Source organism: Bradyrhizobium lablabi, assembly GCF_018129385.1.
GTDB classification, from domain to species: domain Bacteria; phylum Pseudomonadota; class Alphaproteobacteria; order Rhizobiales; family Xanthobacteraceae; genus Bradyrhizobium; species Bradyrhizobium lablabi_C.
Window position 1 is genome coordinate 1 of the sequence record NZ_JAFCLN010000012.1, and the last position, 52,995, is coordinate 52,995.

General features: G+C 63.7%; 69 protein-coding genes (1 of these 69 only partly in view). 10 read left to right on the forward strand and 59 right to left on the reverse strand.

Annotation, left to right across the window (positions count from 1 at the left end; all coding sequences use genetic code 11):
- Positions 1–417: 417 nt before the first annotated feature.
- Positions 418–732: a hypothetical protein gene (locus JQ628_RS21325; protein WP_212225111.1), complete on the reverse strand. Its 315-nt coding sequence runs from the start codon at positions 730–732 to the stop codon at positions 418–420.
- 96 nt (positions 733–828) lie between these two features.
- Here JQ628_RS21325 and JQ628_RS21330 point away from each other — a divergent pair, with 96 nt between their 5' ends.
- Positions 829–2,070 (forward strand): glycerophosphodiester phosphodiesterase family protein, encoded by a 1,242-nt coding sequence (locus JQ628_RS21330; protein ID WP_212225113.1) that lies wholly within the window; start codon positions 829–831, stop codon positions 2,068–2,070.
- 167 nt (positions 2,071–2,237) lie between these two features.
- Here the strand turns inward: JQ628_RS21330 and JQ628_RS21335 are convergent, their stop codons facing one another.
- The 4 genes from JQ628_RS21335 to JQ628_RS21350 all read right to left on the reverse strand — a co-directional run bounded on the left by JQ628_RS21335 (position 2,238) and on the right by JQ628_RS21350 (position 5,621).
- Entirely contained in the window at positions 2,238–3,236 is a 999-nt protein-coding gene (locus JQ628_RS21335; RefSeq protein WP_212225115.1) for a Bug family tripartite tricarboxylate transporter substrate binding protein, read from the reverse strand.
- Between the two features lie 148 nt (positions 3,237–3,384).
- Positions 3,385–4,596 carry a cell division protein FtsZ gene (ftsZ, locus tag JQ628_RS21340; RefSeq protein ID WP_212225116.1) on the reverse strand — a complete coding sequence of 404 codons (1,212 nt, stop codon included), beginning with the start codon at positions 4,594–4,596 and terminating at the stop codon, positions 3,385–3,387.
- A gap of 27 nt (positions 4,597–4,623) precedes the next feature.
- A complete protein-coding gene (locus tag JQ628_RS21345) occupies positions 4,624–5,115 on the reverse strand; it encodes a hypothetical protein (RefSeq protein ID WP_212225117.1) in 492 nt (163 codons plus the stop codon).
- A 140-nt stretch (positions 5,116–5,255) separates the two neighbouring features.
- A complete protein-coding gene (locus tag JQ628_RS21350; protein ID WP_212225118.1) occupies positions 5,256–5,621 on the reverse strand; it encodes a hypothetical protein in 366 nt (121 codons plus the stop codon).
- Between JQ628_RS21350 and JQ628_RS21355 the strand changes: the two genes are divergently transcribed.
- On the forward strand, positions 5,621–6,010 hold the full coding sequence (locus JQ628_RS21355; protein ID WP_212225119.1) for a VOC family protein: 390 nt from the start codon (positions 5,621–5,623) through the stop codon (positions 6,008–6,010). The two genes, JQ628_RS21350 and JQ628_RS21355, sit on opposite strands and share 1 nt — an antisense overlap.
- A 63-nt stretch (positions 6,011–6,073) precedes the next feature.
- On the opposite strand, the gene JQ628_RS21360 is transcribed toward JQ628_RS21355, so the two are convergent.
- Positions 6,074–6,871, reverse strand: coding sequence for a hypothetical protein (locus tag JQ628_RS21360; RefSeq protein WP_212225120.1), 798 nt, complete (start codon positions 6,869–6,871; stop codon positions 6,074–6,076).
- A gap of 271 nt (positions 6,872–7,142) precedes the next feature.
- On the opposite strand from JQ628_RS21360, the gene JQ628_RS21365 reads away from it, so the two are divergent.
- Both JQ628_RS21365 and acdA read left to right on the forward strand, forming a co-directional pair.
- A complete protein-coding gene (locus JQ628_RS21365) occupies positions 7,143–7,724 on the forward strand; it encodes a hypothetical protein (RefSeq protein ID WP_212225121.1) in 582 nt (193 codons plus the stop codon).
- Positions 7,725–7,849: 125 nt separating this feature from the next.
- A complete protein-coding gene (gene acdA / locus JQ628_RS21370; RefSeq protein WP_212225123.1) occupies positions 7,850–9,058 on the forward strand; it encodes a 3-sulfinopropanoyl-CoA desulfinase in 1,209 nt (402 codons plus the stop codon).
- A gap of 97 nt (positions 9,059–9,155) precedes the next feature.
- Here the strand turns inward: acdA and JQ628_RS21375 are convergent, their stop codons facing one another.
- Positions 9,156–10,688, reverse strand: coding sequence for an acyl-CoA carboxylase subunit beta (locus tag JQ628_RS21375; RefSeq protein ID WP_212225125.1), 1,533 nt, complete (start codon positions 10,686–10,688; stop codon positions 9,156–9,158).
- A gap of 151 nt (positions 10,689–10,839) precedes the next feature.
- Between JQ628_RS21375 and JQ628_RS21380 the strand changes: the two genes are divergently transcribed.
- Positions 10,840–11,253: a DUF4260 domain-containing protein gene (locus tag JQ628_RS21380; RefSeq protein ID WP_212225127.1), complete on the forward strand. Its 414-nt coding sequence runs from the start codon at positions 10,840–10,842 to the stop codon at positions 11,251–11,253.
- Positions 11,254–11,426: 173 nt separating this feature from the next.
- Here the strand turns inward: JQ628_RS21380 and blaOXA are convergent, their stop codons facing one another.
- From blaOXA to JQ628_RS21410, 6 genes are all read right to left on the reverse strand, one after another.
- Complete coding sequence (gene blaOXA, locus JQ628_RS21385; protein WP_212225129.1) at positions 11,427–12,245, reverse strand: class D beta-lactamase; 819 nt, start codon at positions 12,243–12,245, stop codon at positions 11,427–11,429.
- 178 nt (positions 12,246–12,423) lie between these two features.
- A complete protein-coding gene (locus JQ628_RS21390) occupies positions 12,424–12,690 on the reverse strand; it encodes an EscU/YscU/HrcU family type III secretion system export apparatus switch protein (protein WP_212225130.1) in 267 nt (88 codons plus the stop codon).
- The gene (locus JQ628_RS21395) at positions 12,687–14,243 is read right to left on the reverse strand and encodes a flagellar hook-length control protein FliK (RefSeq protein WP_212225131.1); all 1,557 of its coding nucleotides are present in this window, start codon (positions 14,241–14,243) and stop codon (positions 12,687–12,689) included. The genes JQ628_RS21390 and JQ628_RS21395 overlap by 4 nt, the downstream gene beginning before the upstream one ends.
- Positions 14,244–14,312: 69 nt before the next feature.
- Positions 14,313–15,089: an ATP12 family chaperone protein gene (locus JQ628_RS21400; protein WP_212225132.1), complete on the reverse strand. Its 777-nt coding sequence runs from the start codon at positions 15,087–15,089 to the stop codon at positions 14,313–14,315.
- A gap of 181 nt (positions 15,090–15,270) precedes the next feature.
- The gene (locus JQ628_RS21405; RefSeq protein ID WP_212225133.1) at positions 15,271–15,777 is read right to left on the reverse strand and encodes a flavin reductase family protein; all 507 of its coding nucleotides are present in this window, start codon (positions 15,775–15,777) and stop codon (positions 15,271–15,273) included.
- A gap of 17 nt (positions 15,778–15,794) precedes the next feature.
- Positions 15,795–17,012, reverse strand: coding sequence for an acyl-CoA dehydrogenase family protein (locus JQ628_RS21410; protein ID WP_212225134.1), 1,218 nt, complete (start codon positions 17,010–17,012; stop codon positions 15,795–15,797).
- A 120-nt stretch (positions 17,013–17,132) separates the two neighbouring features.
- Between JQ628_RS21410 and JQ628_RS21415 the strand changes: the two genes are divergently transcribed.
- Positions 17,133–18,038: a LysR family transcriptional regulator gene (locus JQ628_RS21415; protein WP_212225135.1), complete on the forward strand. Its 906-nt coding sequence runs from the start codon at positions 17,133–17,135 to the stop codon at positions 18,036–18,038.
- A gap of 164 nt (positions 18,039–18,202) precedes the next feature.
- Here JQ628_RS21415 and JQ628_RS21420 read toward each other — a convergent pair whose 3' ends face one another.
- The 7 genes from JQ628_RS21420 to JQ628_RS21450 form a co-directional block, all read right to left on the reverse strand.
- Positions 18,203–19,174 (reverse strand): ABC transporter substrate-binding protein, encoded by a 972-nt coding sequence (locus tag JQ628_RS21420; RefSeq protein WP_212225137.1) that lies wholly within the window; start codon positions 19,172–19,174, stop codon positions 18,203–18,205.
- Between the two features lie 25 nt (positions 19,175–19,199).
- On the reverse strand, positions 19,200–20,018 hold the full coding sequence (locus JQ628_RS21425; RefSeq protein ID WP_212225139.1) for an ABC transporter ATP-binding protein: 819 nt from the start codon (positions 20,016–20,018) through the stop codon (positions 19,200–19,202).
- Complete coding sequence (locus JQ628_RS21430; RefSeq protein ID WP_212225141.1) at positions 20,015–20,761, reverse strand: ABC transporter permease; 747 nt, start codon at positions 20,759–20,761, stop codon at positions 20,015–20,017. The genes JQ628_RS21425 and JQ628_RS21430 overlap by 4 nt, the downstream gene beginning before the upstream one ends.
- Positions 20,748–22,130 (reverse strand): amidohydrolase family protein, encoded by a 1,383-nt coding sequence (locus JQ628_RS21435; protein WP_212225143.1) that lies wholly within the window; start codon positions 22,128–22,130, stop codon positions 20,748–20,750. Before JQ628_RS21435 ends, JQ628_RS21430 begins: the two co-directional genes overlap by 14 nt.
- Positions 22,131–22,166: 36 nt before the next feature.
- Entirely contained in the window at positions 22,167–22,370 is a 204-nt protein-coding gene (locus JQ628_RS21440; RefSeq protein WP_212225144.1) for a hypothetical protein, read from the reverse strand.
- 41 nt (positions 22,371–22,411) lie between these two features.
- Positions 22,412–22,753, reverse strand: a complete 342-nt coding sequence (locus JQ628_RS21445; protein WP_212225145.1) for a hypothetical protein — start codon at positions 22,751–22,753, stop codon at positions 22,412–22,414.
- Positions 22,754–22,921: 168 nt separating this feature from the next.
- On the reverse strand, positions 22,922–23,893 hold the full coding sequence (locus tag JQ628_RS21450) for a Bug family tripartite tricarboxylate transporter substrate binding protein (RefSeq protein ID WP_212225146.1): 972 nt from the start codon (positions 23,891–23,893) through the stop codon (positions 22,922–22,924).
- Between the two features lie 144 nt (positions 23,894–24,037).
- Here JQ628_RS21450 and JQ628_RS21455 point away from each other — a divergent pair, with 144 nt between their 5' ends.
- Entirely contained in the window at positions 24,038–25,213 is a 1,176-nt protein-coding gene (locus JQ628_RS21455) for an FAD-dependent monooxygenase (protein ID WP_212225147.1), read from the forward strand.
- Positions 25,214–25,374: 161 nt separating this feature from the next.
- On the opposite strand, the gene JQ628_RS21460 is transcribed toward JQ628_RS21455, so the two are convergent.
- The 5 genes from JQ628_RS21460 to JQ628_RS21480 form a co-directional block, all read right to left on the reverse strand.
- A complete protein-coding gene (locus JQ628_RS21460; RefSeq protein WP_212225148.1) occupies positions 25,375–25,764 on the reverse strand; it encodes a COG4315 family predicted lipoprotein in 390 nt (129 codons plus the stop codon).
- A gap of 215 nt (positions 25,765–25,979) precedes the next feature.
- On the reverse strand, positions 25,980–26,411 hold the full coding sequence (locus tag JQ628_RS21465; protein ID WP_212225149.1) for a CBS domain-containing protein: 432 nt from the start codon (positions 26,409–26,411) through the stop codon (positions 25,980–25,982).
- A 126-nt stretch (positions 26,412–26,537) separates the two neighbouring features.
- Positions 26,538–26,843, reverse strand: a complete 306-nt coding sequence (locus tag JQ628_RS21470) for a hypothetical protein (RefSeq protein ID WP_212225150.1) — start codon at positions 26,841–26,843, stop codon at positions 26,538–26,540.
- A gap of 74 nt (positions 26,844–26,917) precedes the next feature.
- Entirely contained in the window at positions 26,918–28,132 is a 1,215-nt protein-coding gene (locus JQ628_RS21475) for an amidohydrolase family protein (protein WP_212225151.1), read from the reverse strand.
- Between the two features lie 89 nt (positions 28,133–28,221).
- Positions 28,222–29,454 (reverse strand): RluA family pseudouridine synthase, encoded by a 1,233-nt coding sequence (locus JQ628_RS21480; RefSeq protein ID WP_212225152.1) that lies wholly within the window; start codon positions 29,452–29,454, stop codon positions 28,222–28,224.
- A 124-nt stretch (positions 29,455–29,578) separates the two neighbouring features.
- Here JQ628_RS21480 and JQ628_RS21485 point away from each other — a divergent pair, with 124 nt between their 5' ends.
- Both JQ628_RS21485 and JQ628_RS21490 read left to right on the forward strand, forming a co-directional pair.
- Positions 29,579–30,520, forward strand: coding sequence for an alpha/beta hydrolase (locus JQ628_RS21485; RefSeq protein ID WP_212225153.1), 942 nt, complete (start codon positions 29,579–29,581; stop codon positions 30,518–30,520).
- Between the two features lie 14 nt (positions 30,521–30,534).
- A complete protein-coding gene (locus JQ628_RS21490) occupies positions 30,535–30,732 on the forward strand; it encodes a hypothetical protein (protein ID WP_212225155.1) in 198 nt (65 codons plus the stop codon).
- 52 nt (positions 30,733–30,784) lie between these two features.
- Here the strand turns inward: JQ628_RS21490 and JQ628_RS21495 are convergent, their stop codons facing one another.
- From JQ628_RS21495 to JQ628_RS21520, 6 genes are all read right to left on the reverse strand, one after another.
- A complete protein-coding gene (locus JQ628_RS21495) occupies positions 30,785–31,075 on the reverse strand; it encodes a helix-turn-helix domain-containing protein (RefSeq protein WP_212225157.1) in 291 nt (96 codons plus the stop codon).
- On the reverse strand, positions 31,075–31,347 hold the full coding sequence (locus tag JQ628_RS21500) for a type II toxin-antitoxin system RelE/ParE family toxin (protein WP_212225367.1): 273 nt from the start codon (positions 31,345–31,347) through the stop codon (positions 31,075–31,077). Before JQ628_RS21500 ends, JQ628_RS21495 begins: the two co-directional genes overlap by 1 nt.
- Before the next feature lie 123 nt (positions 31,348–31,470).
- On the reverse strand, positions 31,471–32,172 hold the full coding sequence (locus tag JQ628_RS21505) for a tetratricopeptide repeat protein (RefSeq protein ID WP_212225159.1): 702 nt from the start codon (positions 32,170–32,172) through the stop codon (positions 31,471–31,473).
- Positions 32,169–33,509, reverse strand: a complete 1,341-nt coding sequence (locus JQ628_RS21510; protein WP_212225161.1) for a replication-associated recombination protein A — start codon at positions 33,507–33,509, stop codon at positions 32,169–32,171. Before JQ628_RS21510 ends, JQ628_RS21505 begins: the two co-directional genes overlap by 4 nt.
- A complete protein-coding gene (locus JQ628_RS21515; RefSeq protein WP_212225163.1) occupies positions 33,506–34,903 on the reverse strand; it encodes a DegQ family serine endoprotease in 1,398 nt (465 codons plus the stop codon). The genes JQ628_RS21510 and JQ628_RS21515 overlap by 4 nt, the downstream gene beginning before the upstream one ends.
- A gap of 70 nt (positions 34,904–34,973) precedes the next feature.
- Complete coding sequence (locus tag JQ628_RS21520; RefSeq protein WP_212225165.1) at positions 34,974–35,351, reverse strand: winged helix-turn-helix transcriptional regulator; 378 nt, start codon at positions 35,349–35,351, stop codon at positions 34,974–34,976.
- Positions 35,352–35,517: 166 nt separating this feature from the next.
- On the opposite strand from JQ628_RS21520, the gene JQ628_RS21525 reads away from it, so the two are divergent.
- A complete protein-coding gene (locus JQ628_RS21525) occupies positions 35,518–36,531 on the forward strand; it encodes a zinc-binding alcohol dehydrogenase family protein (protein ID WP_212225167.1) in 1,014 nt (337 codons plus the stop codon).
- A gap of 28 nt (positions 36,532–36,559) precedes the next feature.
- Here the strand turns inward: JQ628_RS21525 and hisC are convergent, their stop codons facing one another.
- The 28 genes from hisC to JQ628_RS21665 form a co-directional block, all read right to left on the reverse strand.
- Positions 36,560–37,636, reverse strand: coding sequence for a histidinol-phosphate transaminase (gene hisC / locus JQ628_RS21530; protein ID WP_212225169.1), 1,077 nt, complete (start codon positions 37,634–37,636; stop codon positions 36,560–36,562).
- Positions 37,633–37,959, reverse strand: coding sequence for a DUF1330 domain-containing protein (locus JQ628_RS21535; RefSeq protein WP_212225171.1), 327 nt, complete (start codon positions 37,957–37,959; stop codon positions 37,633–37,635). The genes hisC and JQ628_RS21535 overlap by 4 nt, the downstream gene beginning before the upstream one ends.
- Before the next feature lie 8 nt (positions 37,960–37,967).
- Positions 37,968–38,762 carry an SDR family NAD(P)-dependent oxidoreductase gene (locus tag JQ628_RS21540; protein WP_212225173.1) on the reverse strand — a complete coding sequence of 265 codons (795 nt, stop codon included), beginning with the start codon at positions 38,760–38,762 and terminating at the stop codon, positions 37,968–37,970.
- 176 nt (positions 38,763–38,938) lie between these two features.
- Positions 38,939–39,355 carry a 50S ribosomal protein L17 gene (gene rplQ / locus JQ628_RS21545; protein WP_212225175.1) on the reverse strand — a complete coding sequence of 139 codons (417 nt, stop codon included), beginning with the start codon at positions 39,353–39,355 and terminating at the stop codon, positions 38,939–38,941.
- A 117-nt stretch (positions 39,356–39,472) separates the two neighbouring features.
- On the reverse strand, positions 39,473–40,501 hold the full coding sequence (locus tag JQ628_RS21550) for a DNA-directed RNA polymerase subunit alpha (RefSeq protein ID WP_212225176.1): 1,029 nt from the start codon (positions 40,499–40,501) through the stop codon (positions 39,473–39,475).
- Between the two features lie 116 nt (positions 40,502–40,617).
- The gene (gene rpsK / locus JQ628_RS21555) at positions 40,618–41,007 is read right to left on the reverse strand and encodes a 30S ribosomal protein S11 (protein ID WP_212225178.1); all 390 of its coding nucleotides are present in this window, start codon (positions 41,005–41,007) and stop codon (positions 40,618–40,620) included.
- Between the two features lie 99 nt (positions 41,008–41,106).
- On the reverse strand, positions 41,107–41,475 hold the full coding sequence (gene rpsM, locus JQ628_RS21560; protein WP_212225180.1) for a 30S ribosomal protein S13: 369 nt from the start codon (positions 41,473–41,475) through the stop codon (positions 41,107–41,109).
- A gap of 183 nt (positions 41,476–41,658) precedes the next feature.
- Positions 41,659–42,453 carry an adenylate kinase gene (locus JQ628_RS21565; protein WP_212225182.1) on the reverse strand — a complete coding sequence of 265 codons (795 nt, stop codon included), beginning with the start codon at positions 42,451–42,453 and terminating at the stop codon, positions 41,659–41,661.
- The gene (locus JQ628_RS21570) at positions 42,450–43,649 is read right to left on the reverse strand and encodes a preprotein translocase subunit SecY (protein WP_212225184.1); all 1,200 of its coding nucleotides are present in this window, start codon (positions 43,647–43,649) and stop codon (positions 42,450–42,452) included. The genes JQ628_RS21565 and JQ628_RS21570 overlap by 4 nt, the downstream gene beginning before the upstream one ends.
- Positions 43,646–44,977 carry a preprotein translocase subunit SecY gene (gene secY, locus JQ628_RS21575; protein WP_212225186.1) on the reverse strand — a complete coding sequence of 444 codons (1,332 nt, stop codon included), beginning with the start codon at positions 44,975–44,977 and terminating at the stop codon, positions 43,646–43,648. The genes JQ628_RS21570 and secY overlap by 4 nt, the downstream gene beginning before the upstream one ends.
- Before the next feature lie 148 nt (positions 44,978–45,125).
- The gene (gene rplO, locus JQ628_RS21580) at positions 45,126–45,614 is read right to left on the reverse strand and encodes a 50S ribosomal protein L15 (RefSeq protein WP_212225188.1); all 489 of its coding nucleotides are present in this window, start codon (positions 45,612–45,614) and stop codon (positions 45,126–45,128) included.
- A 79-nt stretch (positions 45,615–45,693) separates the two neighbouring features.
- On the reverse strand, positions 45,694–45,888 hold the full coding sequence (gene rpmD / locus JQ628_RS21585; RefSeq protein WP_212225190.1) for a 50S ribosomal protein L30: 195 nt from the start codon (positions 45,886–45,888) through the stop codon (positions 45,694–45,696).
- A gap of 23 nt (positions 45,889–45,911) precedes the next feature.
- A complete protein-coding gene (rpsE, locus tag JQ628_RS21590) occupies positions 45,912–46,487 on the reverse strand; it encodes a 30S ribosomal protein S5 (RefSeq protein WP_212225192.1) in 576 nt (191 codons plus the stop codon).
- A 113-nt stretch (positions 46,488–46,600) separates the two neighbouring features.
- On the reverse strand, positions 46,601–46,960 hold the full coding sequence (gene rplR / locus JQ628_RS21595; protein ID WP_212225194.1) for a 50S ribosomal protein L18: 360 nt from the start codon (positions 46,958–46,960) through the stop codon (positions 46,601–46,603).
- Between the two features lie 11 nt (positions 46,961–46,971).
- Positions 46,972–47,505 carry a 50S ribosomal protein L6 gene (rplF, locus tag JQ628_RS21600; protein WP_212225196.1) on the reverse strand — a complete coding sequence of 178 codons (534 nt, stop codon included), beginning with the start codon at positions 47,503–47,505 and terminating at the stop codon, positions 46,972–46,974.
- Between the two features lie 13 nt (positions 47,506–47,518).
- Entirely contained in the window at positions 47,519–47,917 is a 399-nt protein-coding gene (gene rpsH / locus JQ628_RS21605; RefSeq protein WP_212225198.1) for a 30S ribosomal protein S8, read from the reverse strand.
- Positions 47,918–47,929: 12 nt separating this feature from the next.
- Positions 47,930–48,235 carry a 30S ribosomal protein S14 gene (gene rpsN, locus JQ628_RS21610; protein ID WP_212225201.1) on the reverse strand — a complete coding sequence of 102 codons (306 nt, stop codon included), beginning with the start codon at positions 48,233–48,235 and terminating at the stop codon, positions 47,930–47,932.
- Positions 48,236–48,277: 42 nt separating this feature from the next.
- Positions 48,278–48,835, reverse strand: a complete 558-nt coding sequence (gene rplE / locus JQ628_RS21615) for a 50S ribosomal protein L5 (protein WP_212225204.1) — start codon at positions 48,833–48,835, stop codon at positions 48,278–48,280.
- Entirely contained in the window at positions 48,828–49,142 is a 315-nt protein-coding gene (gene rplX, locus JQ628_RS21620) for a 50S ribosomal protein L24 (protein ID WP_212225206.1), read from the reverse strand. The genes rplE and rplX overlap by 8 nt, the downstream gene beginning before the upstream one ends.
- Positions 49,142–49,510: a 50S ribosomal protein L14 gene (gene rplN / locus JQ628_RS21625; RefSeq protein WP_006611848.1), complete on the reverse strand. Its 369-nt coding sequence runs from the start codon at positions 49,508–49,510 to the stop codon at positions 49,142–49,144. The genes rplX and rplN overlap by 1 nt, the downstream gene beginning before the upstream one ends.
- A gap of 79 nt (positions 49,511–49,589) precedes the next feature.
- Complete coding sequence (gene rpsQ, locus JQ628_RS21630) at positions 49,590–49,838, reverse strand: 30S ribosomal protein S17 (RefSeq protein WP_006611847.1); 249 nt, start codon at positions 49,836–49,838, stop codon at positions 49,590–49,592.
- An 11-nt stretch (positions 49,839–49,849) separates the two neighbouring features.
- Positions 49,850–50,056, reverse strand: a complete 207-nt coding sequence (gene rpmC / locus JQ628_RS21635; protein WP_212225208.1) for a 50S ribosomal protein L29 — start codon at positions 50,054–50,056, stop codon at positions 49,850–49,852.
- Between the two features lie 5 nt (positions 50,057–50,061).
- Positions 50,062–50,475 carry a 50S ribosomal protein L16 gene (gene rplP / locus JQ628_RS21640; RefSeq protein WP_212225209.1) on the reverse strand — a complete coding sequence of 138 codons (414 nt, stop codon included), beginning with the start codon at positions 50,473–50,475 and terminating at the stop codon, positions 50,062–50,064.
- A gap of 32 nt (positions 50,476–50,507) precedes the next feature.
- The gene (rpsC, locus tag JQ628_RS21645; RefSeq protein WP_212225210.1) at positions 50,508–51,206 is read right to left on the reverse strand and encodes a 30S ribosomal protein S3; all 699 of its coding nucleotides are present in this window, start codon (positions 51,204–51,206) and stop codon (positions 50,508–50,510) included.
- 18 nt (positions 51,207–51,224) lie between these two features.
- Positions 51,225–51,611 (reverse strand): 50S ribosomal protein L22, encoded by a 387-nt coding sequence (gene rplV / locus JQ628_RS21650; RefSeq protein WP_057834247.1) that lies wholly within the window; start codon positions 51,609–51,611, stop codon positions 51,225–51,227.
- Positions 51,612–51,621: 10 nt separating this feature from the next.
- Complete coding sequence (rpsS, locus tag JQ628_RS21655) at positions 51,622–51,900, reverse strand: 30S ribosomal protein S19 (protein ID WP_212225211.1); 279 nt, start codon at positions 51,898–51,900, stop codon at positions 51,622–51,624.
- A 12-nt stretch (positions 51,901–51,912) separates the two neighbouring features.
- The gene (gene rplB, locus JQ628_RS21660) at positions 51,913–52,746 is read right to left on the reverse strand and encodes a 50S ribosomal protein L2 (protein WP_212225212.1); all 834 of its coding nucleotides are present in this window, start codon (positions 52,744–52,746) and stop codon (positions 51,913–51,915) included.
- Between the two features lie 12 nt (positions 52,747–52,758).
- A protein-coding gene (locus JQ628_RS21665; RefSeq protein ID WP_212225213.1) for a 50S ribosomal protein L23 crosses the window boundary here: on the reverse strand, positions 52,759–52,995 show its 3' portion. Its footprint extends 63 nt past the window's final position; the window shows 237 of its 300 coding nt (coding positions 64–300); its start codon lies beyond the right edge, outside the window — the gene reads right to left on this strand; it ends in the stop codon at positions 52,759–52,761.

A 52,995-nucleotide genomic window follows, 5' to 3' on the forward strand; every position in this document is an offset into this window, starting at 1 on the left:
TACTGAACAAGCGCGTCCACCGCATCCCATCCCAACGTTTGGTGGCGATGGCCAACGCCCCTCCTCGGGGATGAGGTGGCGCCGTTATACTTCTGATTTGCCGAAATTGGCAAGAGGATTATTTTCGCGCGAGGGGCTTGACATTGATTCTGATAATCGGAAGTCGATTTGCCCCGTAGGCTGGTTTGGTGGCAGTTCGCCTCACGGTCATTGCGAGGAGCCAACGGGTCGCGCGAATGCGCACCCGATGACAGGCTCCGCGGACGAAGCAATCCAGCTTCTTCGTGCGGCAAAGCTGGATTGCTTCGCTTCGCTCGCGATGACGGATCAGGCTGCAATGCTCGACAATACCCGCTGCGGCGCATGGGTCCGTGCTTTCGCAGGGACGAGGGATATGGATGCGGCGTCAGAACGCAATCACGTCGCCATATACTCTTCCGCCAGCTCCAAAACCTCGCGCGTGCGGGTGACGTCAGGCCAGTCGCGGTTGAAGTCGGCGATCAGGCGCTTCATTTCGTTGCCGCTCGTGGCGCGGTCGAGGGCGGCCTTGTCGGGAAATTGATAGGTCGCCTGATGCAGCGCAGGATCGGTCAGGCTCCAGTGGCGCCATGCATGCTGCGCGCCGAAGGATTTGACGGCGTCAGGCATGTGCTCGCGGGAGTACCAGACATCGAAGGCGGCGCGTTTCGACGGATCTGACACCGTGGCGCGGACGACGAAATAGGCCGGCATTTGGTTTCCTCCAGATATGTTTGGCCTGAATTGTTGCATGTGCCCGTCACATTGTCATGGTGATATCGCCGCGCCCCTCCTTGAGGTTTTCGCATCATGCTGATCCGCCGCATCGCGCTTTCTGCTGCGCTCCTCCTGCTCGCCGCCGTTCCCGCCGCGGCGCAGACTGTCGCCCTGCCCGCCGAGGCACAGATCGGGCCGCGCCCGTTCTATCTCGTCGACAAGATGAAGGACGGCCCGCTCAAGGAAAAGCTCGCCCAATGCACCGGGCCGTTTCGCAAGAGCGATTTCTCCATCGGCCATCGCGGCGCGGCGATGCAGTTTCCCGAGCACAGCAAGGAAAGCTATCTCGCCGCCGCCCGCATGGGCGCCGGCATCATCGAATGCGACGTGACATTCACGAAGGACAGGCAGCTCGTTTGCCGGCATTCGCAATGCGACCTGCACACCACGACCAACATCCTCTCCGTGCCGGCGCTCGCGGCAAAATGCTCGCAGCCGTTTGCGCCGGCCGACCCGGCGAGCGGCAAGAAGGCTTCGGCCAAGTGCTGCACCAGCGACATCACGCTCGCCGAGTTCAGGACGCTGGTCGCCAAGATGGACGGCTTCAATCCGGATGCGAAGACGCCGGAGGAATATCAGAACGGCACGCCGCGCTGGCGCACCGATCTTTACTCCGCCTCCGGCACGCTGATGACCCATGACGAGAGCATCGCGCTGATCAAGAGCCTTGGCGCAAAATTCACGCCGGAGCTGAAGTCGCCGGAAGTGCCGATGCCGTTCGACGGCGACTACACGCAGGAGAAATATGCAAGCCAGATGATCGAGGCCTACAAGGCCGCCGGCATTCCCGCGAGCGACGTCTTCGCCCAGAGTTTTGACGTCGCCGACGTGCTGCACTGGATCAAGACCGAGCCCGCGTTCGGCGCGCAGGCGGTGTATCTCGACGGGCGTTACGAGACAAAGCAATTCGATTTCAGAAAGCCCGAGACCTGGAAGCCGTCGATGGCGGAGCTGAAGGCGTCGGGCGTCAAAATCCTCGCGCCGCCGATCTACATGATGCTGGCGCTGAACGACAAAGGCGAGATCGTGCCCTCTGACTATGCCAAGGCCGCGAAAGACGCCGGGCTCGACCTGATCGGCTGGTCGCTGGAGCGCGACGGACCGCTGCACAAGGGCGGCGGGTTCTACCATTCCTCGGTCAAGGCGGCGATCGATCGCGACGGTGACACGCTCACCGTGCTCGACGTGCTGGCCAGGCAGGTGGGCATTCGCGGCATGTTCTCGGACTGGCCGGCGACCACGACATTCTATGCGAACTGCATGGGGACGAAGTGACGCGAACCGTCATTCCGGGGCATCGCGAAGCGATGAGCCCGGAATCCATAACCACAGGCGGTCGTTGGTTCAAAGGAAGCCGATGACCGATCGTAAACACAACAAAGGTCACGGAGTATGGATTCCGGGCTCGCGCCAAGTGGCGCGCCCCGGAATGACGGAAGAAATTACTCCGGCTTGATGCCGGCCTTCTGCACCACTTCGGCCCAGCGCTTAATTTCCGACGAGACGAATTTTCCGAACTCCGGACCCGCCAGGTTCGGCGTGGCGGAGCCGTTCTTCGCCCAGATTTCCTTGAGCAGTTCGGTATCCAGCGCCTTGCGCACCTCGGCCGCCATCTTCGCAGTGATCTCCGGCGGCGTGCCCTTGGGCGCGAACAGCGCATACCAGGTCGAGACCTCGTAGCCCTTCAGCCCGGCTTCCGCCGAGGTCGGGACGTCAGGGATCGCGCTCGAACGCGCCGGCGCCGCAAGCGCAAGACCGCGCAGCGTGCCTGATTGAATCTGGTTGGCGGATGTGCCGAGCCCATCGAACATGACGTGGATCTGTCCGGAAACCAGATCCTGCATGGCAGGACCCGCGCCGCGGTACGGCACGTGGTTCATCTGGGTGCCGGCGAGAATCTGGAACAACTCGCCCGCGAGATGATGCGTGGTGCCGCGGCCCGCGGAGGCGTAATCCACCTTGCCCGGATTGGCTTTCGCAAAGGCGATGAACTCCGCCAGCGTCTTGGCCTGAACCTTGGTGGGATTGACCGTCACCACCTGCGGCGGGGCCGCGATCAGGATGACCGGGACAAAATCCTTTTCGAAATCGTAATCCAGCTTGAGATAGATCGACGGCGCGATCGCGTGGTGCGCCGCGCCGACGAAGAAGGTGTAACCGTTGGGCTCGGCCTTGGCCGCTGCGGCAGCTCCAATGGTGCCGCCGGCGCCGGCGCGATTGTCGATCAGAAAGCGCTGGTTGAGCTGCTTGTCGAGCTGCGCGGTGAGCGGACGGGCGAAAGCGTCGGTGCCGCCGCCTGCCGCGAATGGCACGATGAACGTCACCGGCTTGTTCGGCCAGTCCTGCGCGGCGGCCGGGAGGGATGCCAGCCCGGAGGCTGCAAACGCAACCAGGGCCAGAAAAAGGTGATAGGCGACTGCACGCCGCGGTTGAATACTCATGATACGCGTCCCCGTTTTGCAGTGATTTTTTATTGCGCTGGCGGCCAATTAGGCCAACGCGACAAAGGCACGCAAGCAAATGCGGCTGGTCCGGCTGCGACCGATTGTCCACGGCGCTGGATGCCCCACGCCGTCATTCCGGGACGGCTCAGTTGGCCTTGCGGCGCAGGAAGAAAGGGATGTCGAGAACTTTTTCCTCGATCGAATTGCGTACAGGAGAAGAGCGGCCGTACGGATCGAGGCCCTGCGGAGCAGGGTGTCGGGCCGCTGGACGGAGCGGCGGGCTCTCGAATGACGGCGGCGGGTCGCGACGCTCGATCCGGCCGGCGATGCGACGGTTGTCGTTGCGTAGCCGGCCGGCCAGCTCCGTAAGCAAGCTTTCCGCCGGTTGCGCCGCCGTGGAAAGATTATCGATGCCGGTCGCCACCACCGAGACGCGGACAACACCCTCCAGTCTTTCATCAAATGTGGCGCCGACGATGATGTTGGCGTCCTGATCGACCTCTTCGCGGATGCGGGTCGCAGCTTCGTCAACCTCGAACAACGTCAGGTCGTTGCCACCGGTGATGGAGACGATGAGGCCGCTGGCGCGCTTGATCGAAGGATCCTCAATCAACGGGTTGGAAATCGCGGCCACGGCGGCGTTGAGCACGCGCTTATCGCCGGAAGCCTCGCCCCTCCCCATCATGGCCTTGCCCTTCTCGCGCATGACTGAGAGGACATCGGCAAAATCGAGGTTGATCAGACCTTCCTTGACGATAAGGTCGCTGATGCAGGCCACCCCCGAATAGAGTACCTGATCCGCCATAGCGAAGGCATCGACGAATGTGGTCCTCTCGCTGGCCACCCGGAACAGGTTCTGGTTCGGGATGATCAGCAGGGTGTCCACCACCTTCAGCAATTCGGTGATGCCGGCCTCTGCAAAGCGCATGCGGCGCTGGCCCTCGAAGCGGAATGGCTTGGTGACGACGCCGATGGTGAGAATGCCGAGCTCACGCGCGATCCTGGCGATGATGGGCGCCGCCCCGGTGCCGGTCCCGCCGCCCATGCCGGCCGTAATGAACACCATGTTCGCGCCGGTCAGATGATCGCGGATCGCGTCGGTTGCCTCTTCCGCGGCGGCGCGCCCCAGTTCGGGCTGCGCGCCGGCGCCCAGGCCTTCGGTCACCGTGGTGCCCATCTGGATGACGCGCATGGCCTTCGACATTCTGAGCGCCTGCGCGTCTGTGTTGGCGACGATGAACTCGACGCCTTCCAGCCCGGCCTCGATCATGTTGTTGATGGCATTGCCGCCGGCACCGCCGACCCCGAGCACGATGATGCGCGCCTTCATTTTGCTGATATCGGCGATGCTGGTCATTTTTGCCTCACGATTGCTCCGGCATTGCTATCCGCGCGCCGCCTTGCGGTCTGCTTGCACCAGGCTCGCCGCCAACTGCCCTACCCGGCTTGTGGCCTGTCTGTGGGTGTCGGTCGGGCCGTCAGTTCGGCCGCTCATCCGCAGAGCCGCCACTTCGCCTTCCAGCCGAGCCGTCGCCTCCCTGGCTGCCGTGGTCTCGGCGGTCGCCTGTAGTAGCTCAGCCACGAGGCGATCGGCGCGATCGCGTTCTCGCTCGAAATCTGCGCGGTGACTGGCTGCGCTTGTTTCGAGCCGGGCGATCTCGGCCTTCAATGCCTCGCTCTGCGCCACTAGCAGCGCGATATGGGCCGCCTGGCGCGGCGTATGCCTGACTTCGGCGAGATCAACACTCACCAGAGCCTTGCCTTCCGCCGAACGCGAACGCGGCAAGCGGAGCCGCTTGGCAAGGGACCGAGCGGCCTCTGACGAGATGTTCAGACGGGCGCCAAGCGCACCATAGGTCAGAATCTCAACGGACATCGGTTGTTCTCCTCGAACGAACCGCGCTGGAATCGGCTGGTGATGACCGGCTAGTGACCGCAGGCTAGGCCACTATGGTTAACAGATGGTTAACGGAATGGATCTCGCCGGGATTGGAGGCGTCGAAAGATGGAACGGGATCAACCGGTTGCGGTATAATCCAGCATTGCGGCCAAGGCCCGACGCTCATGACCGACGAACAGCTCGCAGAAATGCACAGATTCCTTGCCGAGTTCCATCGCAGGCTCGCCAGGGAAGCCGCGCTCGACGTCGTGCAACAATACCACTCCGATCTTGCCCAGCGGCTCGCGGATGAGGCCGCGCTGATACCAAGGCGAACGGCGATTGCGGAGCGCCTTCACGAACGCGAGCAACAAATAAAGGACGACGGCGAGTAAACCGTATCGACCGCCGCATCCGCCTTCGCTCCTTCCGCCTTCGCTCTCCGAGCTACGGCGGACAGGGCGCCTATCTTTTGTACCAGCATCAACCAGGGAATATTGCATTGACCCTCGGCGGAATAACCAACCTCGACTACACGATCCTGTTGTGCAGCAAAATGGACGAAACGCGCGCCTTCTACCGCGACGTCATGAAATTCCCGATCGAGACCGACCAGCAGAACTGGTGCAGCTTTCGCGTCGGCGCGGCGCTGCTGACGCTGCGGCCGCGCGGCTGGAGCCATTTCGAGGACGGGAAAGCCGTACCCGGATCGGCGTCGGTGCAGCTCGCCTTCCGCGTCCCACCGCCGGCGGTTGACGCCTGCCACGCCGAACTCATCGCCAAGGGCGTGCCGATCCTGCGCGGCCCGACCGAGCTGCCGGACTGGCGGCACCGGACGCTGTTCTTCAGGGACCCCGAGAACAACCTGATCGAGATTTACGCCGAGTATTGAGACGCGTGATCGCTCGGCCGCGCCCCGGAATGACGGCGCGGGTGGCAGCTTCGGTAATTTGCCCTACCGCGCCGTAGCCGCGGGCTGCAATTGCATCGGCTGGGCTCTCGCCTGCGACGATGCTTGCACCGGCACGGGCCGGCGCACGGGCTCGGCAACCGGCCGCGGCGGCGCCGCTGCCGGAGGCCTGGCCGCCACGCGCTGCTCCTGCTCGGAAACCTTGGCGACCAGCCGCGTCATTTGCTCCTGGCTCGCCCTGAACTGCTCGACGGCCTTCGCATTGTCGCTGGCCAATTGCTCCTGGCTCGCCTTGAGCTGGTCGATCCCCTGCTGAAGGCTGGCGAGATCGCGCGCCATCGTTTGCAGCAATTGTGTCAACTCGGCGGACGTCAAAACGGCCGCGGGCGAAGCGGCGTCTTGCGGCGCGTCCTGGGCTGAAGGTGTTGCCAGCGCGGGCGCGGCCTCCGCCGAAGCCAGGCGAACGGCGGGAGCGGCCGGATGCTGGGCAAGCTCCTGCTTTGCCTGCGGCAACCAGGAGTCCGAACCGACGTACCGGGCGATGATCGGCTTGACCGCTTCGCCATAGGAGGACTGCGATACGAAGGCGACGCCGGCGATGCACGCCGCCGCGAGCAGGCCGATGAAGCCCCGCAGCGCCGCCCTGTCGCGCGGTCGTCTCCTGGCCGGAGCGACCGGGGCCTGCCGAGCCTCGTGCTCCATCCTCGTCATCTGTTCGGTCAGCCGCGCGAGCTGCTCATCGGCACGCGCGATCTGTTCATACGCGTGCGCCAGCCGTTCGTCGGCGCGCAAGGCCAGCACATCGTCGGCCTCGGTGGGCTTCGGCATCACTGTGGAATCCATTGGCGCTCCTTTCCCGTGCGGTGTCCCCTAACAAGGGCGGTTCGGATTCGTCCACGAACTCGCCCAGCACTCAATGAAGGTTTGACCAAAGCAAGGCCGCAGCATGAAGAGTGTGCGGCGAGCACGCGCAGCGTCGAGCGGATGCAAATGCACGTCAAGCGGCACATCATCCACGCTTGGGCCTTTTGGGGGTGGCTGGACGGCCGGATTTGGCCTCTAATGCGGCGGGGGTGGCTGGGCCGGTGTTGAGCAGTGGAGCCTTATGTCCGGGGTGCTCAAGAAGCTTCTGTTCGGGATTTGGGGTTTGCTGCTCATCCCGTTGATCGCTCCCGTCGCTGCAAAATGGCTGGCGGAGCACATCTTCTCCGATTCCCGCGGCGCGGCCACCACGGTTTTTCGCGACGCGATCGCCACGCCCGCCTTCACCCACTTGCTCGCCCTCGGCCAGCAGCCCTGGTTCAGATTTGCCGTGGTCTTCTTGACGGGTGTCGTCGTCGGCGTCGCGCTGGAATGGCTGAGCCGGAAGTCGGGCGAGCGGAAAGCCGACAGGCTGCGCAGCCTCGGCTGGAAGTTTCGTTCGCTTTCGGAGAGCCTCAGGCTGCGGACGGCCTCGCCCGGATGGCCGGACAATGCGCGCGAGCTCCAGCCTGCGATGCTGTCGCTGTTCGGCTCCGCCAGGAAATTCGACCTGTGGGCCCCGAACGAGCGCGCCTTCCAACTGCCGGACGCCACGTTCCTTTGCGAATATCTCAGATGCGTCGGCAAGCATCTGGAAGACGGAGATTTTGACGACGCCAGGAAGGAGGCGCTGTCCTGGCGGCCGTTTCTCGATCAGGTGAAGCGGAATTCGTAGGGCGGGTCAGGCGAAGCCCGTAACCCGCCGCGTGGCAGCATCAATGGCGGATTGCGCTTCGAAGGTCCGCCCTTCTTTTTCCAAGGACCGGAAGGTCCGCAGCATCCAACGGAGTTAAGAACAACATGACGCTCAGCACCGCCCAGCAGGACCTTCAGAAGCGTGCGCGCGCTTTGGCTCGCGAGACGATCGCGCCGCGGGCGGCCGAGGTCGACCGTTCCGAGCAGTATCCATGGGACAATGTGAAGGCGCTGACGGACGCGGGGTTTTTCGGGATGACGATCCCGAAGCAGTATGGCGGCGCCGGGCTCGGCTTTCTCGAGGCTGTGCTGGTGGTCGACGAGATGGCGCAGGTCTGCGGCGTGACGGGGCGGATCGTGGTCGAGGCCAATATGGGCGCGATCTCCGCCGTGATGCATTACGGCAGCGAGACGCAGAAAAAACTCGCGGCGGAGATGGTGCTGTCCGGCGACAAGCCCGCGATCTGCATCACCGAGCCCGGCGCGGGATCGGCGGCCAGCGAAATGACCACGCGCGCCGACCGCAGGGGCAGCGGCTACGTCATCAATGGCGGCAAGCACTGGATCACCGGCGGCGGCGTCTCGCGCCTGCATCTGGTGTTCGCCCGCGTGTTCGACGAGGCAGGTGATGAGCAAGGCATCGGCGGCTTTCTCGCGATCCGCGACAAGACCAAGGGATTGGTGATCGGCAAGCGCGAGCCGACCATGGGATTGCGCGGCATCCCCGAAGCGGAGATTTTGTTTCAGGACATGGAAGTCGGCGACGACATGGTGGTGCTGCCGCCCTCCGGCTTCCGGCGCGGCTTTGCCGATCTGATGAACGCGTACAATTCCCAGCGCGTGGGCGCGGCCACTGTGGCACTTGGTTTGGCCGATGGCGCCTACCAGCATGCGCTGGACTACGCCAACGCGCGAAAACAGTTCGGCCGCCCGATCGCCGAATTCCAGGGCCTGCAATGGATGCTCGCCGACATGTCCGTGCAGATCGCGGCCGCGCGCGAGCTGATTTACAAGGCCGCGCGATCGTCCTCGCCCTTCCCCGATCCGTTGTTCGCAGCGCAAGCAAAAATCTTCTCCGCCGACGCCGCCATCAAGGTCACCAACGATGCGCTGCAGGTGTTCGGCGCATCAGGCTATTCCCGCAACCAGCCGCTGGAGCGCATGGTCCGCGACGCCCGCATGTTCACCATCGGCGGCGGCACCGCGCAGATTTTGCGCACCGTGGTGGCGAGCCGGATTTTGGGGCGGAAGCTGCCGCAGACGCGGGACGGCTATCTGGAGGATGAGCGGGTGGAGAGGCGGAGCAATTATTAGCGACAGCTTGTAGGGTGGGTTAGGCGAAGCCGTAACCCACCGTTCGGTGCCGGCGCTACGAGAAGGCGGGTTACGCTTCGCTAACCCACCCTACGCGCTACAACGGCAAATTGTCGTGCTTCTTCACGGGCATCTCGACCTTCTTGTCCCTGAGCATCGCCAGTGCCCGTGCAATCCGCTTCCGCGTCGAGTGCGGCATGATCACGTCGTCGATGTAGCCGCGCTCGGCGGCGATGAAGGGTGACAGGAAGCGGTCTTCGTATTCCTTGGTGCGGGCGGCGATCTTGTCGGGGTCGTTCATGTCGGCGCGGAAGATGATTTCGACCGCGCCCTTGGCGCCCATCACGGCGATCTGGGCGGTCGGCCAGGCGTAGTTCATGTCGGCGCCAATTTCCTTGGACGCCATGACGTCGAAGGCGCCGCCATAGGCCTTGCGGGTGATGACGGTGACGAGCGGCACCGTGCATTGCGAATAGGCGAACAGCAGCTTGGCGCCGTGCTTGATCAGGCCGCCATATTCCTGCGCGGTGCCCGGCAAAAAGCCCGGCACGTCGACGAAAGTGACGATCGGAATGTTGAAGGCGTCGCAGAAACGGACGAAGCGGGCTGCCTTGCGCGATGCGTCGCTGTCGAGCACGCCGGCCAGCACCATCGGCTGGTTGGCGACGAAGCCGACGGTGCGGCCGGCGATGCGGCCGAAGCCGGTGACGATGTTCTTGGCAAACGTTTCCGAGATTTCGAAGAAGTCGCCCTCGTCCACGACCTTCAGGATCAGCTCCTTCATGTCGTAGGGCTTGTTCGGGTTGTCGGGGATCAGCGTGTCCAGCGACATGTCCACACGCTCGATATCGTCGAAGCTCGGCCATTCCGGCACGCCGTCGGTGTTGTTGGACGGCAGGAAGTCGATCAGCCGGCGCATCTGCAAGAGCGCCTCGACGTCGTTCTCGAAGGCGCCATCCGCAATCGAGGAACGCGTGGCGTGCACGGAGGCGCCGCCGAGCTCTTCCGCGGTGACGACTTCGTTGGTCACCGTCTTCACGACGTCGGGACCGGTGACGAACATGTAGCTGGTGTTCTTCACCATGAAGATGAAGTCGGTCATCGCGGGCGAATAGACGTCGCCGCCGGCACAGGGGCCCATGATCACGGAGATTTGCGGGATCACGCCGGAGGCGATCACGTTGCGGCGGAACACGTAGGAATAGCCCGCAAGCGCGGCGACGCCTTCCTGGATGCGCGCGCCGCCGGCGTCATAGAGGCCGATGATCGGCGCCCTCGCCTTCATCGCCATGTCCTGGAGCTTTGTGATCTTCAGCGCGTGGGTCTCGGAGAGCGAGCCGCCGAACACGGTAAAATCTTTCGCGAACACAAACGTCTTGCGGCCATTGACGGTGCCCCAGCCGGTGACGACGCCGTCGCCAGGAATCCGGTTCTTCTCCATGCCGAATTCGGCGGAGCGGTGCTCGACGAACATGTCGAACTCCTCGAACGAGCCCTTGTCGAGAAACAGCTCGATGCGCTCGCGCGCGGTGAGTTTGCCGCGGGCGTGCTGCGCCTCGATGCGCTTCTCGCCGCCGCCGAGTTTGGCGCCCGCGCGACGCTCTTCGAGGGTATCCAGAATGTCCTTCATTGCTTCCGCCCGTCCCAATACCTATCTGGCCCGGACCTGCCGGGATTTGGCGGGTTTCTAACACGGCCTTTTCGGGAGCGGAAACAGGCCGGCTTAAGGATTTTGGGCCGGGGGCGGTACGATAATCCTAGAAATTCATGGGGATACGACGATGACCGAGACCACCACGGCCGCCGCCACCGGCGCCGCAACCGGCGGGGTGCGCTGGCTGCTCCGGATCGAGGGACTGGCGCTGTTTCTGGGGATGACGCTGCTGTACGGGATCTGGGACGGCTCGTGGTGGGTCTATGTGATCCTCTTCCTGGTGCCCGATCTGAGCTTTGTCGCCTACCTCGCCGGTCCCAAATTCGGCGCGCTGATCTACAACGCCGCCCATTCCTATCTCGGCCCGATGGCGCTGATGACGACGGGCTTTGCCAGCGGCGAGCCGCTGACGCTGTCGATCGCGATGATATGGCTGGCGCATATCGGTATCGACCGCGCGCTGGGCTTTGGGCTGAAATATGAGGCTGGGTTTGCGTTCACCCATCTGGGGCGGATCGGCAAAGGCGGCGGGGTGGGATAGCGCACGCTATCGGCCCGATCAGGTTACATCCGGGCCTCGTGGTTCGAGACGCGCGGCGTTGGCCGCGCTCCTCACCATGAGGTCTAACATTTGACCGGAAGGAAGACCTCATCCTGAGGAGCGGCCGTCAGGCCGCGTCTCGAAGGATCAAAGCCCGGAACGGCTTGAGCGCGTCAGATCGCAACAATATCGCCGAGGCATTGCTGCACGACGTTCATGCGCGCGGCGATGTGGGCGGGCTCCTTGCAGTCCATGTTCATGGCGAACACGGTCTGCTGGCTGCCGGCCTCGGCCCAGCCGACCAGCCAGCCCAGCGAGGGTTTGCCCTGCTCCGCCCCGAGCAGACCTGTCTTGGCGCGGATGATGGCGTTGCCGACCTTCGTCACCGGCAGGATATCGCGCGTCAGCTCCTGGCTGCGCTTGGAGACCGGCAGCACGCCGCGCCGCAGCTTGTCGACAAACTCGATCTGCTGCATCGGGTCGATGCGAAGATTGCCGGTCAGCCAGAACTGGTCGATGCCGCCGCCGATGTCGCGGTTGCCGTACTCAAAAAGGTCGACATACTTTTGCATGCGCTCCGGCCCGATCCGGCGCGCGATCTCCTGATAGACCGGCACGGCAGAAGCTGCGATCGCCGAGCGCAGCGTGTGATCCTGATTCCAGGGCTCGATGGCACGCTTGACCCCGTCCCACTTGAACACGTCCTTGTCGGGGTCCTTCACCACGCCGGTTTCCAGCGCGATGATGGAATTGGGGATCTTGAAGGTCGAGGCCGGAAGCTGGGCCTGCGTCGCGCGGACCTTGTCGCTGGAGATGAAGAGGTAATCGTCGACCTTGTAGGCGACGAAGGTGCCGGTCGTACCGAGTTCGAAGAACCGCCGCATCAGGTCGATGCGCAGCTCGCTGCGTTGTTCGGAAACTTTGGCGAGCGCGTGGCTCGGCATCAGGCTGGCGGCGGCAAGGAGACCGAGCGCGTGGCGGCGATGGATCAAGGCGGGCACCGAGGTGGTTGAAAAGGCGGCCGGAATTGCCGACCGCAACGTGGTGAAAGAATGACGATTGGGCTCACTTTATTTGACGCGTTTTCTTCACGCAAACCGGTAGCCATCCCGCATCAAGTGCGGGACAGGCTTTTGCTTGAAAACGCTACGAAGGTCTAAGCCGCTATTGCTAGCGGATTCGGCCCGACAGCCGAAGCACGAATACCAGCACTTCCGCAACGGCTTTATAGAGCTCGGCCGGGATTTCATCGCCTAGTTCGACATGGGAGAGCGCGCCGGCCAGCACCTCGTTTTCCTCGATCGGGATATCGTGGGCCTTTGCGACCTCGATGATCTTGGCGCCGATGGCGCCCTTGCCCTTGGCGACGACGCGCGGGGCCCCGGAATGGTCGTAATGCAGCGCGACCGCAAGTTTGGCCTTGGCGTCCACGCTCATAGCGCGCGGTCCAGGAAATGGCCGGCCGGGGCCGGCTGGGCCTGCGGCGGCGCGCCGTCGCGGATCACGATATCGCCGGGGGTAAGTTCGGCCCTCGACAAGGCCTGGCTGAGTTCGGCGGCGCCGGCGCGCAGTTGCGCTGCGGTCGCCGGCCGTTCCGCCCACATCCGCACCGAGGTCGTGTCGCCGACCAACGAGACCAGCGCATGGACGGGGCCGGCGGGCTCGACGTCGAGCGAAAAGCGCGCGCGCCAGATCCGCTTGGCGGCTTCCATTTCGGTGCCGCCGCCGTCGCGCGAGATCTCGAATTGCGCCATCGCCGTGCCCAGCGGCGTCGCAAAGGGAATTTCAAAATTCCAGCGCGGCTGGGATGTGTCGATGTTGGTACCGGGCAGATCGACTCGGTCCGGGAGCGAGGCGACCTGTAGCAGCGTCTGGCGCGCAATCGCCGCATCGGTCTCGCCGAGCAGATGCTGCGCCGAGGTCGCCAGCGGCGTATCCGGCGCCAGCGAAGGCAGCGCCACCGGCTGCGCCGACGGCAGCGCGCCCCGGAACGGCGGCGGCGGGGTATTGGTGCGTGCGACGACCTCCTCGCCCTGAGCGGCCTTTGCAAAGCCCGGCGCGTGCGGGGGATTGCCGGCTTCCTGCACCGCCTCCTGCAACAGGCTCAGCGTAGCGGCAGGCGTCGCGCCCTCGTCGAGCACCGCTGACATCGCCGCGCGAAGCGGCGTTTTTGGCGAGCCCAAATCGTGGGCGACCGGCACCCTCGCCTGCGGCAGCAAAATTTCCTGGAGGTCGAGATCCTGGCCCGCCGCCGGCGCTGATGTCGCGACGGCTTCACCGTGCGGCAACTGAGCCGAACGGGCCTCGCCGCCGAGCGCCGAACGCAGCGCCTGCCGCAGCACGATCAGCGCTGCCTTGAGATCGGGGACGCCGGCCGATGGCACCGACCCCGCAGCCAGCGAGGCCTCGAGCAGCAGCCCCGACTTCTGGAACGCCGTCTTGATGTCCTGACCGGAAAGGTCCTGGTCGAGGCTGGTCTGCTGCGCCAGCACCTGGGCCATCGCCTGCTGGAGCTTTGGCGGCAGCGCGGGGGACGTGGCGGCGGTGCCGAGGTCGGCGAACAGCGGGGCCTGGCTGTCCTGCACCGTGGCTGATGTCTGCGCGGCGATGGTGACAGCGACTTTTTCCAGCGGCGTGAGCACGAGCTTCGGCGGCGCGCTGGACGATGGCGCAAGCGGCGCATCCGAGAGCGCACCCGGCGACAGGCTGACCGCATCGCCGGTGTCAGCGCCCTGCCCGACATTGGTCAGGCGAATGCCGCTTTCGGTCTGCGACACCGCCAGCTTGAGCGCCTGCCCTTCCTCCAATGGAATTTCGGTGCGCACGTCGAGCGAGAGCGCGCCGATCGCGATCCGCACCAGATCGGCCTGTAGCACCTTCAGCACCCTGGCATCGATCACCTTGCCGGGCTGTAGCAGGAGTTCGGGCGCAACCGCACCCGCCTCTTGCGCCGGCAGTATCGGAAGGACTGGATTGATCGTGATCGCCATCGATGAGGTCTCGCCAGACTGCGAAACCTAGCCCAGCGACGTAAACCTCTCGTTAACCCAACAGCCTAATCAGGCCTTCAGGGCCTGAAGGATCCGCGCTGCCGCCCGGAAATCGACCTCCCGCGCCGCGCGGCGGGCCGCCACTTCCTCGTCGATACCCCACTTCTCGATGTTCCAGTCCTCGTCGACATGGGCGGCGGCCCAGATCGCATCGGGGCCCTGCACCTCATGCGCCAGCGCCAGCGCGAGTAGCGCCGACCCTGTCAGGGTCGTTACGACATGCAGCGCGGCGATCGACCATGGATCATTGGGAAACGCCTTTCGCGCGGCGGCAATCGCACTCTCCGGCTGCTGAACATGCAGGATGCCTTCGGACAGCATGAAATGCGCGCCGAGGGACTCTGCGGCCCAAAACACGATCGGATCCCAATGTGCGGCCTCCTTGGCGACCAGCGCTTCGGGATGGCCGGCGCGATAGAACAGCAAATCGGTGCCGAGATATTTTGCGGCGTCGTCGGCGACGACATCGGCGCGATCGACCACCGCCTCGACCACGCTATTGGCAAAGCGCGTCAGCGGCATGGTCAGGGGATCGATAGTTTCTCCTTGCGCCGCCCATTCCGCCGCGATGGCGTCGGCGATCTCCTTGCGCGGCGCGATCACCACCTTGCCCGAGGGTGTCTTGATCGGCCTGCCGTCGAGGGTGATGGAAAAACCGCCGTCGGCCTCGGCAATTCCGGCGCTGGTGTAAAACCGCTTGCGCTGCGGGGCACGTGTCGCGCGCCGCACCGCCTCCTGCGGATCGAGCGGAGATTGTCCGGCAACTTCATCGAATAGTTCGCGCATGCGGTTTTCGGCTTTAGAGCAATCGGCGATAACGTTGCCGTAACAGTACGATATCGACCAATGCAAATAAAGCTGATGAGGCTGCCGGCGACGGCCGGGTTCCGTTCACGGCTCGCTGACCTGGCGGAGGAAACGTCCATCAGCCGCCAGCTGCGCCGGCGGCTCACGCCGTCGCCGGCAGCTACGACTGATAAACCGGCGCAACAGCGCAGAACTCACGATCGAAATGAACGAGCGGTCTCCGGTCCGGCTGAAGCCGGACGCTCTTCACCTCGCAGAAGAACACGGAATGCTGCCCGACCGCCGTCTGCTGAATGATTTCGCAATCGAGCACGGCAAGCGCATCGATGAGGGCCGGGACACCGCTTGCCATTCCGGTCCACTTTTCGTCGAACCGCTGCGGGCCCTTGATCCTGGACGATGAAAACAACTCGGCGAGACCCATGTGATCGTGGGTCAGGACATTGACGCTCACGCGCCGGGTCGTGCTCATGATGCCATGTGCCCCGGCGTCGCGGTTGACACATGCGACGAGCGTCGGCGGATCCATGGTCAGGGAACACACGGCGGTCATGGTCAGGCCGTGCCACTCGCCGTCATCGTTCGTCGCCACGATGCATACGCCGCCGGCAAGGAGGCGCATGCTTTGCTTGAAGACGTCGGACGAGATCGGTGTCTCGGTGATCACGCCACGCCGCTCCTGTGTCAGGCGAAGGGCGCCGCGCGGGGATTCTCGCCGAGATCACCCGTCAATCTGAACTGGCCCATCAAGTTGGAGACGGCGTCGAAATCGACGACGGCATGGTGGCACGCGGTGTTGATGTCGCGGAAGGCGCGATAGACCTTGTTGCCTTCGTAGAGGCCGTGCGCGCCCGCCGCCGCGAACAGGCGTTCGATCGCCCGGCGGCTCAGCTCGACGACATAGCAGGCGTCCCAGCGCATCTGGATGCGGTCCTGCGCCGACATCGGTTGATCGATCGCCATCAAGGCATCGAAGCGGTCGCACATGTCCTCGAGCAGCCGCCGCGCCGCGGCGACTTCCGCGGTGGATTCGGCCACACGCTTCTGCATGATGGGGTTTTGCGCCTTGACGACGCCATAGGGCGTGGTGCGCCTGGATGTCGCTTCCACAAAAGCCTTCAGGCCGGCTTCTGCCATGCCGAGGACCGAGCCGGACAGCATCGCCGGCAGGCCGGAATAGACCGAAAGCCGGTAGGTCGGCGCCTTCGCATGTGGGCTAAGACCAAGGAAGGTCGGGGTCGTCGGCACCACGCGGTGCGCGGGAATGAACGCATTGGTCACCACCAGATCCTTCGATCCGGTGCCGCGCATGCCCAGCGTATGCCAGGTGTCGTCGAGCACGACATCGGCGCGCGGCACCATGACGTGGTGGATGATGTAATCGTCGGGTCCGGGATTGGCCATTTTGCTCCCGACGATGAACCAGGGCGAATGATCGCAGCCGCTGCCGAACTGCCAGCGGCCGGTGAGACGCCAGCCGCCCTCCACGCGCTCAATCACACCTTGCGGCGCCAGCGATCCGGCAACGAGGTTGTCGGCGTCGCCTTCGTAGACTTCGCGCTGACATTCCTCCGGGAAGCGGCCGATGATGTAATCGTGGGCGACACAGACCATCAGCACCCAGCTCGCCGCCGAGCATACATTGGCGATGTCGGCGCAAGCCCGGATGTGGTGGCTCGGCGAGAGCTCGTATCCGCCGAACTGTCTTGGCGTGATCATGCGCGCCAGACCCGACTCCCGGAGCGCATTGGCGGCGTCGTCAGCGAGGCGGCGCAGCTTGTCGCTCTCATCGGTGGTGGCGGCAAGCCGGGGAAGGATGGAGCGTACCGCGCTCTTGTAGTCGAACCCGGAGGCGGCCGCGTTGTTCGAGTGAAGCTTGCCTGCTGCGACGGCGCTGTTCATTCCACATCTCCCTGGTCAACCACGGCGCAGAAATCAGGTGGCCGTGTCGAAGTGCGTATCCGTGGCAGCACGATGTCGGCCCGATTGATCTAAGTCAAATTCATAGTTATAATTCTTTGTATGAGCCAGGCTAATAACCCTCTCGACCTCAACCTGCTGCGTGTGTTCTTCGCGATCTGGGATCTGCGCAGCCTCACCGCTGCGGGCGAACGCCTCGGCCTGACCCAGCCGGCCATCAGCCACGCGCTGCGTCGCTTGCGGGAGCGGTTCGGCGATCCGCTGTTCGTCAGGGTGGCGAACCGGATGCTGCCGACGGATGCCGCCGTGCGCCTGCACGAGCCGCTCGATCAGGCGTTTGAATTGCTAAACCGCACCCTGCAAAGCGGCGTCGTGTTCGATCCGCGCGTGACCGAGCGGACGTTTCGGGTGGCGATGTCCGATATCGCCGAGGTCTACCTGTTGCCCCGCCTGATGACCGAGCTGTCGCGCATCTCGCCGTTCATCCGCGTCCAGATCGTCCCTCTCGTTCCCGAAAGCGTGGTGAACTCGATGCGTTCGGGTGAGATCGATCTGGCGATTGGTGCCGTCAGCGTATCCGACAAGGATCTGATGAGCATCGATATCCTCAGCGATCGATACGTTTGCCTGGTGCGGGCCAATCACCCGATCGCAAAATCCAGGCTGACGCGGGCGAATTTCGCGAAGCTGCGCTTCTTCTTCGCGCGGACGACATCGACGGTCTATCAACTAGCCGAGCAATGGCTCGCGGATGAAGCGGTTCGGCCGCAGATCGCGGTTCGCGGACATTTCACCACGGCGCCGGAAATCGTGCGCCATTCGGATCTGGCCGCAATCTTCCCGAGGATGCTGGCGCTGGATCTGCACCGCGCGAAGGATTTTCGCCTGCTCGATCTTCCCTTCGAGCTCCCCCCGATGGAGGTGAAGGTGCACAGTCACGCGCGCTTTGCCAACGACACCGGCATCAAGTGGATGTGCCAGACGAGCGCGGCGATCCTGAGGGGCTAATAAGACAAGTCGCCAAGGATTTTCAGGTTCTTCTGATCCTGAGACTCGCATTTCAGTCATGGCCGGGCTTGTCCCGGCCATCCACGTCTTCCTTGTCTTTCTGCAGCGAAGACGTGGATGCCCGGGACAAGCCCGGGCATGACGACCTCGCTAGCTCGGCGCTCCTACTTCCGCGGATCGAAGCGGGTCGAAAAGGCCGCGGCAGGCACCGTGTCGAGATAGCCGCCGCCCATGACGTCGTTTGCCATTCCGGCGAAACGCCGCAGGGACTCGATGGTGGCGTCAGTCCACGTCGTCGTGTAGTCGGCGAGCACGCGCTCGCGCAGCAGTTTTACCGCGGCGGGTTCGAGCCCGTATTTCTTGCCGTACTCATCGAACACTTCCGGATGCGCCTTGATGTAGTCGAGCGCTTCCAGCCATGCCTTGGTGAAATTCTTCAGCGCCTCCGGTTCGGCCTTCATGAAATCGTCGTTGGTCGAGTAGCCGATCCAGAGAAAATCATCGCCCGTGCCGGCCTTGTAGGCGTCGGCGAGATTGCCGATCGACCGGTACTTGCCGGAGCCCTCCAGCTTGGCGGCGAGCGGATCGAACATGACGGCCGCTTCAATCTCGCCCTTGTCGAGCAGGGCAGGAAGCAGGCCGGGCCCGGCAAATTGCAGGTCGCCGGTCTTGCCTGGATCGAAGCCGTGGAATTTCGAGGCGATCACCCGAAACAGCACGGTTGCCGTGCCGGCCGCGCCGGCGAAGGAGCCGACCTTCTTGCCTTTGAGATCAGCGATGCTCTTGATCGGCGAGGCGTTCGGCACGATGACGTCGACCGTCACGCCGCGCCCGACCGGGAAGATCATGGTGACCGGAAAGCCCTTGCCGCGAAACTGGGCGATGGCGGTCCAGCCGCCGAAACCGACATCGACATCCTTGCCGCGGATGGCGGTGAAGAGGCCGTCGAGCGTCGGATAAGCGCGGTACTCGGCCGCGAGGCCATATTTTTTGTCGATGCCCTGGTCGATCATGACGCGCGAGCCGATCTCGTTGAGGGACTGCGCAAGATCCCCGATCCGCACCTTGACCTGGGCAGTGGCGGCCCCGCATGTGGCGAGCATGAAGGCGGCGAAGATACCGAGACGGAACAGCATACTCACTCTCCTAAAGGTTCAACGGTCAGATGTTCATTCGGGCAGCGGCGTGACGGTCGAGATCATCGACCAGACCCGGCTCGCTTGCCGGGATGGCCGAGGGAACAGTGTCGCGGCCGATCTCATCGCCGAACGCCTTGATGACGTCGCGGCTGAGCTGGAAGATGGCTGGATCGTCGTAGCTGCGCGGCCGCGCGATCGGGACGCGCATTTCCTGCCGGAACGCGCCGCCTGACATCACCAGGATCCGGTCGGCCAGAAAGCAGGCCTCGTAGGCGTTGTGCGTGACGAAGACGATGGTCTTGCGCGTCTCTTCCCAGATCGTCAGCAGATCGGAGCGGATGCGGCGCGCGGTGATTTCGTCGAGCCCCGAGAAGGGCTCGTCCATCAGGAGAACGCCGGGCTCCACGCACAGGGCTCGCACGAGCGCGAGGCGCTGGGCCATGCCGCCCGAGATCTGGTGAGGATAGTAGTCGCGATAGTCCGACAGGCCCGTCATCGCGAGATAGCGGGATTTCAGTTCGCTCCAGCGCGAGGCCGGCACCTTGCAGCTCGTCAGCGCGAAATCGAGATTCCCCTCGGCGGTCAGCCATGGCAGCAGGCGTGGCTCCTGAAAGAGGTAGCCGACGCGGCCACCGCTCACGCTGGCCTGCCCTTCATAGACCTTGTCCAAGCCGGCGAGGACGTTGAGCAAGGTCGACTTGCCGCAACCGGACGGTCCGAGGATGCAGAGGAATTCGCCGGCACCGACGGTCAGATCGAGATCCCTGAGGACGGCACGCGACGCGCCGTTGCGGTCTTTGAAATTCTTTCGAAGCGAGGCGACTTCAATGACCGGGTTCATACCGCCACCTGTGGGCGCCATGCGAAGACACGCCGTTCGATCGGTTTGAGGATGCACAGCTCGATGAGGAGCATGATAATGGTGAAGAGCAGCGTCCAGGCGAGGACCTGTTTCATATCCGCAAGCTGGTACCAGTAGAACAGCTTGAACCCGACGCCGTTCGGACGGCCGATCAATTCCACCAGCACCGTGATCTTCCAGATGATGCCGAGCCCGAAACGCGCGGAGGCCATCACGTAAGGGAAGATCTGCGGCATCAGCACGCGGCGCACGATGGCCGGGCGTGTGGCCTCGAACACCCGCGCCATCGCGACCAGCCTGGTGTCGACGTTCTTCACGCCTTCCCAGATGTTGATCGTGATCGAGGGCGCGGCGGTGATGGCGATGGCGATGATGGCGGCGCCCTCGTTCAGCCCGAACCACATGAAGGCCATGATGGCGTAGCAGAGGCTGGGGACCGTCAGTCCGATCATCACCCATACGTCGAGCACGGCCTCGGCGCGGCGGTTGAGCCCCATGAGGACGCCGACGGGAACGCCCAGGATCAGCGCGAGCAAGAGGCCTGCCACGACGCGCAGCATCGTCATGGCAAGATCGGTCCACAGGTCGCCTTTCGCGATCTCGCCCCACAGGGTGCGCGCGGTCTCGATCGGACCCGGGAAGATTTCGGGCGGCAGCGTCAGGGACACCAATCCCCAGACGATCACCGCCGCAACCATGGAAAGCACCTTAAGCATGGCCATGAACCTGCGCTGCCGGAAGGGCGATGCCCGCACGCGCCGCGCAGCGGCGCGCCACCTGCTCGGCCTCCTTGAGAAGCGCATTCTCGTCGACCGTCAGGACCTTGCGATCCCGCATAACGACGCGCCCGTCGATCACCGCATCCCTGATATCGCCGCCGCGCGCGCTGTAGACGAGCGCCTTCTCCGGATCGAACAGCGGCGCGAGATGAGGCTGCCTCGCCTCCACCGTGATCAAATCGGCGCGCTTGCCGACCTCGATCGATCCCGTTTCGGTCCGGCCGATCGCGCGCGCGCCTTCCGACGTCGCCATACGGAGCGCGCGTGCGGCGGTGAGTGCGCGCGGATCGTTCGCCGCCGTCTTGGCGGTGGCGCAGGCGTATTTCATGCTCTCGAACAGGTCCTGTCCGCAATTGGCCGCTGCGCCGTTGGTTGCGACACCGCAGGTGATGCCGGCGTTGAGGAAATCCCTGATCGGCGGAAAGCCGGTGCCCCAGAACAGGCGCGTCTGCGGGTCGAACAGCACGGCGGTGCCGCTCGCGGCCAACAGCTCGATTTCGCGCGGCGAGACATCCGAGCAGGCGATGGCCTGCACGTCCGGGCCGAGGCAGCCGACCTCGTCGAGCAGCTCGACCTGCCGGATGTCGCGGCCAAAATGGCGGGCGATCATCAGGTTGAACTCGGGCGACTCCGCCACATGCATGTGGAGCGCGAGGCCGTTGTCGCGCGCAATGCGGCGCGTTTCGCAGAACCCCTGCTCGTCCAGAACCCAGGGCAGCAGCGGACCGATGGACAGGCGCAGGCGACCACCTTCGGACCCGTGCCAGCGTCCGGCGAGCCGCCCCACCCGCTCCGCCTGCTCTGCTGCCGTCTCGCAGAACCGCGGATCGAAATGACGCGCCTCGGTGGCGCGGGCGACGGTGCCTCTGACGCCGCTGTCGCGAAGCGCGCGGAATGCCGCGTCCTCGACATCTGATGTCGCGTACGGCGGCATGAAGATGTTTTCGACGAGGCTGGTGTTGCCGTTCTTGATGTTCTCGACGCAGCCGAGCAGCTCTGCGACGTAGAGCGCTTCCTCGTCCATCGCGGCCATCATCGGCATCAAGAGATCGAGCCACTCGAGCAGTCGCCGCTCCGGACCGATCGTGCGGCCGAACACCATGCACAGATGCGTGTGGGAATTGACGAGGCCCGGGAGCACGATCCTGCCGGTGGCATCGATGACGAGATCGCAATTCGGCACGGGATCGGCGGTGCAAGACTCAACCGCGACGATGTCGCGGCCCTCGACCACCACGCGGCCATCCTCGATGACCCGGCCCGCCCCGTCCATCGTGAGCACGAGCCCATGCTCGATCGCGATGCGCGTCATCGCCAGCACCGGAATCGCACGGGCCGCTCATCGAAATCACGCGCGGCGACGTCGATCGATAGCGCGTTCGCGCTGATCTGCGCGCACAGATTGCCTGCTGTATCGAACCGGATAGCCATGCACGGAAAGCTGTCCGGTTTCTTGATCTAAGTCAAATTCATGATAGTTATTCTTTGCATGAATTTGGCTAATGAGATCGGTCGTCGGCTGCCCATTATTTTCGCTTTTGCGTTTGACCATTCCCTGAAACGCGTCATCCGGTCGCCTCGGCGACCGGATGATCAACTGCCAACCTGCAACACCAGGCGGATGTCGGTGCTGGCAAAGGTGCCGAGATCCAGCGTCGAGACCGCCAGGTCAACGACGTTCAGTGATTTCGGGGGATCATAGACATATTCGATGTGCCAGGCCGAGCTGAGCCCCGGCGTAATGATGAAGTCGTCGCATCGCAGCGCCCGCGTCATCAGCTTGACGGCGTCGCGGTTCGTCAGCGGTGAGTGCAGAAGGGCGTCGATCATTGCGGCCAGCGTCGTGCCGTTCGTCAGCATGGCACGCGCGGTGTCGTCTCCATGGACGTGTCTCAAGGCGCGGACTATCGCCGCGACGGTGTGCGGGTCGCGCATTGCTGACCTCGACTGATCGCCCAAACGTCCCGCCTCGCGTCCACTCGGCGGGGCATGAATCGTGTCGTCCGATTGCGTCGGACCCGCGACACCTTTGGCAGATTCGCTGCTATCCACAGCCCTTTTTCTTCGCCGCCGGGGCAGTCCCGAGCATGCGGTTCTGCCGCCCTATTCCATCTTGATCTTCGCGGCCTTGATCACCCCGCCCCAGCGCTCGATCTCGTTCTGAAGATATTTGGCCGTCTTCTCGACCGGACCGCCAAACACTTCCGCTGAGAGCTTTTTCAACTGGGCCTGTATTTCGGGCTGGGCCAGGGCCTCGTTCACATCGGCATTGATCTTGTCGACGATCGCCTTCGGCGTTTTCGGCGGCGCCACGATCGCGAACCAGGCAACGGCTTCAAACCCGGGCAACGTTTCGGCAATGGTCGGCACGTCGGGCATCGCCGGCAGCCGGCTGCTTGAGGCAACCGCCAGCAGCTTGAGCTGTCCGGACGTGGTCAGCCCCAGCGACACGCCGAGATTGTCGAACATCAGGTCGACGTCTCCGGCCAGCAGGCCCTGCAAGGCCGGCGCCGATCCGCGATACGGGATGTTCTGTAGCTTCACCTTTGCCATCAATTGAAACAGCTCGGATGTCAGATGCGACGTGGTGCCGTTGCCTTGCGTCGCCGACGTGACCTTGTCGGGGTTTTGCTGGAGATAGGCGATCAGCTCGGGGACGCTCGCCGCCTTGACCTTGTTCGGGTTGACGATCAGGGCGTTCGGCACGTGAGCCATCACGATGATGGGCTCGAACCTGGTGGGATCGAAACCGAGTTTCGGATAGAGGTTGTGATTGATGACGAGCGGCGGCGGCGGGGCTGACAGCAAGGTGTAGCCATCCGGCGCGGCATTGTAGACGCTCTCGGAGCCGATATTGCCGGCCGCACCCGTCTTGTTCTCGATGACGACAGGCTGTCCCCATTTGCGGGAGAGCCAATCGGCGACAATGCGCGGCACGGCGTCCGCCGTTCCGCCGGCCGGGAACGGCACGACGATCTTCACCGCACGGTCGGGCCAGGTTTGTGCAAGCGCCGGGCCGGCAATCGATACGGCCATCGCGATTTGCAGGGCGAGCACCCAGAAACGTCGTCGCATTCACTTCCTCCCGCCGGTACTTTCTTGTTCGCGCGCCGCAACTTGGCGTCATCGGCGATAAAGGATAGCTTGAACGAGCAAGCATCGGGAAGCGCTTTTCCCGCAAAACCGGTGTGCATGCTGCGGCGAAAAAGCAGGTGAGAAATGGGGCTATCGGTTGTTGTGGTCGGCGGTGGGATCGGCGGCCTGTTTGCGGCGAATGCGCTGATCGCGCACGGCCTCGATGTAGCGGTCTTTGAGCAGGCCCCGGCCCTTGGCGAGGTCGGCGCCGGCGTGTTCCTCACCCCCAACAGCGTGCGCCAGTTGAAGCGGGTCGGCCTCGAACCGGCGGTGGAGAAGTACGGCGCCAGGGTCGGCACCGGCTCGCACTATTTCCGTCACGATGGCGCGCCGATCGCACCCGTCCAGGTCATGGATGCCGCAGGGTGGAATGCGACTTTTGGCATGCACCGCGCGGACCTCGTCGAACTATTGGCGACGGCACTGCCCGACGGGGTGGTGCACACCGGCCATCGAGCGGTCGGCTTTGAGCAGACCGAAGACAAGGCCAAGGTCGTGTTCGCCAACGGCGCTTCCGCCGAAGCCGATGTCGTGGTCGCGGCCGACGGCATCCACTCCGAGATCAGGCAATTCGTGGTGCCGCCGTCGCGGCCTGTGTTCCACGGCTCGGTCGCCTATCGCGGCGTGCTGCCGCATCGTCTGATTCCGGACTGGCCGGCTGACCGCTGGCTGATGTGGCTCGGCAAATCAAAACACTTTTTGACCTTTCCGGTGCGCGCGGGCGAGTTGATCAACTATGTCGGCTTCGTGCCGGCGGATGCGGAAATGAAGGAATCCTGGTCGGCGCCGGGCGATCCCGACGTTCTGCGCGCGGAATTCGAAGGCTGGGAAGGGCGGATCGGAAATCTGCTGAGCAAGGTGCAAAACACCTTTCGCTGGGCGCTGTACGACCGCGAGCCGCTGCCGGTCTGGACCAAAGGCCGCCTCACCTTGCTCGGCGATGCCGCCCACCCGATGCTGCCGCATCTCGGCCAGGGCGCCAACCAGTCGATCGAGGACGGCATGGCGCTGGCGACGATCCTCGCCGGGACAGACCGCGCAAAGGTCTCGCCCGCACTGCACGCCTATGACCGGCTGCGGCGCGAGCGGGTCGCCGCGGTCCAACGCGGCGCGCGCGAGAACGGCATGCGTCTGGATTCGCACTACGCGGACCTCGGCGTCCGCGACGACGAGATCCGCGCGCATGCGGAGTTTCGCAAAAAACTCTACAGCCACGACGTGGTGCCGGAAGCGCAGGCGCTCGCTATGTCACTCGTCTGAGAGACATGACTCGCCATGCCCGGCCTTGTGCCGGGCATCCACGTCTTCGCGCTCGGACTGACAGAAAGACGTGGATGGCCGGGACAAGCCCGGCCATGACGGCCGACAAATCATGGGACCAAGCTGCTGGCCGCGCCCCCGAACGGCGGCTTCATGATCTCTTACGGCGTGGCGATATGCCAAGCACCATTCAGCTTGCCGTCGCCGTCGACATCGCCGGGCGCCTTGTCGTTCTTCCAGGTGTAGAGCGGACGGCCCTTGTAGGCCCACATCTTCTTGCCGTCGTCGCGCGCGACGATCGTCCAGTCGCCGGACGCCTTGTCGCTGCCTGAGGCGAGCAGCACCGGCCAGTTCTCCGCGCAGGTGCCGTTGCACGCGGATTTGCCGGGAACATCCTTGTCCTTGTCGAAGACGTAGAGCGTCATGCCCTTGGCATCGACCAGCGCCTTGCCTTTCGACGTATCGGCGACCTTTGCGGGCGCCGTCTGCGCCACCGCGGCCGTCGCCATCACGATTGCGCCGATCAGCGCGATACCTGCACGTTTGATCATCAACGTTGTTCCTTCTTGATGAATGAAGATCACGTTTGGCGAACCCCTGCCGTGGACGACTATTCCGAACCAAATTTTTCGTGCGAAGCGGAATAAATGCGCATTAAGGAAGGGAAGGAGCAGTCAGCCGGTTCCGCGACGAGCGCGAACGGGCGGCGCGGTCAATCCAGTCGAGGCCAGCGGCCGCGGCGCCATCCAGATATGTGCCGATGCGATCAACGCGCGGCGGCGTAGACATCCCGCAAGACGTTCGTCTCCAGCTCCAGATCTTCCAACCGGTGCTTGACCACATCGCCAATACTGACGATGCCGACCAGCTTGCCTCCGCGTACCACCGGCATGTGGCGTACGCGATGATGCGTCATCAGCTTCATCACGCGAACAACGCTGTCGTCCGGGGACACAGTGGTCACGCCATATTGCATGACTTCCTTCACCAGCATCGACTTGGCCGCCTCACCATGACGGGAAAATGCATCCACGATTTCACGCTCGGAAATCAGACCGGCAATGGCGTTTTCGCTCGTCACCACCAGGGCGCCGATGTTCTTTGCGCGGAGCCAGTCTGCCGCTCTCTTGACGCTGGCATCCGGCGCGATTGTCGCAACATCGGTGCCTTTCCGCCTCAGAATGCTTTCGATGGTCATAGCCTCCTCCTTGAGAGTGGCCCAGCCGCCTGTCCCTTCATGTCATGGAACCGGTTCTCCCCGGCACGGCACCAAACATATCATATGGGTGGGAGGCAGTCAGCGAGCATCACGATCGCGCAACTGCTAGCGGTTGGCACAGGAGCGCGAATAGGCGGCCCGATCGGCCGGATCGAGGCCAGCGGCAGCGGCATCGTCGAGGCATGCGCCGATGCGGTCGCCGAACGAGGCGCTTGGAGCGGGGCTGATATAGGGCGACGGCGCAGGCGCATCCATCTGCGGAATCGCCGGCACCTCGATTTTCGGCGGTGGCGGCGGCGATGGCAGCGGCGGATTGAGCGTTGAGGATCCCGGCGGAATGAACTGCGCCGACGCCGGGCTTGCGAGAGCGGCCAACAAGACAGCGCCAAGAATCAGCGAAGCGAGTTTCATGGAATAGAGGTCGTGCTCCCCTGGCGAGACCGCAAGGAAGCCGGCTCTAAATTAATGTTGAATCAGCCTGCCTTTCACGGCTTCTGATAGATCACCTGCCCGGCGCGGATGGTGACGGCGACTTTTGCGAGATTACGGACATCTGCGATGGGATCGCCATCCAGGATCACGAGATCGGCATCAAAGCCCTGCTGCACTCTTCCTTTCGAGGTGGCCTTGAAATAGCCCGCGGGATTGGTGGTGAGCGCGGCCAGCACCTGGGACCCCCTGAGCGCGCGGTGCATCAGTTCGTATTCGGTCGTGGTGTCGTACAGTTTCGTGAAACCGACATCGGTGCCGAACAGGACCTTCCCGCCATTCTCCGAGAAGGCCTTGAGTTGCTGGACGGCGCTATCGACCAGTCGCGCGGATATCTCGGGCGGGATCGGCAGCTTTGCAAACAGCGACAGTGTGGGGATCAAAGCAATGTTCTGCTGCTTGAACCGCTCGAGTTGCTCGGCTGTGTAATTTGCTCCCGGCGCGGTGTGGGCCATCACGTCCGCACCGGCGGCGATCACGGCGTCCACGCCCGCCCTGTTCTGCGGATGGGCGAACGCCGGTTTTACCCACGCGTGCACGACGTCGACCCCTGCCTTGGCAATGGCGGCATCCATGTTCACGACGGCCTTGTCTTCGCCTTTGAAGACGCCGGTGAAGAGCTTCAAGCCGTCGAGCCCCATCTGCATATAGCTTCGCGCCAAGTGCTCCGCCCGCTCCGGCGTAGCGGCCTCAGGTAGTTGCATCTCGGGCGGGAGATAGATGGGGTGTCCATCTCTCGGGAAAATGCTGCCGGCAAAGAAGATATTCGGGCCCAGCACTTCCCCGGCATTGATCCGCTTGCGCAGCGCAAAACCATCGGTTGGATCAGAGCCGAGATCCCACACTGTTGTGACGCCCCACTTCGTCAGCATCGCCTGCATGTGCGCCGTGAGCGAGGCAGCCGGTGCCTCGGCGGCATTCTTCCACACCGCTTCCGTCAAGTGGACGTGGCTGTTCCAGAAGCCGGCGACGATCGTCTTGCCGGTGCAATCGATCATGCGCGCGTCCGGGGGGATTTGCACCTCACTGGCAGGCCCGACGGCGGTGATGGCGCCGGACGACATCACGATCACGGCGTCGGCCAGCGGCGCGGCCTCAGGTGTGGCGTAGACCGTCCCGCCTTTCAGCACCAGCGTCTGGGCGTCGGCCGCAACGCCATATGCGAGCGTCAGAAGAGCAAGGAATGCCGCGCCCAACCACTTCCGGATCATCGAAACACCTTTTCGAACCAGCGAAGCCCGAAAACTAATCGATCAACACGACGGCGTTTTGATCGATATTGCTGCGCCGGCCGCGGACCTCACTCCTCCGGGGCGTTCTCGATCGGATCAAAACGGTCGGCTTCCAGCCCCAGCAGATTCCAGGATTGCAGCATGTGCGGCGGCAAGGGCGCAGTGGCGTCGATCACGCCACCACGCGGATGCGGGATGACGATGCGGCGCGCCAAGAGATGCAGGCGGTTCTGCAAACCACCCGGCAGCTCCCAGTTCTCCTTGTTGAAATACTTGGGGTCGCCGACGATGGCGTGATCGATATGCGCCATATGCGCACGCAGTTGATGGGTGCGCCCTGTGACCGGCTTCAGCGACACCCAGGCGAGCTTTGTCGCGGAAGTTTCGACAACCGCGTAATAGGTCACCGCGTGGCTCGCGCCCTCGTCGCCATGTTTGGCGATTACCATGATGGTGTCGTCCTCACCCTCGTCCTTCGCAAGGTAGGTCGAGATACGGCCCTGCTTCGGCTTTGGCACGCCTGCCACCAGCGCCCAGTAGATTTTTCGCGCCGAGCGGTGGCGGAACGCGCCGGTCAGATGCGTGGCGGCAAAGCGCGTCTTGGCAATCAAAAGGCAGCCGGACGTTTCCCGATCGATCCGGTGCACGAGGCGCGGCTTCTGCCCCTTGGCATCGCGCATCACTTCCAACATGTCATCGACGTTGCGCGTGATGCCGCTTCCGCCCTGCACGGCGAGCCCCGCCGGCTTGTTCAGGACCAGGACGTCGTCATCCTCGTAGAGCGTCATTTCCTTCAGCGCGGCCAGCGTCTTCTGCGCCGCCTCGGAGAGCACGCCTGGCACCTTCGGCGCATCGAGCCGCAACGGCGGAATGCGGACGCTCTGCCCCTCCTCCAGCCGGTCCTTGCTGTCGGCGCGCTTGCCGTTGACGCGCAGCTCGCCTTTGCGGACGATCCGCTGAATATGGGAGAACGACAGGCCCGGAAAGCGCGCCTCGAGAAAGCGGTCGACCCGCATGTTGTTCTCGTCGGCGGTGACGGTGACGGTCTGGACCTTTGTCGGGAGTTTTGGCTCGGCGGCGGGCTCTTCGCGGAAAGGCTGTGGCTTGTCCCTGCGCGGTTCGGCAAAGCGTGCCGGCTTTCCACTGGGACGATGGCCCTGCGGGCGATCGTCACGGCCCGGCTCGCCCGGCTTGCGGCTGCGGAAAGGCCGAGCGCCCTTACTGCCTCCCTTGCTGGCTCCTTTGGGCCGATCGCCTGCATTGCGCGACTTCGCAAGCGGTTTCCGGTCGCGGCGACTCATGCTGATTTCGGCTCCATTTTGCGCTATTGGCGTAGCGCAAATGCGCGGGGCCGTCACGACGGAATCGGTGCAAATTGCCCGCGATATCGGTCATGTCAGGCGAACAAGAAACGGGAGAATGGGGATGGCAGGCGTAAGGTTGGCTCTGGCTGCGGTAGTGGCGCTGGTGATGAATCCGGCCTGGGCGCAGCAAAGCCCGATGTCGGAGGAACTCGCCTGGAAGCTGCTGGAGCTCGGCCGTGTCGTCGACCCGCCGAAGACGGCGGCGCTCTATGCGCCGATGCAGGAGAAGGAGCCGTACACGGGCGTCAAGGTCGAGCGCGACGTGAAGTACGGCCCCGCTGAACGCAACCTGCTCGATGTATTCATGCCGGAAGCAAGCACCGCCGCCCGGCCCGTCCTGATCTATGTTCACGGCGGCGGCTTTGTCGCCGGCAACAAGCGCAACCCCAACAGCCCCTTCTACGACAACATCATGTTGTGGGCGGTGAAGAACGGCTTTGTCGGCGTCAACACGACCTACCGGCTGGCGCCGGCTTCTCCCTGGCCCGCGGGTGCGGAAGACCTTGCGAGCGTCGTGCAGTGGGTGACGAAAGAGATCGCCGCGCGCGGCGGCGATCCTTCGCGCATCTACCTGATGGGACAATCCGCCGGCGCCGTTCACGTCGCGGGCTATGTTTCGCATCCCGAGCTGCACAAGGTGAAGGGCGGCGGCCTTGCCGGAGCCATCATGGTGTCCGGCCTCTACGATCTCACCGCGTCCCCGGTCGGCGACGCCGAACTGGCCTATTTCGGCTCCGATTCCTCGCGCTATTCGGAGCGTTCATCGGTCAAGGGTCTCATCGCCAGCAAGACGCCGCTGATGATCACGGCCGCCGAGCTCGACCCGCCCCGCTTCATCGAGCAGTACGAACTGGTGAAGCAGGCGATCTGCAAGGGCCCGAACGGCTGTGCACGCACCTTCATGCTGCCGCAGCACAGCCATATGTCAGAGGTATATTCGATCAATACCGTAGATACGCGGCTGACCGATCAAATCCTGGAATTCGTGAAGACGGGGAAATAGCCGGGACTGGCCAGATGAAAGTCGAAGAAATCGCTGAAGCAGTTAGCCGGCTAACGCCGGAGGAACTGGCGCGCTTTCGCCGCTGGTTCACCGCCTTCGAGTCGGGCCGCAGCAATCATGCCGAAGAGCTCGACTCCACGGCGACCAAGCTCGGCCGCTTTGCCGGCCGCGCCTTTGCCGAATTGAAAAAGCGCACAAAGGACCGGGAGTAGCGACGCATCGTGCCACCAGGTTGGTGGAACTCACGAGACAAGAAAATAGCCGTCAGGTCAGCTCAACTCGTAGCGTTCGCCCAACGGCGTTCGCTGCACGGCGCAACGTCTCCAAAGTTACCGATGGCGTGGCAGGATCCAACAGCCGGTCAAGTTGGCGCCGGCTGGTTTTCATGCGCTCCGCCATGGCGATCTTGGTGATGCCTTGCGCTTTCATCGCTTCGGCCAGTTGTTCGGCGATGATCTCCTTGATGGCGCGCTCTTCACATGATCCGAGCATGCCCTGCTCTTCAAGAAACTCGTCGAACGTTTCCTTGCTCACGCGCGCTTTCTTCCTCACCATCACGTCACCTCTTTCTTGCGCTTCAGCGCGAGTTCTATGTCTTGCTGCGGTGTCTTCTGCGTCTTCTTGATGAAGCCGTGCAACAGAACCATGAAGCCATCGCCCATGCAGAAGATAACCCGCGCAATCCGGTTGCTATCGAGATCGCTTCGTACTTCCCACAAGCCATTCCCCAACGGGGCACAATGGGGACGCCCGATCGGCCAACCGAATTCTACCTTTTGAATGTCCTTCCCAACTGTCCTGCGGTCTTCGGCAGGCAGATCGAGAATCCATTCGCGAACAGGGTTGCGGCCAGCCGGGCTGACATAGAAGCGCGCGGGAAGCTTTTTTTTCGCGGTCGATCATCCAGCTCGCCTAATGTGCCATTTTTGGCACATCTTTGCAAGACCCGCCTATTTGCACTGCGCCGTGGTTTTAAGCTTCGCCAGATCGACCTTCGCGTTGGCCGACGGCCGCAGCTTCATCGCTTCGTCGGCGGCGGCGCAAGCCGCATTGTTGTCGCCGTTCTGCTGGCGCGCCCAGGCGAGGTTGATCCAGGCATCGCCGAAGTCGGGCGCATCCTTCACGGCCTGCTCCAGCACGGGCTGCGCCTCTTTCGGCCGCTTGTCGACGAGAAGCACCCGGCCGTAATCGGCATTCAGCATCTTCAGCGGATTGGGCTGCTTGCGCGCGATCCGGTAAAGCTCTTCTGCAAACGCAGTATCCTTGAAGCGGATTTGGGCGACCACCGCGAGGCCGTGATAGACGACGCTCTGCTCGGGATCGACGAGGAAGGCCTGATTGAAGCGTTGCGCCGCCTCGCCGTACCTTCCTCCGGCGAGCGCGCGCCAGCCGCGTTTACTGACTTCGTCCAGCGCCTTTTCGCGCGAACCCGTCGCTTCCACCAGCGCCTTGACGAACTTGTCGTCCGCCTCGCGCTGCTCGGCGGTCTTCGCCTCAAAACCGAAAAACGGCTGCTCGTTGGCGGGCGCGGAATAGCTGTGCTTCGTCACCTGAATGCCGGGCGCGAGCTGCACCGTCTCCGCCGATGCGAAATGCGCAAAGCCCGCTGCGGCGAAAAACCCCAGCGCCAGTGTCTTGAGACGTCCGTTCATTCCTGTCCTCCGCCCCGCTCCCGCCGGAGCCGGGCCCAGTAATCGAGCCGCTTCCTGATCTCGCGCTCGAAGCCGCGATCGGGCGGGTCGTAAAAGGTCTGGCGCCCGAGCGCTTCCGGAAAATAGTCCTGACCGGAGAACGCATCAGGCGCATCATGGTCATATTCGTAGCCCGAACCGTAGCCTTCGGATTTCATCAGCTTGGTCGGCGAATTGAGAATGTGCTTTGGCGGCAGCAGCGAGCCCGCCTCCTTGGCGGTGCGCATGGCCGCGCCAAACGCCTTGTACGCGGCGTTCGATTTCGGCGCAGTCGCGAGATAGATCACGGCTTGCGCGATCGCCAGTTCGCCTTCGGGAGAGCCGAGGAAATCATAGGCATCCTTGGCCGCGGTGCAGACCGCCAGCGCCTGCGGATCGGCAAGACCGATGTCTTCCACTGCCATCCGCACGACACGGCGCGCGAGGAACAGCGGGTCCTCGCCCGCATCGAGCATGCGCGCGAGATAATACAGCGCAGCATCCGGATCGGAGCCGCGCACGGATTTATGCAGGGCCGAAATGAGGTTGTAATGGCCGTCGGCGGATTTGTCGTAGATCGGTGCGCGGCGTTGCAGGATTTCCTGGAGCTGCGCCGCGTTGAACACCTCGTCCTTGCGCGCGGCGCGCCAGACTTCCTCGGCGAGCGTCAGCGCGGCGCGGCCGTCGCCATCGGCCATCCGCACCAGCACGCCGCGCGCCTCCGCATCGAGCGGCAGCTTTTTGCCCTCGATCCTTTCGGCGTGCGCAAACAGCTTCTCGACCGCGGCGGCGTCGAGTGAATGGAACACCAGCACGCGTGCGCGCGACAGGAGCGCCGCGTTGAGCTCGAAGGACGGATTTTCCGTGGTGGCGCCGACCAGCACCACGGTGCCGTCTTCCATCACGGGCAGGAAAGAGTCCTGCTGGGCGCGGTTGAAGCGATGCACCTCGTCGACGAACAAGAGCGTGCCCTTGCCGGTCTCGCGGCGCGCGCGGGCCGCGTCGAACACTTTCTTCAGATCGGCAACGCCGGAAAACACCGCGGAAATCTGCTCGAAATGCAGTTCAGTCGCATCCGCCAGGAGGCGCGCGACCGTGGTCTTGCCGGTGCCGGGCGGCCCCCAAAACACCAGCGAGCCGAGCGTACGCGTCTCCAGCATGCGCGTCAGTGCGCCGTCGGGACCGAGGATGTGGTCTTGCCCTACGACATCGGAGAGCTTTTGCGGACGCAGGCGATCGGGCAGCGGACGCGGCGCATCCTGCTCCATCCCTGCCGCGGCAAAGAGGTTCGGTGACGATTGCGGTCGCTTCGGGCTCATCCGCCGAGCGTGACGTTGATCTGCTGACCGCCCCGCACCACAACGATGCGCCACAACCGGGACGAGGCCTTTGCGGCCTTGTCGAGATCGCTGGTCTTGGCGATCTTCTGGTTGTTCACGTTCAGGATGATGTCGCCTTTCTGGAAGCCGACACCGGCCGCGGGCGCGCCGTCTTCGAGATCGACCACCACGACGCCTTCCGCATTGCTGTCGAGCCGCAGCTCTTCAGCGACCGCCGGCGAGATGTTGGCGACCTTGGCGCCCTGGAACGGCGAGCGCGCAGAGATCGTGATCTCGTCGCGGTTGGTATCGGGCGCGACCTCCAGCGGGATGTTGACCTTGATGGTCTTGCCGCCGCGCTGAACGTCGATCTGGGCAGTGCCGCCGAATGGCCGGGTGGCAAAGCGGTAGTCGAAGGCGTTGGGATCGTCGATGGTCTGGCCATCGATGGCAACGATCAGGTCGGACAATTTCAGCCCTGCCCGCGCCGCCGGGCTGCCGGGCGCGACATTGGCGACCAGCGCGCCGGTCGGCAGCCGCAGGCCGAGCGACTCGGCGATCTCGGGCGTCACCGCTTGCAAGCGGGCGCCAAGCCAGGGCCGCTTCACGGCCTTGCCGCCGCTCTTGGCGGAGGCGACCACCACGCGCACCATGTTGGCGGGAATCGCAAAGCCGATGCCCTGCGAGCCTCCGGAGCGCGAGAAGATCGCGGTGTTGATGCCGGCAAGGCGTCCACTCAGGTCGACCAGCGCGCCGCCGGAATTGCCGGGATTGATCGCGGCGTCGGTCTGGATGAAGAACTGGTAGTCGGTGATGCCGACCTGCGTGCGCGCCAGCGCCGAAACGATGCCGTGCGTCACGGTCTGGCCGACGCCGAAGGGGTTGCCGATCGCGAGCACGACGTCGCCGACCAATAGCTCGTCGGAATTGGCGAAATCGAGCGTTGCGAACTTTTCCTTGCTGTCCTTGACGCGCAGCACCGCCAGATCGGTGCGGCTATCCTTCAGCACGATTTCGGCTTCGAATTCGCGCTTGTCGGCGAGCGAGATTTTGACCTGATCGGCGCCCTCGATGACGTGGTTGTTGGTGACGACGAGGCCTGACTGATCCACCATCACGCCGGAGCCGAGCGAGCGCTGCATCTGTTCCGGCTGGCGGTTGCCGGGGATGCCGAAGAAGCGGCGAAAAATCGGATCGTCGAGCAGCGGATTGCGGTTCTGCACGGTCTTGCCGGCATAGACGTTGACCACCGCGGGCTGCGTGCGCTGGACGATCGGCGCAAAGGAAAGTTTCAGCTCGGCCGGCGAAGCCGGCACGCGGCGATCCTGCGCCTGGGCCGGCATGGCGGCGGCAGCGACGATCAGCAAAGCGGCGAAAGAGCGGAGCAACGTCATGCAGAAATCCCAAAATTGATTGGCCAGATATAGTCGCGGGGCGCTGGCGGGAGAAGTCAAACGCGGGCGATCAGGCCGCGCGATCGGGTAGCGGCACCATGTCCGGATCGGGCCCGCAGGATAGCCGTTCCCGGTGCTTTTCGCCCCAGGCCTTCAGAATGTCGATGACCGGGCGCAAGCTCTCGCCGGTTTCCGACAGGCGGTATTCCACCCGCGGCGGAACCTCGGCGTAGACGGTGCGGATGATCAGCCGGTCGTCCTCCAGCGCGCGGAGCTGCTTGGTGAGCATGCGCTGGGTGATTCCCGGCATCAGGCGGCGAAGCTCGCCAAAGCGCTGGGTGCCGCTTTGCAGGTGGTAGAGGATGACGCCCTTCCACTTGCCGTCAATCAGATCGAGGGTCGCTTCCACCGCGCAGCCGGGTCGATGGGCGAAATTCCGCCGTTTCATGGCTGATTTTCCCAATAGTATCCAAACAGGGACTAATTCCCAAAATTTACAGTACTTGCCAAGTGGACGCTACCCCGACACTTATTCCGGCACCCTTGGTTTTGGGCATGAGCTTGTCGGAAAACCGGTACCCACTTTTCCGGCTCATGCCGTAGAGGAGACCCGAATGAAGGCCGTCGGATACCAAAAATCGCTCCCCGTCGAGGACGCAAATTCCCTGATCGATTTCGAGACCGCAAAGCCCGAACCGAAGGGGCGCGACATCCGTGTGGCGGTGAAGGCGATCTCGGCCAACCCGGTCGACTACAAGGTGCGCAAGCGCGCCGCGCCGCCGGAGGGCGAGTACAAGATTCTCGGGTTTGACGCCGCCGGCGTGGTCGATGCGGTTGGATCCGACGTGTCGCTGTTCAAGCCGGGCGACGAAGTGTTCTACGCCGGCTCGATCCTGCGCCAGGGCACCAATTCGGAATTCCATCTGGTCGACGAGCGGATCGTTGGCCGCAAGCCAAAATCGCTGTCGTTCGCGCAGGCCGCCGCCCTGCCCCTCACCTCGATCACCGCCTGGGAACTGCTGTTCGACCGGCTTGGCGCGGTGCCCGGCAAGAGCGTCGATCCGCGCACGCTGCTGATCACCGGCGGCGCCGGGGGCGTCGGCTCGATCCTGATCCAGCTTGCGCGCCGGCTCACCGGCCTGACGGCCGTCGCCACCGCGACGCGGCCGGAGTCGCAGAAATGGTGCCTTGATCTCGGCGCGCATGCGGTGATCGATCACGGCAAGCCGATGAAGGAGCAGATCGAGAAGCTGAAAGTACCGCCGGTGGCGCTGGTTGCCAGCCTCACCTACACCGACCAGCACTACAAGGCGATCGCCGACTTCATGGCGCCGCAGGGCAAGTTCGGCCTGATCGACGATCCCCCGGAGTTCACCATGAGCGTCTTCAAGGGCAAGGCGATCTCGGTGCACTGGGAATCGATGTTCACGCGCTCCTCGTTCCAGACGCCGGATATGATCGCGCAGCACATGCTGCTCAACGATGTCGCCGACCTCATCGACAAGGGCGTCTTGCGCACCACGCTCGACCAGACCTTTGGCACGATCAACGCGGCGAATCTGAAGCGCGCGCACGCGTTGCTAGAGAGCGGCAAGTCGCGCGGGAAGATCGTGCTGGAGGGATGGTAGACGCCGCCGTGGCGGGTTGCGCCTTCGGCTAACCCGCCCTGCGATCTCTGCCCAGGATCTGCGACAGGGCCGAAAACAGCCGGTCGATTTGCTCATCGCTACCCACGGTCATCCGCAGATAGTCCGAGATGCGGGGAGCGGTGAAATGGCGGACGATCACCGCCCGCTGACGCAGCGCAGTGGCCAGCGCCGCGCCATCATGCGCCGGATGACGCGCGAACACGAAGTTGGCGGAGGACGGCAGCACCTCGAAGCCAAGCTGCTCCAGTCCGCTATTCATCCGCTCGCGCCCTTCGATGACGGCAAGCCGGCTCTGTTGAAACCAGGCTTCGTCCTCCAGGGAGGCAATGGCGCCCGCCTGAGCCGGCCGGCCGAGAGGATAGGAGTTGAAGCTGTCCTTCACGCGGGTGAGCGCCTCGATCAGGCCGGCATCGCCGATCGCGTAGCCGACCCGCAGCCCGGCGAGAGCCCGCGACTTGGACATGGTTTGAACGACCAGGAGATTGTCGTGGGATGCGACCAGCGGAATCGCGGTCTCGGCGCCGAAATCAACATAGGCCTCGTCGATCACCACGGGAGCGTCGGGGTGCTCGTCCAGCAAGGCGGCGATCTCGTCCCGTGACAACGCAATCCCTGTCGGCGCGTTCGGATTGGGCACGATGATGGCGCCGGCCGGCCGGCGATAGTCGGCAACGCGGACGCGCATCGCCTGATCGAGCGGCACGGCCTCGCAGGCGATGCCGAACAGGCGGCAATAGACCGGGTAGAAGCTGTAGGTGATATCCGGAAACAGCAATGGCGCATCGTGCTTCAGCAGCGCAGCGAAGGTGTGCGCCAGCACCTCGTCCGAGCCGTTGCCGACGAACACCTGCTCGGGCCGCACCCGATGGTAGCTGGCCAAGGCAGCCCGCAGCGCGGTGGCCAGAGGGTCGGGATATAGCCGCAGCGCGTCGGTCGCCTCCTGGCGGATCGCTTCCAGGACCCGCGGGGAAGGACCGAGCGGATGCTCGTTGGTGTTGAGCTTGACCAGGTCCGCCATGCGCGGCTGCTCGCCCGGTACATAGGGCGTCAGGTCATGCGTCAGCCTGCTCCAGAATCGGCTCATGTTCTGTCCGGATCGCTGCGACCCGAGGCCGCTACCGGCACACCCTCCACGAAAATCAGCCGTCGCTCAAGCGCCGTCCGCCGCAGCTTGAGCGCTTTGGCATATTCGCGCGAAGCGTACCATTCCCGCAGCCGCGCCATCGACGGGAATTCGACGACGATGATGGTCTTCGGCGGCGGGCCGCCTTCGACGGTCTCTGCCGCGCCGCCGCGGACCAGATAGCGGCCGCCATACCGCGCGATGGTTTGCGCCGCCATCGTGCGATAGGCATCGAATTCTGCCGCATCCTTCATCTCGACTTCGGAGATGGCGTAGGCGGGCATTTACGGCCTCACGCGATCGTGTCGAGAATGCCGCCTTCGGCGCGGACCGCTGCGCCGTTGGTCATGGCCGCCTCCTTCGAGGCGACGAAGACCACGATGTTGGCGATCTCGTCGACGCCGGCAAAACGCTGCACCAGCGAGCTCGGGCGATGCTGCTTCACGAAATTGGCGGCGGCCTCCTGCTCGGATTGCTTGTTCTGCCTGGCGACGCCTTTGAGGAAAACCTCGACGCCTTCCGTCAGGGTCGGGCCGGGCAGCACCGAATTGACGGTGACGCCAGTGCCTTTCGTCAACTTGGCAAGTCCGCGCGAGATGCCGAGTTGCGCGGTCTTGGTCATGCCGTAGTGGATCATGTCGGTCGGGATGTTGATGCCGGATTCCGAGGAGATGAAGATGATGCGGCCCCAGTTGCGCTTGAGCATGCCCTTCATATAGGCGCGCGACAGGCGTACGCCGGACATGATGTTGATCTCGAAGTAGCGGCTCCACTCCTGGTCCGGGATATCGAAGAAATCCTTCACCTCGAAGATGCCGGTGTTGTTGACGAGGATGTCGACCTCGGGCGCTGCCGCCACCAGCGCGTTGCATCCGGCTTCCGTTCCGACATCCGCGGTGACGCCGCTGATCTTTCCCGAAGGCTTTGACGCTGAAAGCGCCCGCACCGCCGCATCCACCTTGTCCTGGCCTCGCCCGTTGACGATGACGCCGGCGCCCGCAGCGGCAAGGCCCTTTGCGATCGCCAGCCCAATGCCTGCGGTCGAGCCGGTGACGAGCGCCGTCTTTCCTGAAAGATCGATTTTCATTTTTTGGCTCCGCAATGTGAGGTGATGTGCCCGGCGGCGTGACCGCCGCCCGCATCCACGATAAGCAAGCCGTGCGCCGCTGCTTCAGCGAATGCCATCAAGATTTCGAGATCGCACTTTTCCAACAAAAAACGGCGCCCGGAGGCGCCGCTTTCGAATTTCTTGACCGTACCGGCTTACGCCGCCTCGGCTTCCTTTTCCTGTGTCGGGCCGGAGTCCTGGCCCTTGGCGTCGACGTCGCGGTCGACGAACTCGATCACGGCCATCGCGGCATTGTCGCCATAGCGGAAGCCGGCCTTGATGATGCGGGTATAGCCGCCCTGGCGGTCCTTGTAGCGCGGCGCCAGCACGTCGAAGAGCTTCTTGACCTGGTCGACATCGCGCATCTCGGAGATGGCCTGGCGACGCATGGCGAGGCCGCCCTTCTTGCCGAGCGTCACGAGCTTCTCGACGATCGGACGGAGCTCCTTGGCCTTCGGCAGTGTGGTGACAATCTGCTCGTGCTTGATCAGCGCGGCGCACATGTTGGCGAACATCGCACGGCGATGCTCGGCGGTGCGGTTGAGCTTGCGATGAACCTTGCCGTGACGCATTGGACTATTCCTTCTTCAATTGTGTCGCGTGGTTCAGCGACAAGTTTCTCAGGTGGGCTTCCTGCGTTCGCCCAAAAATGTAGCGGCCGGAAAACCGGCCGCTACGGTGACGTCAACTCAGTAGTGATCCTCGAAGCGCTTGGCGAGCTCGTCGATGTTCTCCGGCGGCCAGCCCGGCACTTCCATGCCGAGGTGCAGACCCATCTGGGCCAGCACTTCCTTGATTTCGTTCAGCGACTTGCGGCCGAAGTTCGGGGTGCGGAGCATTTCCGCTTCGCTCTTCTGCACGAGGTCGCCGATATAGACGATGTTGTCGTTCTTCAGGCAGTTGGCCGAACGCACCGACAGCTCGAGCTCGTCGACCTTCTTGAGGAACGCCGGGTTGAAGGCGAGATCGGGGATGATCTCCTGCGCGACTTCCTTGCGCGGCTCCTCGAAGTTGACGAACACGTTGAGCTGATCCTGCAGGATGCGCGCGGCATAGGCCACGGAGTCATCCGGCGTGATCGCGCCGTTGGTCTCGATCGTCATGGTCAGCTTGTCGTAGTCGAGGATCTGGCCCTCGCGGGTGTTTTCGACCTTGTAGGAGACCTTGCGGACCGGCGAGAACAGGCTGTCGACCGGAATCAGGCCGATCGGCGCATCCTCGGGACGGTTGCGCTCGGCAGCGACATAGCCCTTGCCGGTGGTGACGGTGAACTCCATGCGGATCTCGGCGCCCTCGTCCAGGGTGCAGATCTGTAGATCCGGATTGAGCACTGTGACATCGCCGACGGTCTGGATGTCGCCGGCGGTGACGACGCCCGGGCCGGACTTCTTCACGACCATGCGCTTGGGGCCTTCGCCCTGCATCTTGATCGAGATGTCCTTGATGTTGAGCACGATGTCGGTGACGTCCTCGCGAACGCCAGCGATCGAGGAGAACTCGTGCAGCACGCCGTCAATGTGCACCGACTGCACGGCGGCGCCCTGGAGCGAGGACAGCAGGATGCGGCGCAGCGCGTTGCCCAGCGTCTGGCCGAAGCCGCGCTCGAGCGGTTCGGCGACCAGGGTCGCGAAACGGGCGGGGTCGCTGCCGGGCATGACCTGGAGCTTGTTCGGTCGAATCAGTTCTTGCCAATTTTTCTGGATCGTCACTGTCTTCACCCATACGGGCCGGTCGATTTGCGCTAAATCACCGGCGTTGGAAATCGCGGATCAGTCCGCGCACATATTCCAAACCAAATCGCTGGCGGCGCGCTGCCGCCGGCGACGAAAACAAATCAAACGCGCCGACGCTTGCGCGGACGGCAACCATTGTGCGGGATCGTGGTCACGTCACGGATCGAGGTGACGGTGAAACCCGCAGCCTGTAGCGCACGAAGCGCCGACTCGCGGCCCGAACCGGGGCCTGCAACTTCCACTTCCAGAGTGCGCATGCCGTGTTCCTGCGCCTTCTTGGAAACGTCTTCAGCCGCGACCTGCGCGGCATAAGGGGTCGACTTGCGCGAACCCTTGAAGCCCATCGTGCCGGCCGACGACCAGGCAATCGTGTTGCCCTGCGCGTCGGTGATGGTGATGGTCGTATTGTTGAACGACGAACTTACGTGCGCGATGCCGGAAGCGATGTTCTTGCGTTCGCGACGGCGTACGCGGGTGGCGTCCTTGCCCATTCCAAAACCTTTCCTGTGATCTCAACACCGCCGTAATGCCAGCGGCTACACCTGAGCGGCGATCCGAAAATCGCCGCTCCTGAATCTTCAATTCGAAACTTACTTCTTCTTGCCGGCGATCGCCTTGGCCGGACCCTTGCGCGTACGCGCATTGGTGTGGGTGCGCTGGCCGCGCACCGGCAGACCGCGGCGATGGCGCAGGCCGCGATAGCAGCCGAGGTCCATCAGACGCTTGATGTTGATGCCGACTTCGCGGCGCAGGTCGCCCTCGACGAGATAGTCGCGGTCGATCACTTCGCGGATCTGGAGCACTTCCTGGTCCGAAAGCTGGCTGACGCGACGATCCATCGGGATCTTCACCTTCTCCATGATCTCGTTCGCGTTCTTCTGGCCGATGCCATGGATGTACTGGAGCGCGATCAGCACGCGCTTGTTGGTCGGGATATTGACGCCGGCAATACGGGCCACGGACTTCTCTCCTGTCGCCGGCACCAGGGCCGGACCTCTGATTGTGTTAGCTCGGGCAGGTGTCCACAAACGCGAACACGACGCCCTAACCCCTTGGTTTCCCGGGGCCCGGCATCGTCTGATAACTATCCGATCTGGATGCGGGGCTTATTAAGGGATTGTGACCGGTTTCGTCAACCGATTCTAACGCTTAGCTCGCTTTTTCGTGACCTTTTTGGCGGCCTTGACCGGCCTGCGGGCCACTTTCCCCTTGGCGGGCTTGGCGACCTTCGTAGCGGCCTTTTTTGCCCCCTTGGAGGCCTTTTTGGCGGCCTTGGCGGGTTTTTTGACGGCTTTGGCCACCCTGGCCCGCTTGGCCTGGGCCTTCTTGGCGGCCGCCCTGGCGTCGGCGGCGTCGATGGCGGCCAGAATCCGGTTAATTTCCCGGGTCACCTGCTCGATGGTCAGCATGCCGTCGACCGTCAGCAGCTTCCGCCGTTCCGAATAATAGTGGATCAGCGGTTCCGTCATGGAACGGTACTGGGCCAGCCGCTTGGTCAGCACTTCCGGGGTGTCGTCGATACGGACTTCCTCGCCCCGGGCGCGCATCTCGGCGACGCGGCTCTCGACCCGCTGCAACAGCGCGCTCTCATTGACGCGCAGCTCCACCACCGCATCGAGCTTGATGTGCTTCTTCTTCAGGAGTTCGTCGAGCGCTTCCGCCTGCGGCACGGTGCGCGGAAAACCGTCGAGGATAAAGCCGTTCTTCATGTCGGGCTGGTCGAGGCGATCGGAAATGATGCCGATCACGATCTCGTCCGGCACGAGGCTTCCGCTCGCCATGATCTCCTTGGCTTGCATTCCAACCGGCGTACCGGCGGCGACCGCCGCCCGCAGCATATCGCCGGTGGAGAGCTGGATGATGTCATGCTTGGCCACCAGCCGCTGCGCCTGCGTCCCCTTGCCCGCGCCCGGCGGCCCCAGAAGAATCAGTCTCATAAATATTCGCCCCCAGGCTTGGTGAGCGAATACCCGCGCACCTGCGTTTCGAGATCAAGAATAGTGCAAACCACAATCAGTGCCGACCCACCACCAAAAAAATAGGGCAGTTCGCCATAAGCGACCAGAGCCTCCGGAATCACCGATATGGCCGCGAGGTAGACGGCACCGATAACGGTCGTCAACGTTACCACGCGGTCGAGATAAGCGGCGGTCGGCTCGCCCGGCGCGACATCCGCAATCGCGCCACCCTGCTCTCGCAACGTATTCGCGGCGCGCTCGGGATCGAGCACGCAGGCGGTGTAGACAAATGCGAGCACGAACACCGCGATGGCTCCGACGATCATGTGGGCGGGCCGGCCGAACTGCATGTGGTCGAAGGCAACGGCGAGCCAGGGCGTCTGGCCGAAGATGAAGGTCGCGAGCGCGAGCGGCAGATAGAAGACCCACGGCGTCACCGTCGAAGGGATCAGGAATCCGGCGCTGTTGAGCTTGATCGGCAGAACGGAAGAGCGTGGAGGCAGCAGGCGCGAGCCGGCCTGCCGGGCCGCGTACTCGACCGCCACGTTCCGCCGCGCGCGTTCGACGAGGATGACGACGATCACCATCGCGCTCGAGATTCCGCCGGCGAGCAGCGCCACGTTGGCCGAAATGCCGCCCCGCCTGACAAGCTCGAGCGTGCCGGCAACTTCTGCCGGAAGCGTGACAACGACGCCGACGAACAGGATAAGCGCGATTCCGTTGCCGATGCCGTGGCGGGTGATCTGCTCGCTGAGCCAGACCAGGAAGAACACACCGCCGGTCAGCGTTGCCGTCGCCGACAACAGGAACCAGCCGCCGGGCTCGGTGACGAGGCCGGGAATGCTCTGGATGCCGGAGGCGACACCGAACGACTGGAACGTCGCCAGCAGCAAGGTGAGGATCAACGTGGCGCGGGAGATTTTGCGGCGGCCGGCCTCGCCCGATCGTTCGAGCGCGCCCACCCTGCCCCACACGACGGAGATGAGCTGGATGATGATCGCGGCGGTGATGTAGGGGATGAGTGAGAGGGAGAGGACCGACAGGCGGGCGAGGATGTTGGTCGAATTCAGGTCGGCTCGCACAGAGAGACCCGCAAGCGGGATATGACTGCCGAGCCGAAAGATGAGCAGCGCGCCGATCGTAATGGCGATGCGGCGCGCCAGCTCTAACCTCATCGACGGCGGCCCCGCAGCTTCGACTTGCGGATCAACCCTTCATATTGATGCGCCAGCAGATAGCCCTGCACCTGCGCCACCGTATCCATCGTCACGCTGACGACGATGAGCAGCGAGGTGCCGCCGAAGTAGAACGGCACCGAGGCGTAGGAAATCAGGATTTCCGGAATCAGACAGACGATCGCGAGGTAGACGGCGCCGAGCACGGTGATGCGCGACAGCACGTAGTCGATATATTCGGCGGTGCGCTCGCCCGGCCGGATGCCCGGGATGAAGCCGCCATGCTTCTTCAGATTGTCGGCGGTCTCGGTCGGGTTGAATACGATCGCCGTGTAGAAGAAGGCGAAGAACACGATCAGGCTGAGATAGAGCGCGAGGAACAGCGGACGGCCGTGGCTGAGCTGCGTGATCAGCCACTGCATCCATTCCGGTCCCGAGCCGGCATTGAAGTTGGCGACCGTGGTCGGCAGCAGCAGCAGCGAGGACGCGAAGATCGGCGGAATCACGCCCGAGGTGTTGAGCTTGAGCGGCAGATGCGAGGACTGGCCCTCGAACATCTTGTTGCCGACCTGGCGCTTCGGATACTGGATCAGCAGGCGCCGCTGCGCGCGCTCCATGAACACGATGAAGGCGATCACGGCGACCGCCATCACCATCACGATCAGGATCAACCCGGTCGACAGCGCGCCCTGACGGCCGAGTTCCAGCATGCCGGCGAGCGCCGACGGCAGCTCGGCGACGATGCCGGCCAGAATGATCAGCGAGATGCCGTTGCCGATGCCGCGCGAGGTGATCTGCTCGCCCAGCCACATCAGGAACATGGTGCCGCCGGTCAGCGTGATGGAGGTCGACAGCAGGAAGAACAGGCCGGGTTCGCTGACGACGTTGCCTGCGCCCTGGAGGCCGATCGCAATGCCGTAGGACTGGAACGCCGCCAGGATCACCGTGAGATAGCGGGTGTACTGGTTGAGCGTCTTGCGGCCCGCCTCGCCTTCCTTCTTCAGCGCCTCGAGCTGCGGCGAGACGGTCGTCAGGAGCTGGATGATGATCGATGCCGAGATGTACGGCATGATGTTCAGCGCAAAGATCGCCATGCGGTTGATGCCGCCGCCGGCGAACATGTTGAACATGCCGAGAATGCCGCCGGCCTGAGAGCGGAACACCTGCTCCCAGGCGTTGGGGTCGATGCCGGGCAGCGGAATGTAGGTGCCGAGCCGATAAACAAGCAGCGCACCCAGGGTGAACCAGATGCGCTTCTTCAGTTCGTCGGCTTTTGCCAGCGCGCCGAAATTGAGGTTTGCCGCCAGTTGTTCTGCTGCTGAGACCATGTCTTGGTTTTCTCCCGCCGCCCCCTTTGCCGTGGCCTGAACCCTCAAGGCCTTCGGCAGACGCCGGACATTATCTGGTGCTCGGCTTCGATAAGTCCATCGTTCTAAAGCGAAACTGCCCGCGTGCCGCGGGCAAATGACGCAGTTGTTACGCGGCCTCGCCTTCGTCCTTTTCGACTGGCGCCAGGATTTTGACCGTGCCGCCCGCCTTCTCGACCGCCGCGATCGCGGACTTGGAGGCGCCATGCACCTCGATGTTGAGCTTGGCCTTGAGCTCGCCGCGGCCGAGCAGCCGCACGCCCGCCTTGGAACGGCGCAGCACGCCCGCCTTCACCAGCGATTCCGCGTTCACGGTATCCTTGGCGTCGATCTGCTTGCTGTCGATCGCCTGCTGGAGCCGGTCGAGATTGATCTCGGCAAACTCGACGCGGAAGATGTTGTTGAAGCCGCGCTTGGGCAGCCGGCGATGCAGCGGCATCTGGCCGCCTTCAAAGCCCTTGATGCGCACGCCCGAGCGCGCGGTCTGGCCCTTGCCGCCGCGGCCCGAGGTCTTGCCCTTGCCCGAACCGATGCCACGGCCGACGCGCATGCGCTTCTTGCGCGAGCCGGCGTTGTCGGCGATATCGCTGAGCTTCATCGTTCGCTTCCTTATTCTTCGAGCACGATCTTGACCGAAAACCGGTCCCCACTTTTCGGGATCGTGCTTCCTCCTGTAATTACTTCTCGCCGACGACGCGGACGAGATGTTGAACCTTGGTGATCATGCCGCGAACTTCCGGGGTGTCCGGCAATTCGGCGGTGCGACCGATCTTGTTGAGCTTGAGGCCGATCAGCGTCGAGCGCTGCGAGTGATGGCGGCGAATCGCGCTGCCGGTCTGCTCGACCTTGATCGTCTTTGCGGCCTTGGCCATCGTCTTAACTCCAAATCGAAGTGTTAGTCCGCCGCAGCTTCGGCGTCACCGCCGACGCGGCGCGATTGCAGGGCGGAAACCTTGATGTTGCGGCGTGCGGCCACTGAACGCGGGCTATCCTGGTGCTTGAGCGCATCGAAGGTGGCGCGAACCATGTTGTAGGGGTTCGACGAGCCGATCGATTTTGCGACCACGTCCTGGATGCCCAGTGTCTCGAACACCGCACGCATCGGGCCGCCGGCGATGATGCCGGTACCGGCCGGGGCAGCGCGCAGGTAGACGCGGCCGGCGCCGTGACGGCCGGCGATGTCGTGATGCAGCGTGCGGCCCTCGCGCAGCGCCACGCGCGTCAGGTTGCGCTTGGCCGATTCGGTCGCCTTGCGGATCGCTTCGGGCACTTCGCGCGCCTTGCCGTGGCCGAAACCGACCCGGCCCTTCTGGTCGCCGACCACGACCAGCGCAGCAAAGCCGAAGCGCTTGCCGCCCTTGACGACCTTCGCCACGCGATTGATGTGGACGAGCTTGTCGACGAACTCGCTGTCGCGCTCCTCGCGCTCCCTGCTCCGTTCGCGTCCGCCGCGTTCGCGTTCACCTGCCATGGTGTTTTCCAATCTCTAGAGGGCTAACCGCCCCGTCCTTGTAAGTACCAAAAACTCTTTAGTTTAAGCGTGATCTTTCCCGAAAACCGGTTCCCACTTTTCGGGATCATGCTCTAGAAGCTGAGCCCGCTCTCGCGCGCGGCATCGCCGAGCGCCTTGACGCGCCCGTGATAGAGATAGCCGCCGCGATCGAACACGACTTCCTTCACGCCCTTCTGCACCGCGCGCTCGGCAAGCAGCTTGCCGACCGCCTTGGCCGCATCGATGTCGGCGCCGGTCTTGCCGGTCTCGCGCAGGGTCTTTTCCAGCGACGAGGCGGAAGCCAGCGTCTCGCCCTTCTGGTCGTCGATGACCTGGGCGTAGATGTGCTTCGACGAGCGGAACACCGACAGACGCGGACGTCCGTTGGCGGAACGGCGCAGCGATTTCCTCACACGCTGCTTGCGCCGGGCATTCGTGACCTTCAATGACATGACCGGCTCCGTTACTTCTTCTTGCCTTCCTTGCGGAAGATGAATTCGCCCACGTACTTCACGCCCTTGCCCTTGTAGGGCTCCGGCGGACGATAGGCGCGGATTTCCGCGGCGACCTGGCCGACGCGCTGGGAATCGTTGCCCGACACCGTGATTTCGGTCGGCTTCGGCACGGCGATCGTGATGCCTTCCGGAATCGCATAGACCACGTCGTGGCTGTAGCCGAGCGACAGTTGCAGGTTCTTGCCCTGCATCGCGGCACGGTAGCCGACGCCGGTGATTTCCAGCTTCTTCTCAAAACCCTTGGTGACGCCCTCGACGAGGTTCGCGACCTGGGCGCGCGCGGTGCCGTACATCGCCTGCGCGCGGTTGGTCTTGGCGCGCGGGGCAACCGTGATCTTGCCGTCCGCGAACTTCACCTCGACGTCGTCGTGCGCGACGAACTGAAGCTGGCCCTTCGGCCCCTTCATCTTCACCGTCTGCCCGTCGACCGTCGCGGTCACGCCGGACGGGATCGTTACAGGCCTTTTGCCAACTCGTGACATGGCTGATCCTTCCTCAGAACACCGTGAAGAGAACTTCGCCGCCCACATTCGCTTCGCGCGCTTCGTGGTCAGCCATAATTCCCTTCGGCGTCGACAACACCGAAATGCCGAGACCGTTGTTCACGCGCGGCAGGTTCTTGACCGAGACGTAGACGCGACGTCCCGGCTTCGACACCCGCTCGATCTCGCGAATGACAGGCTCGCCGTCGAAATACTTCAGCTCGATCTCGAGTTCGCTGCGGCCCGAGGCGTGGTCGACGCTGGCATAGCCGCGGATGTAGCCCTCGGTCTTCAGCACTTCGAGCACGTTGGCGCGCATCTTCGAGCCCGGCGACGAAACCTTGGGCTTGGCGCGCATCTGCGCGTTGCGGATGCGGGTGATGAGATCACTGATCGGATCGTGCGTTGACATGTCCGACCCTCCTTACCAGCTCGACTTCACGAGCCCGGGAACCAGGCCCTTGGAGCCGAGTTCACGCAGCGCGATGCGCGAGAGCTTGTTCTTGCGATAATTCGAGCGCGGACGGCCCGAAATCTCGCAGCGGTTGCGGATGCGGGTGGCCGACGAATTGCGCGGCATTTCGGCGAGCTTCAGGGTGGCGGCGAACCGCTCTTCCATCGGCCGCTTCTTGTCGGCGATGATCGCCTTCAGCTTCGCGCGCGCGGGGGCGGCGTTCTTCGCCATGCGCTTGCGCCGGTTGTTCTTCTCGATCGAACTCTTCTTTGCCATGCTTGGCTCCTGGGTTTCCGCGTTTGAGAGGCCTTCAGCCCCTCACTGCCGGAACGGGAAATTGAATGCGGTCAACAAGGCCCTCGCCTCGTCGTCGGTCTTGGCGGTCGTGCAGACCGTGATGTCCATGCCGCGGGCTTCCGAGACCTTGTCGAAATCGATCTCCGGGAAAATGATGTGCTCCTTGATGCCGAGCGAATAGTTGCCGCGGCCGTCGAAGCTCTTCGGGTTGAGGCCGCGGAAGTCGCGCACGCGCGGCAGTGCGACGTTCACCAGGCGATCGATGAACTCGTACATATGGGCCTTGCGCAGCGTGACCTTGCAGCCGATCGGCTGGTTCTCGCGCAGCTTGAAGGTCGAGATCGCGATCCGCGAATAGGTCACGACCGCCTTCTGCCCTGCGATCATCGACAGTTCGCCGGCGGCGGTCTCGGCCTTCTTGCGGTCGTTGACGGCATCGCCGACGCCCATGTTGAGCACGACCTTGTCCAGGCGCGGCACCTGCATGACGTTGGCGTAACCGAACTTCTCGGTCATCAGCCCGCGGATCTTCTTGTCATACTCCGCGCGCAGGCGCGGCACGTAAGCTGTATCAGCCATCGATCTCTGCTCCGGTGCTCTTGGCAACGCGAACCTTCTTGCCATCGGCCTGAATCTTGAACCCGACGCGGGTCGGTTTTCCGTCCTTGCCGACATAGGCGATGTTGGACAGATGGATCGGCGACTCCTTGGAGATGATGCCGCCTTCCTGGTTCTGGGTCTGCTTCTGGTGGCGCTTGACCATGTTGACGCCGCGCACCAGCGCCTTGTTCTCGTCGGGACGCACTTCGAACACTTCGCCGGTACGGCCCTTGTCGCGGCCGCTCAGCACGATGACCTTGTCACCCTTGCGGATCTTGGCAGCCATCACAGCACCTCCGGCGCGAGCGAGATGATCTTCATGTGGTTCTTGGCGCGCAGCTCGCGCGGCACCGGCCCGAAGATACGGGTGCCGACCGGCTCCGACTGGTTGTTGATCAGCACGGCGGCGTTGCGGTCGAAACGGATCACCGAACCGTCGGCGCGGCGGATGTCCTTGCGGACGCGCACCACGACGGCCTTCATCACGTCGCCCTTCTTCACCTTGCCGCGCGGAATCGCTTCCTTGATCGACACAACGATAATGTCGCCCACGGTGGCATAGCGGCGCTTGGAGCCCCCAAGCACCTTGATGCACATGACACGGCGTGCGCCTGAATTATCGGCCACGTCGAGGTTGGTCTGCATCTGAATCATTGATGCACCTCGTCCTCTTTCTGCGCTTGTTCGCGCTCAAAATTTCCCTGACTTGCATCCGGCTCGCGCCGGCCTTGCGTCAGGCCGTTTTCTTGTGTTCGCCCCGGACCACGGTCCAGCGCTTCAACTTCGAGATCGGCTTACTTTCCTCGATCCACACCATGTCGCCCGGCTTGAACTCGTTGCTCTCGTCGTGCGCGTGGTAGTTCTTGGAACGGCGGATCGTCTTCTTGTAGATCGGATGGGTGAAGCGGCGATCGACCCGCACCACCACGGTCTTGGCTTGCTTGTCGCTGACGACCACGCCCTGAAGCGTACGTTTCGGCATAGTGAGGCCTCTTACTTCTTCTTCGCGCGCTGCTGCGCGGCGATGGTCTTGATACGGGCGATGTCGCGGCGGGCTTCGCGCATCCGCGAGGTGTTCTCCAGCTGCCCGGTGGCGCGCTGGAAACGCAGGTTGAAGCGCTCCTTCTTCAGATTGAGGATGGCATCCTCCCTCTGGTCGTCGGTCATCGCGCGAATGTCTTCGATCTTCATCTCGGCCATGTCACCTACTCCGCGATGCGCGCGACGAAGCGCGTCTTGATCGGCAGCTTGGCGGCGGCGAGCGACAGCGCTTCCCTGGCGGTCTGCACGGTTACGCCGTCGATCTCGAACATCACGCGGCCGGGCTTGACGCGAGCCACCCACAATTCCGGCGTGCCCTTGCCCGAGCCCATGCGCACTTCGGCCGGTTTCTTCGACACCGGCACGTCGGGGAAGACGCGGATCCAGACGCGGCCGGCGCGCTTCATGTGACGGGTCAGCGCACGGCGGGCGGCTTCGATCTGCCGCGCGGTCACGCGATCGGGTTCCATCGCCTTCAGGCCGTACTGGCCGAAGGCCAACGTCGCGCCCGAAGTCGCGGTGCCGTGAATGCGGCCCTTATGCGCCTTCCGGAACTTCGTTCTCTTTGGTTGCATCATGGCTTTGCGCCCTCAAACCTTCTCTAATTTTCTCAAGCGGCGTCGCGGCGCGGCCGCGCAGTCTCGCCTTCGGCCATCTTCTTGTCCTGGGCCATCGGATCGTGCTCGAGGATTTCGCCCTTGAAGATCCAGACCTTGACGCCGCAGGTGCCGAACGTGGTGAACGCGGTCGCAACGCCGTAATCGACGTCGGCGCGCAGCGTGTGCAGCGGCACGCGGCCCTCGCGGTACCACTCCATGCGCGCGATTTCCGCGCCGCCCAGGCGGCCCGAGCAGTTGATGCGGATGCCCTCGGCGCCGAGACGCATCGCCGACTGCACCGCGCGCTTCATGGCGCGGCGGAACGCAACGCGGCGCTCGAGCTGCTGGGCGATCGATTCGGCGACCAGCGTCGCATCCAGTTCAGGCTTGCGGATTTCGACGATGTTGATGACGACGTCGGAATCGGTGATCTCGGCGACCTTCTTGCGCAGCTTGTCGATGTCGGCGCCCTTCTTGCCGATCACGACGCCCGGACGCGCCGAGTGGATGGTGACGCGGCACTTCTTGTGCGGGCGCTCGATCACGATGCGCGCGACGGCGGCCTGCTTGAGCTCCTTGTGCAGGATCTCGCGGATCTTGACGTCCTCGTGCAGCAGCTTGCCGTACTCGTTCTTGCCGGCGAACCAGCGCGAATCCCAGGTCCGGTTGATGCCGAGACGCAGCCCGATCGGATTGATCTTTTGACCCATCGTATTCTCCCGCGCCCTTTAGGCGCTCGCCTCGGCCTCGACCTGACGAACCACGATGGTCAGGTGCGAGAACGGTTTATAGATACGGCCCGAACGGCCACGGCCGCGCGGGGCAAAACGCTTCATCACGATGCCGTTGCCGACATGGGCTTCCGCCACGACGAGATCGTCGACCTCGAGGTCGTGGTTGTTCTCGGCGTTCGCGATCGCCGATTCCAGGCACTTCTTGACGTCGACCGCGATCCGCTTGCGCGAGAACTGCAAGTCGGCGAGCGCCGCCGAAGCCTTGCGGCCGCGGATCAACTGCGCCACCAGGTTCAGCTTCTGCGGGCTGACGCGCAGCATCCGGGCGACTGCCTTGGCCTCGTTATCGGCGAGGCTCCGTTCGCGCTTTGGTTTGCTCATCGTCTAATCCTCAAGCCTTCTTGGCTTTCTTGTCGCCCGAATGGCCGTGGAAGGTCCGGGTCGGCGAGAACTCGCCGAACTTGTGACCCACCATTTCCTCGTTGACCGACACCGGCACGTGCTTCTGGCCGTTGTAGACGCCGAACGTCAGCCCGACGAACTGCGGCAGGATGGTCGAACGGCGGCTCCAGATCTTGATCACGTCGTGACGGCCGGACGCGCGCGCGGCATCTGCCTTCTTCAGCAGCGAGCCTTCGACGAACGGGCCTTTCCAGACTGAACGAACCATGTCCGGTGTTCCTTACTTCTTCCGCTTGTGGCGGCTTAGGAGAATGAATCGGTTGGTCGACTTGTTCGACCGGGTCTTCTTGCCCTTGGTCGGCTTGCCCCACGGGGTCACCGGGTGACGGCCGCCCGAGGTGCGGCCTTCGCCGCCGCCATGCGGGTGATCGATCGGGTTCATGACGACGCCGCGGTTGTGCGGGCGCCAGCCCATCCAGCGGGTGCGGCCCGCCTTGCCGATCGAGATGTTCATGTGATCGGGATTCGACACCGCGCCGATGGTGCCGCGGCAACGGCCGTGCACGAGACGCTGTTCGCCCGAGTTGAGGCGGATGATCACATAGTCCTGGTCGCGGCCGACGAGCTGGGCGTAGGTGCCGGCGGAACGGGCGAGCTGGCCGCCCTTGCCGATCTTGAGCTCGATATTGTGCACGATGGTGCCGACCGGCATGTTGCCGAGCGGCATGACGTTGCCCGGCTTGACGTCGACATAGTTGCCGGCGACCACCGTGTCGCCAGCGGCCAGACGCTGCGGCGCCAGGATGTAGGCCTGCTCACCGTCGGCATATTTGATCAGCGCGATGAACGCGGTGCGGTTCGGATCGTATTCCAGCCGCTCCACGGTCGCCGATACGTCGACCTTGTCGCGCTTGAAGTCGACCGTGCGGTAGGCCTTCTTGTGGCCGCCGCCGCGGAAGCGCACGGTGATGCGGCCGGTGTTGTTGCGGCCGCCATTGCCGAGCTTGCCTTCGGTCAGCGTCTTGACCGGCTTGCCCTTATAGAGCGCCGAACGATCGACCATGACCAGCTGGCGCTGGCCCGGCGTCGTGGGGTTGTATGTCTTCAATGCCATCGCTGTGCCGCCTTATAGACCGGTGGTGACGTCGATGCGGTGGCCCTCTTCGAGGGTCACGATCGCCCGCTTCACATCCGACTGCGAACCGAAATTGCCGCGGAACACCTTCGTCTTGCCCTTGCGGACCAGCGTGTTCACGCTCTTGACCTTGACGTCGAACAGCTTTTCGACGGCTTCCTTGATCTGCGGCTTGGTCGCCTTGGCGGCGACCTTGAACAGGACCTTGTTGTGCTCGGAGGCGAGCGT

Bases quoted from the DNA above. Each gene is read 5' to 3' on its own strand.
- JQ628_RS21325 (WP_212225111.1), bottom strand. From the start codon at position 732: ATGCCGGCCTATTTCGTCGTCCGCGCCACGGTGTCAGATCCGTCGAAA.
- JQ628_RS21330 (WP_212225113.1), top strand. From the start codon at position 829: ATGCTGATCCGCCGCATCGCGCTTTCTGCTGCGCTCCTCCTGCTCGCC.
- JQ628_RS21335 (WP_212225115.1), bottom strand. From the start codon at position 3,236: ATGAGTATTCAACCGCGGCGTGCAGTCGCCTATCACCTTTTTCTGGCC.
- ftsZ (WP_212225116.1), bottom strand. From the start codon at position 4,596: ATGACCAGCATCGCCGATATCAGCAAAATGAAGGCGCGCATCATCGTG.
- JQ628_RS21345 (WP_212225117.1), bottom strand. From the start codon at position 5,115: ATGTCCGTTGAGATTCTGACCTATGGTGCGCTTGGCGCCCGTCTGAAC.
- JQ628_RS21350 (WP_212225118.1), bottom strand. From the start codon at position 5,621: ATGCAATATTCCCTGGTTGATGCTGGTACAAAAGATAGGCGCCCTGTC.
- JQ628_RS21360 (WP_212225120.1), bottom strand. From the start codon at position 6,871: ATGGATTCCACAGTGATGCCGAAGCCCACCGAGGCCGACGATGTGCTG.
- acdA (WP_212225123.1), top strand. From the start codon at position 7,850: ATGACGCTCAGCACCGCCCAGCAGGACCTTCAGAAGCGTGCGCGCGCT.
- JQ628_RS21375 (WP_212225125.1), bottom strand. From the start codon at position 10,688: ATGAAGGACATTCTGGATACCCTCGAAGAGCGTCGCGCGGGCGCCAAA.
- JQ628_RS21380 (WP_212225127.1), top strand. From the start codon at position 10,840: ATGACCGAGACCACCACGGCCGCCGCCACCGGCGCCGCAACCGGCGGG.
- JQ628_RS21390 (WP_212225130.1), bottom strand. From the start codon at position 12,690: ATGAGCGTGGACGCCAAGGCCAAACTTGCGGTCGCGCTGCATTACGAC.
- JQ628_RS21395 (WP_212225131.1), bottom strand. From the start codon at position 14,243: ATGGCGATCACGATCAATCCAGTCCTTCCGATACTGCCGGCGCAAGAG.
- JQ628_RS21400 (WP_212225132.1), bottom strand. From the start codon at position 15,089: ATGCGCGAACTATTCGATGAAGTTGCCGGACAATCTCCGCTCGATCCG.
- JQ628_RS21410 (WP_212225134.1), bottom strand. From the start codon at position 17,012: ATGAACAGCGCCGTCGCAGCAGGCAAGCTTCACTCGAACAACGCGGCC.
- JQ628_RS21415 (WP_212225135.1), top strand. From the start codon at position 17,133: ATGAGCCAGGCTAATAACCCTCTCGACCTCAACCTGCTGCGTGTGTTC.
- JQ628_RS21420 (WP_212225137.1), bottom strand. From the start codon at position 19,174: ATGCTGTTCCGTCTCGGTATCTTCGCCGCCTTCATGCTCGCCACATGC.
- JQ628_RS21425 (WP_212225139.1), bottom strand. From the start codon at position 20,018: ATGAACCCGGTCATTGAAGTCGCCTCGCTTCGAAAGAATTTCAAAGAC.
- JQ628_RS21430 (WP_212225141.1), bottom strand. From the start codon at position 20,761: ATGGCCATGCTTAAGGTGCTTTCCATGGTTGCGGCGGTGATCGTCTGG.
- JQ628_RS21435 (WP_212225143.1), bottom strand. From the start codon at position 22,130: ATGACGCGCATCGCGATCGAGCATGGGCTCGTGCTCACGATGGACGGG.
- JQ628_RS21440 (WP_212225144.1), bottom strand. From the start codon at position 22,370: ATGGTCAAACGCAAAAGCGAAAATAATGGGCAGCCGACGACCGATCTC.
- JQ628_RS21445 (WP_212225145.1), bottom strand. From the start codon at position 22,753: ATGCGCGACCCGCACACCGTCGCGGCGATAGTCCGCGCCTTGAGACAC.
- JQ628_RS21450 (WP_212225146.1), bottom strand. From the start codon at position 23,893: ATGCGACGACGTTTCTGGGTGCTCGCCCTGCAAATCGCGATGGCCGTA.
- JQ628_RS21455 (WP_212225147.1), top strand. From the start codon at position 24,038: ATGGGGCTATCGGTTGTTGTGGTCGGCGGTGGGATCGGCGGCCTGTTT.
- JQ628_RS21460 (WP_212225148.1), bottom strand. From the start codon at position 25,764: ATGATCAAACGTGCAGGTATCGCGCTGATCGGCGCAATCGTGATGGCG.
- JQ628_RS21465 (WP_212225149.1), bottom strand. From the start codon at position 26,411: ATGACCATCGAAAGCATTCTGAGGCGGAAAGGCACCGATGTTGCGACA.
- JQ628_RS21470 (WP_212225150.1), bottom strand. From the start codon at position 26,843: ATGAAACTCGCTTCGCTGATTCTTGGCGCTGTCTTGTTGGCCGCTCTC.
- JQ628_RS21475 (WP_212225151.1), bottom strand. From the start codon at position 28,132: ATGATCCGGAAGTGGTTGGGCGCGGCATTCCTTGCTCTTCTGACGCTC.
- JQ628_RS21480 (WP_212225152.1), bottom strand. From the start codon at position 29,454: ATGAGTCGCCGCGACCGGAAACCGCTTGCGAAGTCGCGCAATGCAGGC.
- JQ628_RS21485 (WP_212225153.1), top strand. From the start codon at position 29,579: ATGGCAGGCGTAAGGTTGGCTCTGGCTGCGGTAGTGGCGCTGGTGATG.
- JQ628_RS21490 (WP_212225155.1), top strand. From the start codon at position 30,535: ATGAAAGTCGAAGAAATCGCTGAAGCAGTTAGCCGGCTAACGCCGGAG.
- JQ628_RS21495 (WP_212225157.1), bottom strand. From the start codon at position 31,075: ATGGTGAGGAAGAAAGCGCGCGTGAGCAAGGAAACGTTCGACGAGTTT.
- JQ628_RS21505 (WP_212225159.1), bottom strand. From the start codon at position 32,172: ATGAACGGACGTCTCAAGACACTGGCGCTGGGGTTTTTCGCCGCAGCG.
- JQ628_RS21510 (WP_212225161.1), bottom strand. From the start codon at position 33,509: ATGAGCCCGAAGCGACCGCAATCGTCACCGAACCTCTTTGCCGCGGCA.
- JQ628_RS21515 (WP_212225163.1), bottom strand. From the start codon at position 34,903: ATGACGTTGCTCCGCTCTTTCGCCGCTTTGCTGATCGTCGCTGCCGCC.
- JQ628_RS21520 (WP_212225165.1), bottom strand. From the start codon at position 35,351: ATGAAACGGCGGAATTTCGCCCATCGACCCGGCTGCGCGGTGGAAGCG.
- JQ628_RS21525 (WP_212225167.1), top strand. From the start codon at position 35,518: ATGAAGGCCGTCGGATACCAAAAATCGCTCCCCGTCGAGGACGCAAAT.
- hisC (WP_212225169.1), bottom strand. From the start codon at position 37,636: ATGAGCCGATTCTGGAGCAGGCTGACGCATGACCTGACGCCCTATGTA.
- JQ628_RS21535 (WP_212225171.1), bottom strand. From the start codon at position 37,959: ATGCCCGCCTACGCCATCTCCGAAGTCGAGATGAAGGATGCGGCAGAA.
- JQ628_RS21540 (WP_212225173.1), bottom strand. From the start codon at position 38,762: ATGAAAATCGATCTTTCAGGAAAGACGGCGCTCGTCACCGGCTCGACC.
- rplQ (WP_212225175.1), bottom strand. From the start codon at position 39,355: ATGCGTCACGGCAAGGTTCATCGCAAGCTCAACCGCACCGCCGAGCAT.
- rpsK (WP_212225178.1), bottom strand. From the start codon at position 41,007: ATGGGCAAGGACGCCACCCGCGTACGCCGTCGCGAACGCAAGAACATC.
- JQ628_RS21565 (WP_212225182.1), bottom strand. From the start codon at position 42,453: ATGAGACTGATTCTTCTGGGGCCGCCGGGCGCGGGCAAGGGGACGCAG.
- JQ628_RS21570 (WP_212225184.1), bottom strand. From the start codon at position 43,649: ATGAGGTTAGAGCTGGCGCGCCGCATCGCCATTACGATCGGCGCGCTG.
- secY (WP_212225186.1), bottom strand. From the start codon at position 44,977: ATGGTCTCAGCAGCAGAACAACTGGCGGCAAACCTCAATTTCGGCGCG.
- rplO (WP_212225188.1), bottom strand. From the start codon at position 45,614: ATGAAGCTCAGCGATATCGCCGACAACGCCGGCTCGCGCAAGAAGCGC.
- rpmD (WP_212225190.1), bottom strand. From the start codon at position 45,888: ATGGCCAAGGCCGCAAAGACGATCAAGGTCGAGCAGACCGGCAGCGCG.
- rpsE (WP_212225192.1), bottom strand. From the start codon at position 46,487: ATGGCAGGTGAACGCGAACGCGGCGGACGCGAACGGAGCAGGGAGCGC.
- rplR (WP_212225194.1), bottom strand. From the start codon at position 46,960: ATGTCATTGAAGGTCACGAATGCCCGGCGCAAGCAGCGTGTGAGGAAA.
- rplF (WP_212225196.1), bottom strand. From the start codon at position 47,505: ATGTCACGAGTTGGCAAAAGGCCTGTAACGATCCCGTCCGGCGTGACC.
- rpsH (WP_212225198.1), bottom strand. From the start codon at position 47,917: ATGTCAACGCACGATCCGATCAGTGATCTCATCACCCGCATCCGCAAC.
- rpsN (WP_212225201.1), bottom strand. From the start codon at position 48,235: ATGGCAAAGAAGAGTTCGATCGAGAAGAACAACCGGCGCAAGCGCATG.
- rplE (WP_212225204.1), bottom strand. From the start codon at position 48,835: ATGGCTGATACAGCTTACGTGCCGCGCCTGCGCGCGGAGTATGACAAG.
- rplX (WP_212225206.1), bottom strand. From the start codon at position 49,142: ATGGCTGCCAAGATCCGCAAGGGTGACAAGGTCATCGTGCTGAGCGGC.
- rplN (WP_006611848.1), bottom strand. From the start codon at position 49,510: ATGATTCAGATGCAGACCAACCTCGACGTGGCCGATAATTCAGGCGCA.
- rpsQ (WP_006611847.1), bottom strand. From the start codon at position 49,838: ATGCCGAAACGTACGCTTCAGGGCGTGGTCGTCAGCGACAAGCAAGCC.
- rpmC (WP_212225208.1), bottom strand. From the start codon at position 50,056: ATGGCCGAGATGAAGATCGAAGACATTCGCGCGATGACCGACGACCAG.
- rplP (WP_212225209.1), bottom strand. From the start codon at position 50,475: ATGATGCAACCAAAGAGAACGAAGTTCCGGAAGGCGCATAAGGGCCGC.
- rpsC (WP_212225210.1), bottom strand. From the start codon at position 51,206: ATGGGTCAAAAGATCAATCCGATCGGGCTGCGTCTCGGCATCAACCGG.
- rplV (WP_057834247.1), bottom strand. From the start codon at position 51,611: ATGAGCAAACCAAAGCGCGAACGGAGCCTCGCCGATAACGAGGCCAAG.
- rpsS (WP_212225211.1), bottom strand. From the start codon at position 51,900: ATGGTTCGTTCAGTCTGGAAAGGCCCGTTCGTCGAAGGCTCGCTGCTG.
- rplB (WP_212225212.1), bottom strand. From the start codon at position 52,746: ATGGCATTGAAGACATACAACCCCACGACGCCGGGCCAGCGCCAGCTG.